This window comes from Aureibaculum flavum, assembly GCF_016406085.1.
In the GTDB taxonomy this organism is placed as follows: domain Bacteria; phylum Bacteroidota; class Bacteroidia; order Flavobacteriales; family Flavobacteriaceae; genus Aureibaculum; species Aureibaculum flavum.
Genome location: NZ_JAEHFJ010000001.1, coordinates 749,729 through 791,537 on the forward strand (window position 1 = coordinate 749,729; position 41,809 = coordinate 791,537).

Genomic DNA, 41,809 nt, shown 5'->3' on the forward strand with positions numbered 1-41,809 from the left:
TGGTAATGTACTAAAATTATTGAATATTTCGTACAATTTTCTACAATTGACTTTGCAACAACGTCCAACAAGATATTAGAACCTACCAATATAATAACTAAATAAATGTAATAAGCACATTTAAAATTAGTTACTTAGATTACCTACAACTTTTAAAACTTGACTTTCTAGTTTATTACAAACCAAGTATATCCATTAGCTGGAATTTTCACACTTAAATCAACCTCATAATTTCGATTCAACTCATATTTTTTTCCTTTTTTCTTACCTTTTTCGGCAATAGTAGCAAATTCTGTTAAACCGGTATAGTATAATGGTACTTTTATAACTTCGTCTATAGTATTTTCTGTAGGATTGAATAACATAATAAAACCTTTTTCAGAATTATCAGGATTGGCATGCATAAATCCATCCCACGACCTTCCATCTGGTCTTCTTAAATGAATAATGTCTGAATTTAGAATTTCTCTATATTTTTTATAATGAGCTATTTGTTCAATAACGAGCTCTTTTGTTTTTTCTGTATCGTATAAACGTGGACCGCGATAACACGCTTGTACACCTGAACCGTAATTCTGAACCATATGCTTTTCATAATCGAGTAAATGTTTGCTTAAAGGCTCTAAAGTAGCTTCTTCTCCCCCTCCATGATATTCAGTCAACGGAACAAATGTCCATGCCATAGACGGTGTTTTTTCCCAAGTACCATCATAAATATTTTGTCTACCTAACATAATTTGCTGCTCTCTTGGTAACGACCAATTTACTTCTCGATACCCAATACCACATTTATTTGAACCGTTTAAATAATAAAAATCAGGAGCATTTAAATAAATTCTTTTGTCCTTTAACCAATGATAAAATTCAGTGGTCATTTTCCATTGTTCCCACTGCGAATCTTCATAACCCTTATGATGTTTATGAGTTGTTGATGCACAGAAATCACCGGGAAAAGGCCCGTCGTGTTCTAATAAGTCAAAACCTGTTTTATCTATAAAATATTTTAACCTTTCTAAATAACCTTCTCCCCATTCAGTTGCCAAACAAGGTGCATTACCAAACTTTGCTCCCCCTGGTTTTCCTGTTTCCTTATCAATTACATCAACAGCATCACTAATTTTCCTACTTGAAAAAAGTGAATACCCACCCAATTCAATTCCTTTACCATGAGCGTAATCTGCTAGATTTTTGAATTTTTGAATATTTACAGCGGTTGTATCTTCCATATCTAAACCACTACCAAAACTTAATATTACCATTTCATATCCTGTCTCCTTACATTGATCTATAGCAGAAACAACTTCAGTAGAATCTGTACTTGTTAAATGCATAAAAATGGGGTTCTCCGTTGACCATGGAGCTAATAAACGATACATTTTACGTTTACTTAACGAATTCCGTTCTCTGTCCGTTCCATCTAATAATAATTCATAAGTATGAAAACTTTCAAAGCTTTCCTTTGGCTGTAAGCGTTTGTTCGGACCAACTTTTAATTTACTTTCAAGTAAACACGGTGTTTCCATGTTCCAATTTACTTGCGAAGTATACTCGGGATCTTTTTCATAAAAAATGGTATGGTTGGCTGAACTCGCTGAAAATCCTCCAAAAGCGTAATCACTTTCTACATGCATGTTTGGACGCATCCATTGCTCAGGTTTATCTACAGCATTTTCTGCCTCAGGAAAAGCCAACATTTCGTTTTTAAATCCATCAATAGTAACCGCTCTATCACTATTATTCTCAATAGTAATCCATTTAGAAATTAATGGAGCTCCATTATAAATTTCATAATGTACAAATACTTTTATCTTTTTTAAATCAGCAGATTTATGTTTAAATTCCAATACAATTTCTCTACCTGTTGCAAATCCTTTGGTAGCTAAATTAAACTCCTTATTCTTACTCCATTTTATTTTTCTATCAATTGGGTTATTGGTGTAATTTTTAAACTGAAAAGCAGATTCATCAGTTTCTAAGTCATCAATCCATTCATTTTTCAAATAACCATGTTCTTTAAGTCCGGTTAATCCACCTACCGCATATACCTTACCATCAATTGTAACTTCAGCTTCTGGTTTAATGCTTCTTAACATATTTTCACCAGTAACATCATTCCGAAATTCAACCGTAGCGGCGTTAGGACTCATCCTTATCTTTCTAGTTATAAGACCATTAGTCAATACAATATCTTTACCCTTATTAAAAATTTGAGCTTCATAAACTGTGTTGTCAATAAGCCAATCATTAGCATTTTCAACGATGAATGTAAAACTTAAAACAAAGGTAATACTAAGTAGAGCTGCTATTTTTAGGAATGATTTCATTTTTAATTGGTTGTTGATTAAAGTATTTAATACATAACGCACAGTATATCTATTTGTTTCAATTAGTTTAAAACCTCAGCGGGATAAGGGATCTGTTTTCCATTCTTTTTATTCGCGGGAATTTGAGCTTTTACTTCTTTTAAATAATCTGTCAAAATTATTGCCAATGCTTTCGCTTTTTCAGGATTTATCTCGACTAAGTTCTTCAACTCACCAATATCTTCTGTAATATTAAATAATTCCAATTTCTGATTTTTATAAAAATAGATCAATTTCCAATCACCTAAACGCACTGCACTACTTGCCCCAATACCAGGCCCTGAGACTCCCCATTCATTAGGATAGTGCCAAAATAAAGGACGTTCATTTGTGTTTGTTTTTTCTTCTCTTAATATGGGAATAAAACTCTGTCCATCAACTTCCTGAACTGTTTTAGGGTTTTGAATTCCGGCCATTTCAAGGATGGTTGGATAAAAATCTTCAATAATTACATAATCATCAGTAACGGATTTTTCTTTTACTTTCCCCGGCCATTTAACCAACATGGGTTCTCTAATTCCCCCTTCATAAGCTGAACCTTTACCACTATTTAATGGCTTATTATGCGTATTTGGTTTTCCTCCTCTAGCCAAAGCACTTAGCCCACCATTATCGGACATAAAAAGAATAATGGTATTGTCAACAATATTTTTCTCCTCAAGAAAATCCATAATATCTCCTAAACTTTTATCCATACCCTCAATCATTGAGGCATATTTAGCTTCAGTAGAATCTATACCTTTCTCGTAATATTTTTGAACAAATCTATCATCACCCATTATCGGGCTATGGATGGCATAATGTGACATATACAAGAAAAACGGTTGCTGCTTTTGCACGGCAGTATCAACTGCCTTAATAGCTTCTATGGTAATGGCTTCCGTTAAAAAAATGTCTTTTCCATGGTATTGTTCTAATCCTGGTACTGCCCATTTTTCCTGGCCTTTCTTACCATTTCCAAAATTATCTAAACCGTAATAACTCGCCGGAGCACCAGCTGCATGACCTGCAATATTTACATCAAAACCTAAATTCAATGGGTTTTCACCTGGTGTACCAATTGCACCTAGGTGTGCCTTTCCTGAATGAATTGTATAATAACCCGCATCATTTAATACCTGTGGCAATGGTGTGGCATAAACAGCGTTTTTGTCTCCTGCTACCGGACTCATACCATTAACATTCCAATTTGGAAATGACAAGGTTTTATGATTTGATTCCATAGGTTGTATAGCATCTTTATTTAAAGTCCAATTAGTAACTTGATGTTTAGCAGCATTCATACCAGTCATTAAACTTATCCGTGTTGGTGAACAGACCGCAGTGGCATAGGCTTGCGTGAATTTCATTCCTTCATTTGCCAATCGTTCCATGTTTGGTGTTTGATACAAATCATTAAAAGGTGTACGTTTATTCCAAAACGGAACGGAAGTATCTTGCCAGCCCATATCATCAACTAAGAAAAGAACGATGTTGGGTTGATTAATTTTAATGGTTTCTTTTTTTTCCTTGTCTTTTGGTTTGCAACTCACCACCAATAAAAGAGTGAAAATTGCATAAATTATATTTATTTTTCTCATAACTTAGTTTTCTAATTACTCTCTATAACTGCTCCATCTTCTCGATATAGATCAACCTTACCCTCTAACAACACTGCAATAACCGTCATCTCATCATCTAACACATAATCTGGCATTTGAATGTACTTAATACCAGGATAATGACTCCAATATACACTTCCTACAACTTTATGAGAAAGTTTAGTACCATTGCCCACAACCCATATACGGTTTATTTTATTCTTTAAACCTCGAATAACAACCTCTCCTTTTGGGTCTCCTTTTACGAATAAATAAAGTATCGTTTTATCTTTTGATAAGGTAGTGGGTCCATAAAAATGTTCTTTAGGTATCCCTGCCACGGTACCATAAATAGCTTCTTTATGTTTACTCGTCCATTTACCCAATCCTTCCAATACCTCAACTTGTTCTTTTGGAATTGAACCATCTCCTTTTGGACCTATATCTAATAATAAATTACCTCCATTTCCAATAACATCTGCGAAAATTCCGATAATTTGGTTTGTAGTTTTATAATTGTGATCATTCTTTTGAAACCCCCAAGAATCATTTATAGTCATACATAATTCCCAATACTTATTTTTGGGTCTAGTTATAGGCATACCTTGCTCTGGCGTGGCATAATCTCCATGTTGGCGTAGACGTGAATTTAAAATAGTATTTGCATTTCTCTCCAATAATAATTGCCTTACTTTGGGTGCTTGCCATTCTTCAGAATTATGTTCCCAATCACCATCAAACCAATATAAATCAGGATTATAATTATCAGAAAGTTCTTTTAATTGACCTTGATAATAATTTAGAAATTTCTGCCATCTTTTAGGCTCTTCTTGTATCTTGTAACGGATTGAATCTCTAGTAAAATGGGTATAATCATTATAAGACCAATCGGGTAACGAATAATAAATACCAACTTTAAGATTTTTTTTTCTAAGTGCAGTTACAAATGGAGTTAATACATCTTCCTTCGAGGCTGCAGCATCCACTGCATTCAAATTCCCATATTTTGTATCCCATAAAGCAAAACCATCATGATGCTTTGCGGTAATTACGGAATATTTTGCACCACTTTTTCTGATTAGTTCTACCCAAGCTTCTGGATTGTATTTTTTGGCTGTAAATCCTTTTGTTTGTTTTAGATAATTTTTATGTGAAATATAACCATTATAAAATGACCAAGATTCATCAATTCCATTTACAGAATATAATCCCCAATGTATAAAAACACCCAATTTGGCATCTTTAAACCATTGCATTTTTTTCTGCTCAACTTTTAATGAATCCAAATTTTGAGCCCAAGAAAGCATAGAGCAGCATAAAACAGAACAAATAATTGACCTCTTTATAATATGATTAACTTTTTTATATTTTAATATTTCACCCATTTGATGTTTCTGTTTAATTTTACAAGAACCTTTAAAATAGTTATTTCAATTCAATTATCCAATCATCTGTTTTAAAGGCTGACGCGGGTAAATTTTCTTTATTGAACAAATTTGGTAAAGCCCCGTTCGTAAATGCAAACCTAACTGCAACTGGCTTTTTTACCGCTTTCGCTGAAACAATCACAGTTTTACCTACAATTTTAGCCTTGGCTAGATAAAATTTTTGGTCTCCACCTGCAATATAAAATTCGCTTAGCTCCTTTCCTTTTTTTACTAAACCATTATCAGCATAATCAAAATTCAATATAATTTTCTTCTTATTAATTTCCATTGATTTATAAATAGGTCCACTACATATTAAATCTGATTTACCATAATCTTTTGCTAACGCCCAAAGGGCCAATCGCAAACCCACATCTTGTTTATTTATGGGATGAATATTTTCTAAATTACCTATATCATTTGTAACGACCATACCTGTCTTAGGTATTTCTAACATGGTTTGTAATTGAGCATCTCTGACCACCGCAGCATCCACACCTTGTAGGTCGTCATATTTATAAGGTGCAATTTGTACATAATAAAAAGGAAACTCCTTACCAAATGCTTTTCTCCAAGAGTCAATTAATAAAGGAAATGATTTATAATAGGATACTGCATTTTCTCGATTAGATTCTCCTTGATACCATATAACACCCGCTATATTAAAATTTAAAAGTGGGTATATCATTGCATTATATGCGAGTCCGGTTTCATTTGGCCACCACGCTCTTGGTGTAATTTTTTTTGCAGTCTCTTTTAGTGACTTATTACCGTTCATCATTTGTTCTGGTATCCAAGTTTCAATAGGGGTACCTCCCCAATTATTACTTATTAAACCTACAGGGATGCCTAACTCCTTATGTAATTCCCTACCAAATAAATAAGCAATTGAACTGAAATTTTTCATGGTTTCAGGACTACAAACAAACCACTTACCTCTCGTGTTTTCTTGGGGCGTATTTGCAATGTGCTTAGACACTTGAAAAAACCGAATTTCAGGATAATTAGCATTCTTAATTTCTTCTTCAGCATTAACAAGGCCTTGAGCTGGCGTCCACTCCATATTCGATTGTCCAGAACCTAACCAAACTTCACCAATTAAAATATTTTGAATATGAATTTCTTCATGACCTTTAATTATTATAGTATAAGCACCTCCAGCCTTAGGTGTAATCAGTTTTCCACTCCATTTTCCTTGATAGGCTTTAATTTCAATTGGTTTATTATTCCAGGAAGGTGTTATCGTAATCTTTTCACTAGTGTTTGTGGTCCAGCCCCAAATGGTGACTTCCGATTGTTGTTGCAACACCATATTATCTGACAAAATTGATGGTAACCAAATCTCAGCAAAAGCTTGATTGTAAAAAAAGAATGCAATAGTTAGAAAGACAAGGTTTTTCATTGGATTTTTATTTTAGGATTAAATACTATTGATTTGTTGCTTTCATAATAAAATCAACAATTGGCGTTGGATTTTGTAAGCTATGTGGATGATGTCCAATATTAGGTTTATGAATTACTTCAATCTGGCCCCCTAAACGTTTAACTCCTTTTTCAAAAGGTGTTGTATTTTCTAAAATAGGCACTACAACATCCGCATCACCTACTATATGTAACATTGGATAACCTCCTTTTACTATTTTTTTTACTTTGTGAATTGGGTTGTCTTTAAACCTCTCTAGTTTTCTTTCATTTTTCAACTTATACACCTTTTTAAAACGCCCCCAGTCTCCCTTACTTAATTTACCTTGACCCATTCCTCCTGGCCAACTCTTTCCATCTAAAACTGGGGCATCTGCGTAAATAGCAGCAATTTTTTTAGGATTTTTAGCAGCCCAATTGTAAATTATTAATCCACCTCGACTCATTCCTTCCAGAACTACTTTTTTAGATAACCCTGCACTCGTCATTAATTTATAAAAATAATTCCACCGCTTTAATGCTAATTTGCTCCCATAAAGACTACTAACATCACAATATGCAATATGAAAACCTCTTTCCAGTAATGCAATATCAGTTTGCGGTTCATGTCCCCAGAATCTTGCACGCAAAACCCAAGGGTGTCCTTTTGCTACTTTTTTGGGTACAACAATGTTACATTGCGTACTGTCAATTTTAAAATTTAACAAAGAATAACCATAAAAATTTTCGCTTTTTTCAATAGTAACATTTTTATCCTCAAAAAAGTTTATCGACTTCTTTTGCTCTTGATGAATTACTCCATACAATCTTTTAGCTATAATGGTTTGACCTAATCCAGAGGGATGAATTCCATCCGGCAATAAATCCTTTTTGTCCACAAACAAATGATATAAATCTATAACCTCAACATTCGAATTAAATGCCACTGACTGCGTCAAAGGAATAATTTTATTTTTTATAACAGGATTCCAAATTTTGGCAGTATCTTTAGTAAAAGCAGGTACTGGAAGCAATAAAACTATCCTTATTTTATCATTTTTATTTTTAAATGATTGAATCAAATTTTGATAGTCCTTTTCAAAATCATCTAAATAAACCCTGTTTCCCAGCTTACTATCATTGGTACCCAATTTCATAAATACAATATCAGGAATAAAATTGAGAGCTTCCTGATAAGCCTCAGTCTCAGTATATGGGTGATTGCCTTTGTTCAAAAGCGTTCTACCACTAACACCAAAATTTTTCACCTCGTAGTTATCACCTAACATTTCCTGTAATTGAGCGGGGTATGCGTTTTTTTCACGATTAACGACTCCAGCCCCATAAGTAATACTATTACCGACACAAGCTATTTTTAAGGGTTCTTGGGCTATTAACCCAACAGAAAAAGTTAAGAGAAAAAGAATTAATAGTTTACTTGATTTTTTCATGAAATGTTTTTATAAATAATTGATAAGTCTAATTGATCTCCCATTTTTTTCTGTAACTCCATTAATTCTACAAAAAGGGTTTTTATTTTTTCTTTACTCTGAGGCTCTGCAGCTATATCTTTCAACTCTTGGGGATCTTCTTTTAAGTTATATAAAAGAATTTTCTCACTTTTAGGATAAACGATTAATTTATAGCCATCCCTTCTAATCATTCTTTGAGATTTTTTCTCGTACGTTCCATAAATAGCATCATAACTTCCCTTAGAATCAGTTCCATCTATTTGAGTTACTAAACTATTAAACTCAACATATTCAGGTTTTTCTATTCCTGCCAACTCAAGTGTTGTGGCCATTACATCTTGCATATAAACATCGGTAGCAATTTTTTTACCTTTTGGAATATTGGGTCCTACAATCATTAAAGGAACCCGCATACTATGATCATACATATTTTGCTTTCCGATAAGTCCATGTTCGCCTACTGACAAACCGTGATCAGAACTGAAAAATATATACGTATTTTCCATAAGACCTTGTTTCTCTAAAGCATTAATTATGTCCTTTAGCTGATCGTCTAAATGGGTTGTTAATGCATAATATTCCTGCCTATTTACTTTTACAGAATATTCAGTTCTAGGAAATGGAGCCAATTTTTCATCTCTCAGGTTTTTTCCAGCTCCCATTGTTTCTGCATATGGGTACATTGGCATAAAACTTTCAGGAACTGATATACTATCCAACGGATACATATCTACATATTTCTTCGGAGATTGACGCGGATCATGTGGAGCGTTGAACGCTATATACATAAAAAATGGCTTTTCTTTAGTTGCCGCACTATCAATAAAAGACACCGCATCATCTTTTATCATTTCGCTCCAATGTTTGCCTCCTTTCCAATACCCACCAAATTCTCTTTTCCATGGTTTCCATAGGGTATCGTTCTCATTTTGTGGTCGGTTATATCCTTCAGGACTATCACCAGGCATGCCAGGAAGAACATGACCCACATGGTTAAAAATAGAATCTGCCTTAGCCGAAATATGCCATTTTCCAGTTGCGTAAGTTTCATAACCAGCATTCTCCATTAATCTCGGCCAAGTTTTATCAAGCTCTTTATTTTTACGAAACAATTTAGAAACTTCTTGAGCTCGCCAAACGGATCGTCCGCTTATGACCATTGCTCTTGAAGCTAAACAAATGGCCCCATTCCATCCTCCCATATTATAAGTATGCGTAAAAGTAGTACCCTCTTCGGCCAGTTTATCCATAGTAGGCGTTTTAACTTCTTTATTACCTAGAGTATGTACATCTTTAAAACTTTGATCGTCGGAAAATAGAAAAATAATATTAGGCTTTTTTACATTCTCTTTTTCTGCTATTGAATTTTCATTCTTTTCTTTACAGCCATAAAAACAAATAACTATGAGTAGTAACCAACTGATATATTTCATGACTTTAAGTATTACGTTTTAATTATTATTTATTCAAAAGACTAATTCTTTCCAATTCCTTCCAAACCTTACCATTCATTGGTGAATCATTTTGCTGATTCTCACCTTCTGTGCTTCGTCCATTTTCTATAGTTGAAACCATTAAAATCTCTAATTCTTCTGTAATTTCTGGATTCTCTTTAATTAAATTATTCGTTTCTCCTGGGTCTTCTTCTAAATTGTAGAGTTGATATTTAGGTAAGGTTTTAGCCAAATCAGAATTCGGTTTCGGATTACTCCAACCTCCCGAATCTGGACAAAAAATCATTTTCCACTTTCCTTTTCGGATGGCAAAACTTCCGTTGATGGAATGATGAATCGTAGCTTCACGCTCGTAATCCGATGCCTTTTCACTAGAAAAAAGTGGTACAATAGAATAACTATCTTCACCTTCACTATCTTTCAGCTCTGTATTTGTTAATTCGGCAACAGTAGCCAATAAATCCGTGGTACATATCGTTTTATCAGAACTAGAGTTGGGTTTAATATGCTTTGGCCATTTTACAATAAAAGGAACACGATGCCCTCCTTCAAATATATCAGCCTTATGACCTCTGTATATAGCACTTGGATTGTGTCCTTTTTCAGCTAAGACCTTATAATTGGCCTGAGGAGAACAACCATTATCACTTGTGAAAATTATAATAGTATTTTCTGCAATACCTGCGTCTTCAACTGTTTGTAGTAATTGTCCCATATAATGGTCAATTTGCATCATAAAATCAGCATATGAATTTAATCCACTTTTACCTTGCCATTCTTCGGTTGGTAAAATAGGTGTGTGCGGTGATGGTAGTGCTAAATACAAAAAGAAAGGTTTGTCTCTTTTAGCCTTTTGTTCAATATACCTAAACGATTTCTGGAAGAAATGTGGTGTAACATTCTCATGTACAAAATCAGAACCCGTTGGCCCTTCTCGCCACCAAGAATACTTCTCTTTATTTACTGTAACAGAATCTGGAATTACCGTAGGTATTCCGTTTTGAACGTATACATAAGGTGCCATATCTAAAGAACCTGAATGCCCATAAGAATAAGTAAACCCTAATTCTTTTGGTCCATTTTTTATAGGTTTAGAGAAGTCTATATTATCATAATCATCGGCATTCCAACCTGTACCACCAATAGAATCTCCCTGTTTTAGTGACCAATCCCAACCTAAATGCCATTTACCAATAAAGCCTGTTTCATATCCTTGTTTTTTCAACAAAGAAGCAACTGTAGTTCTACTATTTGGAATTAATGCCTTAGACACACCAGTGAGCACTCCATTTTTTAACGGACTTCTCCAATTATATCTACCCGTTAAAATTCCATATCTTGTTGGTGTACAAACTGCTGATGAAGTATGAGCGTCAGTAAATTTAATTCCATCAGCTGCCAATTGATCGATCATTGGAGTTTTTATTTTACCATTAACGTTATATGCTCCAATATCTCCATAACCCAAATCATCCGTAAGTACATAAATAACATTAGGAAATTGCTCATCAATCCTTTTTTCGCTTTCCTTTTTATTATTACAAGAAGGCATTAAACTAATTATGATTAAAAAAAGAAATTTATTTAAATATTGCTTCATTTTTTACTGTATTATTTATACCATTGAGCTTTACTTATTATTCATTGACTAGTTTAACTTAATTTCATCTATCCATATTTGTGAAGAGCTTCCACTTTTATGATGTCCTTCAGGAATTATCTCAAAACCATTTGCCTTAAATTTTAATACTTTCACTTTAACAGGATCAAAAGATATTGTTGTACTTACCTTATTTCTTCCTTGTTCTGATGCCTCTTCTAATTGTTCTTTTTTAGCCAATAACGTATAGGTTTTTCCATCAACGGAACCAAAAACTTCAATTTCTTTTGGTGGATAAATACCTGAAATGGTAAATCGTAAGGCATCAAATTGAATTTCTTTTACTTCTGTCTCATTGTCTAAAGTAATAGTTAAATCAACATTATTTGAAAAATGATACCATGCCTTATCTCCTTTTGAAAGAGCCCCATAACTTAAATCTGTTATGTCTTTAATTTCCTCTCCTTTTTCATTTATAACCTGGGCATTTTTAGCCAAATGAACAAGAAATTTTTTAGATGAAACATATCCAACAGCTTTTTCATTTTTAAATGCTCTGGCTTTCAATTCTGAATTTTCAGAAATAATTAAATTTTTATCATATGTAGGAGATTCAAAAGTGGGTTCTGTTCCATCCAAGGTATAATGAATAGCTAAACCTTCTACTTCCGTTTTCATGGTTACTTCAATCTCTTTTCCATTTCCATTATGATCTATCCAAGGGCTAAATGCACTTACAGCATATCGTACTTCTTGTGCGTCAAGTCTATCGAATTGAGTTAAAAGTCTGTCTGTAAAATCGTTCCAATTTTTATTTTTATTAGGTGTCCATGCTGTTTCTGCAATTGCATAAACCCTAGGAAAAGTCATATAGGTTAGTTTACCCCAATCACTTATAGATTCTGTCCACAAATTAGCCTGAATTCCTTTAATTAATTTTCCTTCTTCTGTAGTTAATGTGTCAGGAATAACCTTATAACTATAAGCTTTTGAAAGCAATAAACGTGAATATCCTAAATTAGGTTCTAAATCATCATGACCTTGTTTTAAATCAATATAACAATAATTACTTGGTGTCATAATTACTTCATGACCTGCTTTTGCAGAAGCGATACCTCCTCTTTCTCCTCGCCAACTCATTACGGTCGCATTAGGAGCCAAACCACCTTCCAAAATTTCATCCCAACCAATCATAATACGATTTCGAGAATTAATTATTTTTTCTATTCTTTTAATAAAATAACTTTGTAATTCATGTTCATCTTTTAGGTTCTCATCTTTCATTCTTTGTTGTGCAAAAGGGTCTACTTTCCACTGTTCTTTGTTACACTCATCACCTCCAATATGTACATACTTATAAGGAAACAAATCCATTATTTCGTTTAACATTTTCTCCGCGAACTGAAAAGTTTCTTCTTTTCCAGGGTTATAGGTGTTATTCTTAAAAACACCACCTGTTGCCACATAAGGTAAAGCATTTACACAACCAATTTCTGGATAAGCCGCAATGGTTGCTTGAGCATGGCCTGGCATATCAATTTCAGGAATAATTTCAATATTGCGTTCTTGAGCATAAGCTATAATTTCTTTAACATCCTCTTGAGTATAAAAACCACCATAAGTTGCCTTTTCACCTGACTTTTGCTCCGGCCTGCCCCACCAATCAGATTTATTTTCATCGGTATGATTGTAGTCCACTCTCCAAGCCCCAACTTCTGTTAGTTTTGGATAACTCTTAATCTCTATTCGCCATCCTTGATCATCTGCTAAATGCCAATGAAATCTATTCAACTTGAGTTCTCCCATAAAATCTATTACATCTTTTACTTGTTCTTTAGAAAAGAAATGTCGAGAAACGTCAAGCATATAACCACGCCAACCAAAAGCTGGGTAATCATCAATTGTTACCACCGGTATACCCCAACGAATGTTTTGTAGTGATTTTTTATAAATAGCTATTGGTAATAATTGCTTTAAGGTTTGTAAAGCATAATAAAAACCGGCATTTGTTGCTGCTTTTATTGTAATGCTATTTGTAGTTACTTTTAAGTTGTAACCTTCTTGGTTTATAGATTCATCAGAAGTAAAATTAATATCTCCTTGCCTTCCTATTTCAATTTTAGGAATAAAACCTGCTACTTTTTCAAATTGATTGAAAAATTTTGAAACTACATCTTTTTGTTCTTCATTTTCTACGCTAATTATTGAAGTCGATTTAATTTCAAAATGCCCTTCTCCATCTAATTGACTTATTGGTTTAGGAATAATATCGGCCTTACCAATCTCCAGTTCCACTTTTTTTTGATTACATGCAGTTAAGAGTATCAAACAAAACATTAATTTTATAATAGTTCTATACATAAATATTTACCGTTTATATTTTAAGTTAAAATCAATTTAAATGACATTTCAGTCTTAATTTTATTTTCTAAAGTTCCCTATTTAAAGAATACGCAATAAAAATAAAAAACTATAGTACTTAAGGAATTAAACACCTTCATTAAAAATTAAAACAAGTAAAAATAGTGTTATAGCCCATTGATAACAAATACTAAAGACTATAAAACTAATACTTTTTTTGCTTTAAGTTAATACTTAAACGATGTCTATTTTATTTTAAACTATATAGAAAATATGGTAAGATAGTTTTAATCAGGTTCGCAAATTGAATACTCAGCAAGATGAACTTTAATGGGAAAGAGTGTTACCTCCTAAATAAGCACAATCCTACATTTTTAAATGTAAAAAAAAAACGCAACTATTAGATTAAGAAACAGTGAAAGTTTAACTCGTATATAAAACCAAAGTAAACAAAATGGGATTAACTAACGTTGATCCCTAATAAGACCACTACTGCAACTACAATCCCTTTAAAAGCTAATACTTTTATTTCTATCCTGCTAAGCATAAAAAGATTCTCATTAAAATGGGATTAACTAACGTTGATCCCTAATAAGACCGCTACTGCAAATACAATCCCTTTAAAAGCTAATGCTTTTATTGGATTTTTTATTTTTAGCCTTAGAAAAGCGAGCTTTTCACGCCTAAAAATAAAAAATCCCGCAACAGCATAGCTGTTGCGGGATTGTGATTGATGTGGGCAATGAGGGATTCGAACCCCCGACCCCCTCGGTGTAAACGAGGTGCTCTGAACCAACTGAGCTAATTGCCCTATTTCAATTACTAGAGGACTTATTGCCCTAAAGCGGATGCAAATATAAATTAGTTTTTCATTATCACAAAGGTTTTTTAATAAAATATTAAATTAATTTTAAACCACCTCAGCAACTACAAATGTACTACCTCCTACAAAAATTAAATCTGTACTTTTTGCGTTACTTTTTGCCGCATTTAAAGCCTGTAATACAGACGAATACGATAATCCATTAAGTTGAAAACTACTCGCTTCAATACGTAACTCATCAGCATCTAAACCTCGAGGAATATCTGGTCTACAAAAATAATACAATGCATTTTTGGGAAATAATGGCAATACACTACTCAAATCTTTATCATTTACGACTCCAATAACGATATGCAACTCCTCAAAAACTTGTTCTGCCAATTGTTTTAAGACATAAGTTAAGCCTTCTTTGTTATGTGCGGTATCGCAAATTATGAATGGATTATGACCTAACGTTTGCCAACGACCTAACAAACCTGTATTTTTTACAACTTCCAAGAGTCCCTTTTTAATCTCTTTATCCGAGATTTTAAATCCTTGCTTTCTTAAAACTAACAACGTTTGAACCGCTGCTTTACTATTCTTTTGCTGATAAAGGCCAAGTAAATCACTTTTATAATCTTCAGTAACCTCATCTTCAGCAAAATAAAGTGGTGCCGCTAATTCTTCAGATCGCTTTAAAAAAACATTTTGTACTTCAGGCTGCCGTTCACTTACTACAACTGGAATACCCTTTTTGATAATACCTGCTTTTTCAAAGGCTATTTCAGGCAACGTGTTACCTAACATCTGAGTATGGTCAAATCCGATATTGGTTATTACAGAAACTTCTGGAGTTATAATATTCGTAGAATCTAATCTACCACCAAGACCAACTTCTATGATCGCAATGTCAACTTCTTGTTTGGCAAAATAATCAAAAGCTAATCCAACCGTCATTTCAAAAAATGATAATTTTTGTTGCTCTAAAAAAGTCTTATTATTCTTTATAAACTGAACAACTTCTTTTTCAGAAATACAGTTACCATTTATTTTAATACGCTCTCTAAAGTCTTTTAAATGCGGCGAAGTATACAAACCTACTTTATAACCAGCTTCCTGTAAAACAGACGCTATCATATGGCTTGTTGAACCTTTTCCGTTCGTTCCGGCAACATGTATACTTTTAAACTTTTGATGTGGATTACCAAGGTGTGCTGTTAAAGATAAGGTGTTGGTCAAATCTTTTTTAAATGCAATTTTGCCTTGACGTTGATACATTGGAAGTTGTGAGAACATCCAATCTAATGTTGCTTTGTAAGTCAATTTTAATTCGATAAGGAAAAGTTATAAATAATAGAACCTACCTGTTTTGAAGGAGCATTGGTATCTGAGTTAAATTTTGTTTTTAAAGCAGCTTCTTTAGCTCTTTTAAGTAAACATGGAGCAGAATTTGTTGTGCCTTTTATACCTGCAGTTGCGGCTAAAACACGTCCACTCTTATCAACCGAAATACTAACAACAACTTTTCCTTGCTCATTACAATCATACGTTGGCTTCGGAGTTGAAGTCGCCTTTCTATTTCCTAAACGATAGTTTCCTCCGCTTCCACCACCGCCATTGCCGTAATATCCGCTCGCATTTTTATCACCATTAGGGTTTCCTTTATCTCCAGCCTTACCATCATCACCATCGCCACCGCTGCCAGTTCCGCCCGTTCCATCTCCTTTTCCTAACTTATCAAACATACCATCCAAGCCTTCTCTTTTAGCAGCTTTTTCAGCTCTATCCTTCGCTTCTTTTGCTTCTTTAGCAGCTTTTTCGGCAGCTTTCTGCTTTCTAATTTGCTCTGCTTTTTGTTTGGCTTCTCTATCCGCTTTACGTTTTGCGTCTTCTATTCTTTTTTTTGTCGCTTCTGCTTTTCTTTCAGCTTCTTTTTGCTTATTTATTTTTATAGACTCAGCATTATCATTTGTGATAACATCTTCTGCCTTTGAAGGCGTAGCAACCGCTTCAGTTGGTGTTTCTGGAACTTCTTCGACTTCTTCAACAACTTCTTCAACCTCTTCTACTTCCTCTTGAGAAGCAGATGATGATGGTGCAGGTTCTGATTGCGTATTACCACTACCAACATCTGATGTACCAAAATTTACAGCAATACCATACTCTTCTGGCGGATCTAAATATTTTAGTCCGAAGGTAAAAATCAAAAACAACATTATCCCCATTATAATGGCAGTTAATATTGCTGACTTACGTTTGTATTCTGTATCTAAAAGGTCCATTTTAATTCGGTCTAACCGCTAAAATTACTTTGAATTTATTTCTATTGGCAATATCTAATACATTAACAGCCTTCTCAATAGGCACACCTTCTTCCGCACGTAAAACTATAGTTGGATTATCTTGTGTTGATAAAATAGATAATAAACTTTGTTCAATATCCTTTTCACTTACCTTTTCTCTATCTATATAAAAATCTAATCCTTTAGTGATACTCACTGCCACTGATTTATTATTTTCAGTTTTACCCGACGCCTTGGGCAATAAAATGTCTAAGGCATTTACGGTAACTAATGTTGAAGTTAACATAAAAAATATCAATAACAGGAATACAATATCCGTCATTGACGACATATTAAATTCAGGACTTACTTTATTTCTACCTCTAAAATCCATGTTTATGCAGGTTCATTTAAAAGGTCTAAAAAGTCAACCGATTGTGCTTCCATTTGATAAATTACTTTATTAGTACGAACAACCAAATGGTTATAGGCTATATATGCTATAATACCTACTATTAATCCGGCAACGGTAGTAGTCATTGCTGTATATAATCCGTCAGATAACATTTTAATGTCAATTTGTCCGCCTGCATTCGCTATTTCATGAATTGCAACAATCATTCCAATTACGGTTCCTAAGAATCCAATCATCGGAGCTGCACCTGCAATCGTGGCGATAACACTTACATTTTTTTCTAATTTGTAAATTTCTAATTTACCAGCATTTTCAATTGCAGTGTTAATATCCTCTAAAGGCTTACCAATTCTAGAAACTCCTTTTTCAATAAGTCTAGAGGCTGGTGAAGAGGCTTGTGCACATAAAATTTTTGCAGCTTCTAACTTGCCATTCGAAATATGATCTCGAATCTGATTCATAAAATTCTTATCAGTTTTTGAGGCTGCCTTTATAGCTAAAAAGCGTTCGAAATAAATGTAAAGTGCAATAGCAAGAAGTACTACCAAAATGGCGATAATTATCTGACCGCCAAGTCCACCATCCATTATGAGGTCATAAATAGATAATGTTTTTTCTTCTGGAATAAGTTCTTCTAAATTTTCTTGAGCTGTTTCAACACCTTGTTGGATTGTGAGTAACATATAATAGTAGTAGTTTTAGGGATAATAGATAGGTAACGAAATATTTTAAAAAAAATTGTTTGATTTATAAAAAAAATCCCGCCTTATGCGGGACTTATATTTTTACAATGTTTCCATAAAGAGTAAAGCAAAATAACCGACTATAAAACCTATAGCAGCTAACCATGTAATATTCTTTAAATACCATATGAAATCAATCTTTTCCATACCCATTGCGGCGACACCAGCAGCTGAACCAATAATAAGCATACTACCACCTGTACCTGCAGAATATGCAATTAAATGCCATAGACTAGAATCCATTGGTAAATCATACATACCCATTGACGCAGCCACTAAAGGAACATTATCAATAATAGCACTTAAAATACCTAAAATAAAGATAACAACAGACTGATTAGGAATGGCACTATTGAGTATTTCTGCAACATATCTTAGAGTGCCCACCTGAACCTCAACTCCATCAATGTTTACGCTTCCATAAACCAAGGCTTCTAAAGCCGCTACAGCCATTAAAATACCCAAGAAAAATAAGATACTTGACATTTCTATTCTAGATAATGCTTTATGTGCCGAGTACAAATGTTTACGTTCATTTGTAAAATCTTCTTCAGGGTGAATATATTCAGAAACTAACCAAACAACACCTAAAGCTAACATCATACCTAAATAAGGAGGTAAATGTGTAACTGTTTTAAAAATTGGAACAGAAACAATCATTCCTAATCCTAAAAAAAGCATTGTTTTACTACTTAATAAAGATTTATTTGCCTCATTGTACTCATTAGGATCTGTATTCACGTTGCCTTTAAATGCAGGCAACAACGTAGCGACAAATACAGGAATTACCATACATATTATCGATGGTAAAACCAATCTTTCTACTAAATGTAAAGCCGAAACTCTTTTACCTATCCACAACATTGTGGTTGTTACATCTCCAATCGGAGACCACGCTCCACCAGCATTAGCTGCTATAACAATCATACCCGCAAACCAAAGTCTATCGTTTCTTTCTGGTATTAATTTTCGTAATAAGGTTATCAATACAATTGTTGCCGTTAAATTATCTATAATGGCAGATAAAATAAAGGCTAATATTGCTAAAATCCATAATAATTTTTTCTTACTTGTAGTCTTAACCCAACTCTTAAGAACATCAAAACCCTGATGTAGGTCTACAATTTCAACAATTGTCATTGCTCCAATCAAAAAGACTAAAATCTCAGCTGTTTTACCTAAATGATGTAGTAACATATTGGTAAAACCTTCTTCTACATGCTCTTTATCATGTGCTCCTAAAAAATCAAAAACATTTTCATGACCATCAATAACATTAAACCAACCTTGATGAAAACCAATTGCTAACAAGGCCCACATTAATGCTGCCATGAGCAAGGCAGGGACAGTTTTATCTAATTTTAAAGGGTGTTCTAGAGTTATTGCTAAATAACCCATTACAAAAATAAGTATAATTACTGCCGTCATCGTTTGGTTTTTAATTTGGCATAAATATATAAAATTAAATCAATTGTTCCAACGCAATTCTAAAGCCATTTTTGCAAATATCTGTTTTGTAAGGATGTAAGTCATATATTTTTTTTATGGCTCTAAAAATAGTTTCAGAAGTATCTTTAAATATAGCTTCATCTCGCATTGGAATTTCAACTTTACTCTCCATTAAATATGCAAAAACACGTGCAATACCACAATTGGAAATAAAATCTGGTAAAAGACTCACTTGCTTATCTGTGTATTCCATTATAGGTCCAAAGAAAATTTCTTTATCTGCAAAAGGGACATTTGCACCAGGTGAAATCACTTCCAATCCCGTTTTTATCATGGACGTAATTTGCTCTTTCGTAACTAGTCTTGAAGCCGCAGCAGGAATAAAAATTTCTGCAGGAATTGTCCAAATACGTTCATTCATTTCTTCAAATGGAATCATCTCTTCTGCAACCAACATATTTCCTCTTTTATTAAGAAACATTTGCCGCACATCTTCTGAACTAAATCCATTTTCATTAATAACCCCTCCACTCCTATCTATTATACCTACAATTTTTGCTCCTAACTGATTTAAATAGTAAGCGGCAGCAGACCCTACATTTCCAAACCCCTGAACAATAGCTCGTTTCCCCTTAATATCACCTCCATAAACATCATAGTAATGTTTAACCGCTTCAGCAACACCATAGCCCGTTAACATATCAGCAACTGTATATTTTCTTGAAATCTTTGGAGTATATTTAGGATCTTCTATTACCTTTATTACACCATGACGTAATTGTCCAATTCTATTTATTTTCTCAGCTTCTGTTGGTTGAAAGTGACCATTAAAAACACCTTCTTGAGGATGCCAAACACCACACTCTTCCGTAAGCGGAATTACATCGTGAATTTCATCAACATTTAAATCGCCACCCGTACCGTAGTAATGCTTTAACAACGGAGACACAACCTTATACCACCGTTCTAGAACGCCTCTTTTCCTAACATCATTCGGATCAAAGTTAATTCCCGATTTTGCACCACCAATCGCTGGACCAGAAACCGTAAATTTCACTTCCATGGTTTTTGCCAACGACAACACCTCGTTCATATCCAACCCTTTACGCATTCTTGTACCACCACCAGCAGCTCCTCCACGCAGTGAATTAATAACCGTCCACCCCTCAGCTTCAGTTTCTGCATCTTGCCAATGGAATACTATTTCGGGTTGTTTATCTTCGTACTTTTTTAATAATTCTTTCATTTCTATTATAATTCAATTATACATTAACATCTTTTACGCAAGACAAACTTGCTTCTCTTAAAACAAAACACATTCTATGTAGTTATAACTGATTCATAATATTATTTAAATAAAGGTTGAATTATTTTTTAAATTTCTTTTGAACACTTAAAGTAAAAACATATATTTAAAAACTAAATTTTAAACTTAAAAAGTTAGTATTCTTACAATATTAGTTACTAATATAGTCACTAGTTTTTTACCAAATATTATTCATTCCGTAAAAATACAACAAGATTTTTATAAAAAATGTATATTTGATGTCATAAATTTTAATCTCACTAATAAATATATAATGGATTTTAATCTTACTGAAGAACATATAATGATTCGTGATGCTGCTCGCGAATTTGCTAAAACAGAATTATTACCTGGAGTAATTGAACGTGACGACAAACAAGAATTCCCTAAAGAACAGATAAAAAAAATGGGAGAATTGGGATTCTTAGGCATGATGGTTGATCCAAAATATGGCGGCGGAGGAATGGATACTATATCATATGTATTGGCTATGGAAGAAATTTCAAAAGTTGATGCATCCTGTTCTGTAGTAATGTCTGTGAACAATTCTTTAGTATGCTGGGGAATTGAAACCTACGGTACTGAAGAACAAAAACAAAAATACTTAACCAAATTAGCGACTGGAGAAATAATTGGTGCTTTTTGCCTTAGTGAACCTGAAGCTGGTAGTGATGCAACCTCACAAAAAACAACTGCAATTGACCAAGGAGATCATTATATTTTAAATGGTACAAAAAACTGGATTACCAACGGAAGTACAGCCAGTGTTTATTTAGTAATAGCTCAAACGGATGTAGAAAAAGGACATAAAGGCATTAATGTATTAATTGTTGAAAAAGGAATGCCAGGTTTTGAATTAGGCCCTAAAGAAAATAAATTAGGAATTAGAGGGTCTGATACACACTCCTTAATGTTTACTAACGTAAAAGTACCCAAAGAAAATAGAATTGGCGAAGACGGATTTGGATTCAAATTTGCCATGAAAACCTTAGCAGGAGGTAGAATAGGAATTGCCTCACAAGCGTTAGGCATAGCTTCTGGTGCTTACGAATTAGCTTTGCAATACTCTAAAGAACGAAAAGCCTTTGGAAAAGAAATTAGCAGACACCAAGCCATTGCCTTCAAATTGGCAGATATGGCTACCGAAATTGAAGCTGCAAGACATCTATGCATGAAAGCTGCGTGGGACAAAGACCAACATGCAAATTATGACTTATCTGGTGCTATGGCTAAACTTTATGCTGCTGATATGGCAATGCGAGTTACTGTGGAAGCCGTGCAGATTCATGGCGGCTACGGCTTTGTAAAAGAATACCATGTAGAAAGAATGATGCGTGATGCTAAAATTACCCAGATTTATGAAGGGACAAGCGAGATACAAAAGATTGTAATTTCGAGGAGCGTACTGAAGGATTAAAATATTATAAACATAATTGTATAAACACATTAAGTTTCATACAATTATGTTACTTTTCGCTTTTAATAAATTCCGCTTGAGCACAATTAGTTGACAAGTAAAGTTTTTTATTTTTAATTTCAATTTTAAAGATTATTTCTTCATCATCAATTTTCATTTTTAACTGATCACCCTCAAAAAGTACCCATAGCCCAAATTTTTCTCTTTGTGTTAATTCTCCTTTTTTTTGATTAACAACCCGAAAATCCCCTGAGGTATAAAATTCAACTTGAAACACTTCATCACATTTTGATTCTTCTGTCTCCCGAATACATCCGCAATACGAACCAATTAAATTATACCCTGCATAAGTCCAAGAACCAATCAAATCATTTCTATTATTCTCTTGAGAATACGTATTAAAAAACATTAAAAGAAAATATATGATGATAATGGTACGCATACCATTATAACGATTCAATGATTAAAACGTAACTTAATTAAGCATTCTAAATTTCACATCATATAACTGCAACCCAGAACTGGGAGCAATAGTGGGAAAAAATTTACGGTCATTATTTTCCATTAGGGATTGTTCAATAAAGTCTAAATCTAATTCACCCTTTCCTAATTTAAACAATACCCCCATCATCAACCTTATTTGATAACGTAAAAAACCAACTCCCTGTACACGCAAGTAAAAACTTTGTTTTGGAAAAAAATTGGCGGTGTAGATTTCATTTTCAACAATTTCACAACAATCAATGGTTCGTTTAAAAATAGTATGAGCTGAAGGTTGCGTACAATATTTATGAAAAAAGTGCTCTCCTTCAAATAGTTTCGCTCCTTGTTTCATCAACTCAATATCCAAATATTCTTCTAAACCTACTATCAAAGGTGCAGCAAAAGGATGATTTTTTTCTCCAAAAGAAAAGAAATACAAATATTCCTTAACCTTAGGATGTTGAATTATATTAAAATCACTAGTCGTCTTTTCAATAGCTAATCCTTTAAAATCTGGAGGAAAATTTGAATTCAAATCTTTCATAAATGACTTCAAATCTAATTCTTCATCACAAAAAAGCTGAAAAACATAGTTATTAGCAGACACCTTAGCATCCGTTCTTCCCACCCCTATTGTTTTATAATCCTGATGTTTAAAAACAAAAGATAAGGTTTTATCAACCATATCATGTAGCGTTTTTGCATTGGTTTGTTTTTGCCAACCATGAAAACGAAAACCTAAGAATTGTAAATTAACCAAATAAGTAAATTGATACTTCATAAATGTATACCATTATTAATAATGCAATATATATAATTCTTTATAACTATTCCACAATATCAAATATGCAACAAACTTGGGCTGTTTTTAATACATTAATATGTTATTTACACAGAAAAATTCTTAATCAACCTTTTTTTAGTTAAAATACTACACAATCTTACCGAAAATGATATTTTTTTCTTAAAACTGCATTTTTATCATATTAACAAAATTATTGTTGAAATTTTAATACCCCCTATTTTTTAGACATCAAACTATCTAAATTTTGTGTTTTTAAAATTATACCCCCTTTATTTTTATGAATAATAATTGAAATTAACACTTCAATAAAGAATACCCCCTTTTTTTATTCAAATTAATTTCTACATTTGACCGCTGTAAGACAAAACATATTATTCAAATTAAAAATCAACTTTATGAAATTAATTAAAAAACATGAAAGTAAATCAAAACTTAAAAATTTAAGATTTACAAAAAGTATTTTAACATTAGCAATACTATTAAGTGGTATAAATGCAATCGCCCAAACTGAAGGGGAAGAGAAAAAAAGCAAACTTTCTATTTCTGGTACAGTAGATGCTTATTATCAATCTTATTTATCTGCTCCTGATGATTTAGACCAGTCTTTTGGGACTGCTTTTGCTGAGCAATCAGGTTTTGCTTTAGGTATGGGTAATTTAATTGTGAGTTACGAAGGTGAAAAAGTTGGTGCCGTTCTTGACCTCGTTTCAGGACCTAGAGGAGCAGGTGCAACTTTTAGCAACGATATTATTGACGGTATTGTTAATCAAGCATACGTTTACTGGAATGTTTCTGACAAAACTACATTAACTATGGGACGTTTTAATACGTTTTTAGGATATGAAGTTATCTCTCCTGCTGCCAACTTTAACTATAGTACTTCTTATTTATTTTCAAGTGGTCCTTTTTCTCATGTTGGTTTAAAAGCTGACTTTGCTTTAACAGATGATTTTAGCTTAATGTTAGCTATAATGAATCCATGGGATACTAATGACGTTTCTACAACTGGTGAATATTCACTTGGAGCTCAAATAGGTTATTCTGGTCAATACTTAAACTTTTACTATGATAGTGGTAACTATGGTGGTTTAGGTTTTGAAGTTGACTATACAGGTGGATTCGATTTATCAGATAGTTTTTTCTTAGGAATTAACGCCGCATATCAAACAAGTGATGACGAAGGTTTCTACGGAGCTGCTTTATATCCACAATTAGCTACATCTGACTCTTTCAGCATTGGTTTAAGAGGTGAGTATTATGCAAATCATGCAAAAGATTTTGATGACTTACCAAGTGTATTCGCTACAACGTTAACAGCTAGCTATACAATTGAGAACTTAATTATTAAGCCTGAAATTAGATTAGATTCTTGGAGTAACGTTGATACTATTGAGCCTTATGTAAATTCTAAAGGAGAAGCGGCAAATAGCTTATCTGCATTTACGTTAGCAGCTATTTACAAGTTTGACTAATACTTTAAAAAATTAAGCAAAGCAAGTATGGTTACTTGTTTTGCTTAATCTTTAATACTAACCCTTAAAAACCAAATAAATATGTCAATTTTAAATTTACCTCTTTTTATACAAGACACTGCGGAAGTAGTAGAAATGGCCACAAAAGATGACATGGGAATGTTATGGATGGTTATTGCAGCAATTCTTGTATTCTTTATGCAAGCAGGTTTCTTCCTTGTTGAATCTGGAATGACAGATTCTAAAAATGCAGTAAATATTGCAATGAAAAACTTTCTAGATATCGCAGTTGGCTCATTGGCCTTTTGGTTTATCGGATATTCTCTAATGTACGGTTCAGATGTTTCTGGTGGGGGTTACTTCCATTGGGGAGGCTTCACTTTTTCTCAAGGTGCTGCTGATTTATTCTTTCAAACTGTTTTTGCTGCCACAGCAGCAACTATAGTATCTGGAGCAATTGCTGGTCGAACAAAATACACAACATACGCTATATTTAGTATTGTCTTAACTGCTTTTATCTATCCAATCGCAGGGGGTTGGGAATGGAATGGTGGTTGGTTAAACACGGCTTCATTTATGCCCGCTGAATTTATTGATTTTGCAGGTTCTTCAATTGTTCACTCTGTTGGTGGATGGGCAGCATTAGTTGCAGCTTGGATGGTAGGTCCAAGAATTGGTAAATACATTAATGGCAAACCTGTTGAGTTACCTGGACATAATCAAATGTATGCTACTTTAGGTGTTTTTATCCTTTGGTTAGGATGGTTCGGATTTAACGGTGGTTCTCAATTAGCTTGGGGCGGAGCTGATGCAGTTGCTGCTTCTCAAGTAATTCTTGTAACCAACCTTGCAGCATCTGCAGGAGCTATTGGAGCATTATTATTAACTTGGATTAAAGACGGGAAACCAAATTTAAGCATGACCTTAAATGGTGCACTCGCTGGTCTTGTAAGTATTACTGCCGGATGTGGAAACATGGGAGAAGGCGGTGCTGTTCTTGCGGGTCTAATTGGTGGTATACTTGTAGTATATTCAATTGGATTCATTGAAAAAACATTAAAAATTGATGATGCCGTTGGTGCTATCTCTGTTCACGGAATTTGTGGAGCTTGGGGAACACTAGTAATAGGATTATGGGGTATAGATGGTGACGCCGGTATCGGATTATTTAATGGCGGTGGAGCTGCTCAACTTGGAGCTCAAGCTATTGGTGTATTGGCATATGCATTCTGGGCAGTTGTATTATCTTTTGTTTTCTTAATCATAATGAAGAAAACTGTTGGTTTACGAGTTACGGAAGAAGAAGAAATCACTGGTCTTGATCTTACAGAACACGGTTCAATTGCTTACGCTGGTAAGAGACAAAGAGAAATTGAATAAGAAAAATTTATATTAAAACTCAAGCAAGGGAGACCTATATCAATAATAAGAAAATATTTAGATTGAAAAATCTAAATATTTTCTTATTATTGAAACTAACTAAACAATATAAGATTTGATATTATGAAAAAAATAGAAGCTATTATCCGAAAATCTAAATTTATTCAAGTAAAAGAAGCATTACACAACGTTGATGTTAACTTTTTTTCCTACTGGGATGTAACAGGATTGGGTAATGAAAAAGAAGCTCATGTTTACAGAGGTGTTAGCTATAGCACTCAAGACATACAACGTAGATACCTATCAATAGTAGTTAATGATGATTTTGAAGAAATTACCATTAAAGCTTTACTAGAAGCTGCTTCAACCGGAGATGTTGGCGATGGTAAAATTTTTGTTTCTGACATATCAGAAACATATCGTATAAGAACTGGAGAAAAAGGTGGAGAAACTTTAAAGAAAAAATCAAAATAATAACTAACTATGGAATTACTTACAATTAACAATGTATGGATGATGATCTGTACGGCATTAGTATTTTTTATGCATTTAGGATTTTCACTATTGGAAATCGGATTAACAAGACAAAAAAACACACTCAACATATTATTTAAAAATATATTCATTATCACTGTTGGCCTACTACTTTATTGCTTAGTAGGGTTTAACCTAATGTATCCAGGTGAATTTAACGGATTTATTGGTTTTGCAGGATTTGGTTTAGAAGCACCATTAAATGCAGAAGGCACTTTAGACCTAGCGTATAACGCAGGTTATACATATTGGACAGATTTCCTTTTTCAAGGAATGTTTGCTGCTACTGCTGCTACTATAGTTTCTGGTGCAGTTGCTGAAAGAATTAAATTAGGACCATTTATGATTTTTGTAATCATTTATGTAGGCCTTGTTTACCCAATTGCAGGTTCTTGGTTTTGGGGTGGTGGATTTCTAAAAACATTAGAAACTCCCTTTTATGATTTTGCCGGTTCAACACTGGTACATTCTGTAGGAGGATGGGCTGCATTAGTCGCTGTTTGGTTATTAGGCTCTAGAATTGGTAAATTTAAAAATGGTAAAGCACAAGCTATTCCAGGTCACAACATACCATTAGCAACGGCTGGTGTTTTAATTCTATGGTTGGGATGGTTCGGTTTTAACGGAGGATCTGTTTTATCTGCCGATCCTGCATTAACCTCTTTAACATTAGTAAATACTAGTTTAGCTGCTGCCGCAGGTGGTGTAATTGCGTTCTTAGTTTCTACATTAAAATATAAAAACTACGATTTAACCATGTTTTTAAATGGTATTCTTGGTGGTTTAGTTGGTATAACCGCAGGTGCAGATCAAATGAGCCCTATGGATGCTATCTTAATTGGAGGTATTGCCGGAGCCATTATTGTTTTTGGTGTTGCTTTAGTAGATAAGTTGAAATTGGACGATCCTGTTGGAGCCATTGCTGTACATTTAATTTGTGGAATATGGGGAACTTTAGCAGTAGGTCTTTTTGGAGAATTAGCCAGTGGAGCACAATTTGTAAGCCAATTAATTGGCGTGGCGTCTTACGCAGTATTTTGTATAATAACATCATTTATAATATTATTTACATTAAAGAAAACAGTCGGAATTCGAGTTTCCGAACGAGAAGAACTTGAAGGTTTAGACGTTCATGAACATGGTATGGATGCATATCCTGATTTTAGAATGAACGAACATTAAAAGTTTAAGTTAGTCATAAATTCTAAATCTTACACGGTTAAACACTGGTTTAGCCGTGTATTTTCTGTTGCCATATTGTCAATATGATAATTTAATTACTAATAAATTTAGAGTCCTTAATTTATATTGGTTAAATATTCTTATTACCACATTATTTATAACATACTATTGCATATCATAAATTATTTCTATCAATTTGCTTAATTTTGTAGACCTAATTATAATTTATGAAGCAACAAGGACTATACTTACCCGAATTTGAACATGAAAATTGCGGTGCAGGTTTTATTTGTAATCTCAAAGGAGAGAAAACAAATCAAATTATACACGACGCCTTAGAAATTCTTGTGAAATTAAAACATAGAGGAGGTGTAAGTTCTGATGGAAAAACCGGAGATGGTGCAGGTCTATTAATTGATATTCCTCATGAATATTTTCAACGTGTATGTGATTTTCCAATTCCAGAAGCCAGAGCATATGCTGTAGGTATGGTGTTTCTACCTAAAGTACAAAACCAATACCAGTTTTGTAAAGATACTTTTGAAAAAGAGGTAAAAGCACAAGGGCTTTCTTTATTAGGATGGAGAGTAGTACCTGTAGATTCTTCTCACTTAGGAGAAATTGCGTTAGCATCAGAACCTAATATTGAACAAATTTTTATTGGTAAAGATGAAAACATTGACGAGGCTACTTTTAAAGCGAAGTTATATGCTGCTCGTAAAATTACGGAACATAGCATAAGAAAATCAAAAATATCTGAAGGTGGGTATTTTTACCTACCTAGTTTATCCAATACAACATTAATATACAAAGGTATTATTATGCCGGAAGATATTGGACCATATTATACTGATTTACAAGAAATAGATTTAGTGACACGTTTGGCATTAGTGCATCAGCGTTTCTCTACAAACACAATGCCTACTTGGGAGTTAGCTCAACCATTCCGTTTTATGTGTCAAAATGGTGAAATTAACACCTTACGTGGTAATGTAAGTAGAATGCGTGTACGTGAAGAAATCATGAAAAGTGATGTTTTTGGCCCACAAATAGAAAAATTATTCCCAATTATCCTTCCAGGAAAATCCGATTCTGCTTCTATGGACATGGTAGTCGAACTGTTAACTCATACAGGACGCTCTTTACCAGAAATTATGATGATGATGATTCCTGAAGCCTGGGAAAAACACCAAACAATGTCTGATGAACGTAAAGCTTTTTACGAATACAACGGATGTATAATGGAACCATGGGATGGTCCTGCATCAGTACCTTTTACTGATGGCGATTATATTGGTGCCTTATTAGATAGAAATGGATTAAGACCATCGAGATATACAGTTACCAAAAGTGGAAAACTAATCATGTCTTCTGAGATTGGAGTTGTAGATATTGATCCTTCTGATGTTGAAAGTCATGGTCGTTTAGAACCGGGTAAAATGTTTTTAGTAGACATGAATAACGGTCGAATTATTAATGATAAAGAAATAAAAAGTAAAATTGTTTCAGAAAGGCCCTATAGAGAATGGTTAGATAAAAAAAGACTTCATTTAAAAGATGTTCCGTATACAAACGAAACGTGCCCAATTGAAACTTTAGATATTAAAACAAGGCAACGCTTATTTAACTATACGTTTGAAGATATTCAAGAAGTAATTACGCCGATGGCCATTGTGGGTAAAGAAGCGTTAGGTTCAATGGGTATTGATACTCCTTTGGCAGTTTTATCAGATAGACCTCAATTAATATCAAACTATTTTAAGCAATTATTTGCTCAGGTAACAAACCCTCCTTTAGACGGTATTCGTGAAGAAATTGTAACAGATATAAGCCTTAATTTAGGTAAGGACCGTAATATTTTTAGTATTACAGAAAGACAATGTAGAAAATTAAGAATTCAAAATCCAGTAATTTCAAATGCTGATTTAGAAAAAATAAGATCAATTTCTATTGAGAGCTTTAAGGCGGAAACTATAGAAATTTTATATCCAAAAGCACAAGGTCTAAATGGACTTGAAGATGCTTTAGAAAATATAATCGTTCAGATTGAAAAAGCAATAGAAAGAAAAACGAATATAATTATCTTATCGGATAGAGGTGTAAGCCAAGAGTTTGCTCCAATCCCTGCATTATTAGCTTGTTCTTATGTAAATCATCAACTGAATCGTTTGAGAAAACGTTCTTATTTTGACATTATTATTGAATCTGCTGAACCTCGTGAGCCTCATCAATTTGCCACTTTGTTTGGTTATGGTGCTAGTGCTATAAATCCGTACATGGTAAACGAGATTATCAGAATACAGGTGAAAGAAGGCTTTATTAAGGGCATGGATGAGCAAAAAGCAGTTGATAACTTTAATAAAGCTATTGGAAAAGGTATTTTAAAAATCATGAACAAAATTGGTATCTCAACGTTACATTCGTATCGAGGTTCTCAAATTTTTGAAATTGTTGGTTTTAACTCACAATTTGTAGAAAAATACTTCCCATACACAACTTCAAGAATAGAAGGTATTGGTTTATACGAAATTGAAAAAGAAATAAATCAACGCTATAAAAATGCCTATCCAGATAATAAAATTAACAGAAAACTAGGCCTTAACATTGGTGGTGAGTATAGATGGAGACGTAAAGGTGAAAAGCATTTATTTAATCCAACTACCGTTGCTAAATTGCAACAAGCCGTTAGATTAAGTGATCAAGACAGTTATGATGTCTATGCAAATGCTATTAATGAGCAATCAGAAAGCTTAATGACCATTCGTGGTTTATTTGAGTTTGATAATTTAGACCCCATTCCAATTGAAGAAGTTGAACCTTGGACAGAAATAGTAAAACGATTTAAAACCGGGGCAATGTCTTATGGGTCTATTTCAAGAGAAGCTCATGAAAATTTAGCCATTGCCATGAATCGTATTGGAGGTAAATCTAATTCTGGTGAAGGTGGTGAAGATAGAAAACGATTTCAAAAAGATAGTAATGGAGATAGCCGGAACTCGGCCATAAAACAAGTAGCATCTGGTCGATTTGGTGTTACATCTCACTACTTGACAAATGCCAAAGAAATTCAGATCAAAATGGCTCAAGGTGCAAAACCTGGAGAAGGTGGTCAGTTACCGGGTGAAAAAGTGTATCCATGGATTGCCGCGGTACGTAATTCAACGCCCTTTGTTGGATTAATCTCTCCTCCACCGCATCATGATATATACTCTATTGAAGATTTAGCACAGTTAATTTTCGATTTGAAAAATGCAAACCGTGAAGCTCGAATTAATGTAAAATTAGTTTCGGAAGTGGGTGTAGGTACAATTGCTGCAGGTGTAGCAAAAGCAAAAGCTGATGTTGTTCTCATTTCTGGTTACGATGGTGGTACGGGTGCATCGCCACTTACATCTTTAAAACATGCTGGTTTACCTTGGGAACTTGGTTTGGCAGAAGCACAACAAACATTAGTATTAAATAAATTAAGAAGTAGAATTGTTGTAGAATGTGACGGTCAATTAAAAACAGGACGTGATGTTGCTATAGCTGCTTTATTAGGTGCTGAAGAATTCGGATTTGCTACGGCTCCATTAGTTGCATCAGGATGTATTATGATGAGAAAATGTCATTTGAATACGTGTCCTGTTGGCATCGCCACACAAGATAAAGAATTACGTAAAAACTTCAAAGGAACTCCAGAACATGTCATAAATTTCTTCTTTTATATCGCAGAAGAACTTAGAGGAATTATGGCTCAATTAGGATTTAGAACATTGGAAGAAATGGTAGGCCAAACGCATAAAATAAATGCAAATAAGGCCATACATCATTATAAAGCAAAAGGATTAGATTTATCTAGTATCTTACATAGACCATCATCTTATCGTAAATTAATTGTAAAAAACACAGAACAACAAGATCATAATCTGGATAATGTTTTAGATTTTACAATTTTAAAAGATTCACATAGGGCATTGTACAGAAAAGTCAAAATGACGCTAGAATATCCTATTAAAAATGTAAACCGTACTGTAGGTGCAATTGTTAGTAACGAAATTTCAAAAATTTATGGTCATTTAGGTTTACCTGAAGATACCTTGAATATTAATTTCACAGGATCTGCAGGACAGAGTTTTGGAGCATTTGGAGCACACGGACTAACATTTACCTTAGAAGGAAATACAAACGATTATCTTGGTAAAGGCCTTTCAGGTGCTAAACTAATTATAAAGAAACCAGCAACAGCTGACTTTTTAGCCGAAGAAAACATCATTGTAGGTAATGTTTGTTTGTTTGGAGCCGTACAAGGTGAAGCCTATATAAATGGTATTGCAGGTGAGCGTTTTGCCGTTCGTAACTCAGGAGCAACTGCCGTTGTTGAAGGTGTTGGAGATCATTGTTGTGAATATATGACAGGTGGTAAAGTTATTGTTTTAGGTAAAACAGGTAGAAATTTTGCCGCAGGTATGAGTGGCGGTGTCGCTTATGTTTATGATCCTGGCAATAAATTTGTAAATGGATTATGCAATCAAGAAACAATTGAATTTGAAGAAATTTCAGCAGAAGATGCTTTAGATTTACAAGATTTAATTAAAAAACATGTACTCTATACCGATAGTAAAAAAGGTCAGAGATTACTTTCAGATTGGGCAACCAGCTTAAGTAATTTTGTGCGTGTGATGCCAACAGAATACAAACGAGCATTAATACGTTTAGAGACAGAAGAACAATTAGTAGAAGAATTAACAATAGCATAGTGTCATGGGAAAAATTACAGGATTTAAAGAGTTTGAAAGACAAGATGAAAAGTACACGGAAGTAAAAGATCGTGTAAAAGATTATAACGAATTTACAGTACCTTTAAATGAGTCTGAAATCACAGAACAAGGCTCGCGTTGCATGGATTGTGGTATTCCATTTTGTCATAGTGGCTGTCCACTCGGAAATTTAATTCCCGATTTTAACCATATGGTTTATCAAGGTGAATGGCAAAAAGCATCATGGTTATTACATTCAACGAATAACTTTCCAGAGTTTACAGGCCGTTTATGTCCAGCACCTTGCGAAAAATCATGCGTGTTAGGAATTATTGAGGATCCTGTTTCAATAGAAAACATCGAAAAAAGTATAGTAGAACGTGCTTTTAAAGAAGGATGGATTAAACCACACCCTCCAAAAGTACGAACAGGTAAAACCATTGCCGTTGTTGGTTCTGGTCCTGCTGGTTTAGCAGCAGCTCAACAATTAAATAGGGCTGGACATTTAGTTACAGTTTTTGAAAGAGATGATGCTATTGGCGGTTTATTACGATATGGAATTCCTAATTTTAAAATGGAAAAAGGAATTATAGATCGTCGCTTGGCAATTCTAATTGCAGAAGGAATTATATTTAAAACTAATGTAAATGTTGGTGTAAATTATAAAGTTGAGGATTTAAAAGCTTTTGACGCTGTAGTTTTATGTGGTGGTGCAACAGTTAGACGTAGTTTACCAACTCCAGGTATTGATGCGAATGGCGTGGTGCAAGCAATGGATTTCTTAACACAGCAAACTAAAGTATTATTTGGTAAAGAAGTAAAGGACCAAGTAATGGCTACAGACAAAAATGTTATAGTAATTGGTGGTGGAGATACAGGTTCTGATTGTGTAGGTACTTCTAATCGTCATGGAGCAAAATCTGTGGTGAATTTTGAAATTATGCCTAAACCTCCGGGACATCGTTCTCCAACTACACCTTGGCCTTACTGGCCATTACAGCTAAAAACTACTTCTTCCCATAAAGAAGGTGTAGTAAGAAACTGGCTTATCAACACTAAAGAATTCATTAAAGATAAAGACGGAAAATTAACTGCTTTAAAAACAATAAATGTTGAATGGAAAATGGTTCCAGGTCAACGTCCACAGTTAATTGAAATAGAAGGTACTGAAAAAACGTGGCCTTGTGACTTGGCTTTACTAGCCCTTGGGTTTACAGGCCCAGAAGCTACTTTAAGTGAACAACTAGGTTTAGAAACAGATACTAGAAGTAATTATAAAGCTACAAAATACCAAACCAATGTACCAAATGTTTTTGCTGCAGGAGATATGCGTAGAGGGCAATCATTAATTGTTTGGGCTATTTCAGAAGGTAGAGAAGCGGCTAGAGAAGTCGATAAATTTTTAATGGGTCGTACAAATTTAGCCACAAAAGGTAGTGGAGATTTATTGTCTGTACATTAGAAATTTCTGTTCTTACATAGATAATAATCAAATTTCATATCAACAGTTATAAATAAAAATTCCTACTTTCAATTGAAAGTAGGAATTTTTATTTATGATAATCTATTTCCGATAAACTATGTATACAATGCCTTTTTTATGGTCATCAAAATAACATCTAATCCACTTTATAAGGTTTTAACTCTTCAAAGAAAATATCATCATTAGGCACATCGAAATCCAGTCCCTGAACATTTAAATTATTATCGAGATTAAATTTAACAGTCCCAAAATTAAACCAAGCATGTTTTACATCCCATTTAATTTCAAAAACATCATAATGCCAATGTTCCAATGTTGCTGATAAATCTGGTGAATGATCAAACTTCATTTTTAAATCATCTCCTAATTTACTTATGGTAATATTACCATAAATATCACTTTTATAGGTACCCACATAATCATCCAAGAGAACAGATGACGTTGTACTCATAACTCTTTTTGATTTTCTATCACTTACTCTAGTATCACTTTTTTGATTGCTATTATTGTCTGTCAACATTTTTGTAGACCAATCAACTGTTTCTTGACCCAAAAACTGATCTAATGCATAATAAGTAGCCGCCATAATTGGGCTTTTCATACCGTTAGTTAAAACCACAACTCCTAATTGTTTATCAGGAATCATAGTTATTGCAGTAATCATTCCGTCATATCCACCTGTATGACCAACTCGTAAATTTCCATGATAATCACTCAAGCCCCATCCTAATCCATAGGCATTAAAATGACGATTAAAATCATTACTTTTCGTTTGGTCAACCATATGATTGTTATGTGGCGTCCAAACCATATTTCTTGTTAGTTTTGAAAACAATGTATCTTTTTCGTTTATTCCATTGTTGAGATTTAAGATCATCCATTTAGAAATATCATTTACATTAGAAATTACACCTCCTAAGGCTCCTATTTCTTCCCAATTTACCCAATCAATAGGTATGTTAACATTATTTTCTCTTGCATGTGGAGTTGCATAATTCCTTAATCCATCCAATTTATCAGGATTTGTAACCGTCCTTTCCATTTTTAAAGGATTAAATATTCTTTCCTTTACATTTTCCGCCCAGCTTTTACCTGTAACAGCTCTAATAACTTCACCGGCAGTAATATACATAACATTTGAATATCCATAACCTGCCCTAAAATCATAAGCTTTAGGAATAAATTGAATTCTTTTTACTATTTCTTCAGCACTTAAATCCGATTTATACCAAATAACATCACCACTAAAAGTTCCTAAACCAACACGATGACTTAGTAAATCGCGAATAGTTACATTAGCACTCACCCAAGGATCATAAACCGCAAAATAAGGTAGATAGTCTTTAACTTTATCATTCCAATTTAATTTTCCTTCATCAACCAACATTCCTATAATAGCACTTGTAAATGCTTTAGAGTTAGAAGCAATAGCATAATTAGTATTCGCATCAGGTTTATCATTTTTCCCAATTTCCTTTACACCGTAGCTTCCTGTAAAAACCAATTTACCATCTTTTACTATTCCAATTGTGGCACTAGGCAAATCCCAATCTTTGACCATTTTAGAATAATACTGATCTAATTTTTTAAGATTAACCTTATGTGATTTTTGAGCAATAGAAACGGTGCTTAATACACTGAATACCAGAAAAAGTAGTATTAGTTTTTTCATTATTTGAAATTATAGAAAGTTTATAATAAGATTATCTGATAAAGTTAAACTTTTTCATTTATGGAGTGGGAGTTTTAAATAGAAAATTGTTATATAATAAAATACTATCACATGAAAAAAATTTCTAATACATTCGGTTTACTTTTAATACATCTCACTAATTTACCACTATTCTTTTTATTGTTTGTAACAGGTCAAAATAAGGAATTAGATCATTTAATTAAACTTGCAAAGCATCCGTTAAAATCTTAATTGAAAGGCTTTTTAATTTATTATTATATAATAAATGAGAATTTAAAATAGATGTGTTGGATAAATATTTTCAACTTTTAATTGAGCTATCGCATTCTGCACAAATTCTTTATCTTCTTTATAAGTAACTCCAAACCATTCTGCATTCGACGTTAATACTTTTAGAGTTGCCTTATTCGATTTTATAATAGAATTGACAACTAAAGGAATAAAAAATTCAGCTTTTAAATTCGTTTTATTTACTGCCAAAAATTCATTAAACAGTTCATCTCCAAATTCAAAATATTTGGGTGTAAATCCCCAAAAATTCATCGAGACTACTGTGTTTTCATCTATAGCAATAAAATTTCCTTGATCGTCTTTGCGTAACAATTTATTGTCTACTTTTTCAATATGCGTTCGCTCAATAACAGAAGATAAAAACCCAGATTCATTCACTTGGCATTCTCCTCTTGAAACAAAACCATAATCAGAAACCGTATTTTTAAGTAAATACCCCATCATATTAAACGAATAAGAATTCTTATCAGTTTTTAATAACGTATTTGCCATAACTTCAAAAGCTTCTTTACCATAAAAATCATCCGCATTAATTACGGCAAAATTTTCATGAACAACATCTTTAGCCATTTGCAAGGCATGGGCAGTTCCCCAAGGTTTTTCCCTACCGATATTTTGATATGCCTCAGGTACATTTTCAACTTCTTGAAAAACATATTCAACGTTAGCTTTACCTTTTAATTTTTTATCAAAAACACTTTTAAACTCGTTTTCAATACTTTTACGAATGATAAATACAAATTTTCCAAACCCAGCCCTTAACGCATCATAAATTGAAAAATCTAAAATAGTATCTCCTTCTGAAGTAAATGTATCTAATTGTTTTAATCCACCGTAACGGCTGCCTATTCCTGCCGCTAATATTACAAGTGTGGGTTTCGCTTTATCCATATAATAATAATAATAATTAAATCTGCTGTAAAGATATAGTATATAAAAATTAAAATGTCCCTTTCATCCAGTTATAGGGTTTGTTTTTAATCCAATTGCCTCTTGTGAAATCTGGAAAGTCTTGTGGTTCTCCATTATTTTCGATTGATAGTTCTGATAATGGTGTAATTGCACTCCAAGCTGCTGCATCATAAGCATCCATTGGTGGTGCAATATTTTCTTTTGCTGATTCTACAAATGCGTTGATAACAAAAAAGTCCATACCTCCATGACCAGCACCCAAAGCATGCTCTCCATATTTCTTCCAAAGCGGATGATCATATTTCTCTAACCATTCTTTTGAATCGTCCCATTCATGTGGTTTTTTAGACTGTCCTTCAATATAAATTCTATCTCCATCTTTTTCCCATAGTCCTTTTGTTCCTTGAACCCTAAAACCTAGTGAGTATGGTCTTGGTAAGTGCACATCATGGGTTACAATAATTGTTTCTCCATTTGCAGTTTCTATAGTTGATGTTATCACATCTCCCATTTTAAAATTTACTTTTGCATTTGGATGATTCTCCCCACCATTTCCCACTATATAATTGTGCATCCCTCTACTCTTGGTAGCATGAGAGGTCAATGAAACCATTCGGTTCCCTCTATTTACATCACACATGACGGCAATGGGGCCAACACCATGTGTTGGATATACATCTGCATTTCGTAATACCGAGTGTTGTGTTCGCCATGCCGCTTCTGATATTCCTTTATCTCCAAACTCTACTCCCTTACCATAAGCCGATTTACCGTCGTTTAACATAACAAAACGCAAGTCGTGTTGATATCCACATCTAAAATGTATCATTTCACCAAATACATTTTGCTTTACCATATTGAGTACAGCTAATACATCTCTACGATAGTTAACATTTTCTAAAATCATTAAATGTGAACCAGTTTCTTCATGAACATTTACTAAATCCCAACATTCTTCCAAAGTATTGGCTGCTGAAACTTCTAACCCTGTATATTTTCCTGCCTTCATAGAATCAACGGCCATACGTGTATGCCATAACCAGGGTGTTGCAATAATAACCGCGTCTATTTCTTTTAACTCCAATAGATTTTTATAATCGTAATCATCTTTTCCGAAAACTTGAACTTTTGGATTTTTATGCTTTTTTATATGCTCTTCTGCAATTTTTATTCTAACAGGATCAACATCACAAATAGCTGTTACGACCACATCTTCTCGTTGTAATAAATTAGTTAAGTGATTTGTACCTCTAAGACCAACACCTATTAAGGCTACTTTCAATTTGTCTTTTTTAGTACTAAATCCATATGTTAAATTTGGTAATACCGAAATACCAGCACCAACTATGGCTGATTTTTTGATAAAATTTCTTCGTGAATTCATAGTCTATATAATAGGTTTACTTCTATTTAATATCATGTCAAAAGTTTATTCGTTAGTTAATAATCCCGATTCAACTAATGGTATTCTAAAACGATCAACTTCAGCATTTGTATGTTCTGTTTCAAATATTTTAGCCGCCTTTTCTAAAATATCCGGATGCTTATCTGCAACATTGTTTTCTTCTCTAATATCCCTATTTAAATTATATAACTCCAGTGTTGGCTCAGCTTTTTTGTCTTTAAGATTACGTCTTATTACTTTCCATTCCCCCATTCTTATAGCTACTTGACCTCCATATTCAGGAAATTCCCAAAACAAAAAGTCATGTTTTTTTTGCTTGTCGTTTTCGCCCAAAAGGGTTGGTAAAAAACTAATGCCATCAGTATTTTCCGTTTGCTTTTGCTCGGTAATTTCCAAAAGCGTAGCCATCACATCATAATGTGCCGAAATTAAATCACTTTCAGAACCAGCATCAATTTTACCAGGCCATGAGGCAATCATTGGAATTCGTATTCCTCCTTCGTACAAATGACCTTTACCATAACCATACTCACTCCTAAATGGTTTGGCACTATCGAACCAAGGTGAATCTGTGCCACCATTAAAAGTTGGTCCGTTGTCAGATGTAAAAATAATTAGTGTATTATCATAAATACCTTCTTTTTTTAATTGAGCCACTAGTTTCCCAACATTTTCATCCAAATAAGAAACCATGGCAGCATAAGTTGCTCGTGGGTTTTTTGCAGGAAAATACCCCCTATTACCTAAATAGGGTTCTTCCTCGCCAAACTTTTTAGTGTAATAATCAACCCATCGTTTGGGGGCCTGTAATGCGGCATGAGGTATTGGATCTGCCCAATACATGAAGAAAGGTTCGTTCTTATTATCATCCACAAATTCAGTTATTTTATTAAACATTATTTCAGAGGCATAATCATTAAGATTATATTTAGCATAGCTTTTAGGGTCATTCGGATCTGCTCCTTTGTCTAATTTTGTATTAGGTGCAATAGTATCATTGTTTAAATGAAATCTAACTTTATTTTCATAAAGATGCACGGGATAATAGGTATGTGCTTGTCTTTGACAATTAAATCCAAAAAAGTAATCGAATCCAAAATTATTAGGCAAAGATTTTGTATGCGGTGCACCCAAACCCCATTTTCCGACCATGCCAGTATTATAACCCACTTCTTTGAGCTTGTTTGCAATGGTTACCGTATTTAAAGGTATTGGTCTCTGACCTTCAAGAACAGAATCTAATATCATTGCTCTATAGTCCCAAACTTCACCCCGTTCTCTCCATTCATCATTGCCTCTTACGTATGCATGACCCGCATGTTTACCCGTAAGTAGGTTATATCTTGCTGGTGCACATACAGGAGCACCGGTATAATGCTGCGTAAAACGCATTCCATTCTTTGATAATGCATCAATATTTGGAGTTTCAATTTTTTCTTGTCCAAACGCTCCCAACTCTGCGTACCCCAAATCATCCGCCAAAATATAGATGATATTTGGTTTTAAGTTTACTTCTTTAGTACTACTAATATCTCTTTTACATGAAAACAAAATCAGTATCGTCAATCCTGCAATGGTAAATCTGAATATGGAACTCTTCATTGTTAATTTTTGAAATAAATAATATACTTTAACTCTTTTTTATAATCATTAAGTTGTTTGAAACGGATCTTTCCCCATTTTTATCACTCGGTGTATTCACCACGCCCCTATTTTTCATCCACATTGTGATAGAGCCACCACCATCTAAGTTCAGTGCATCTACACATCCTAAATTTAAAAGATAATTCTTAGTCTCCAAAAATTTCATGACTCGATCCGATTCGCTTCTTCAATCAATTGCTGTTAAAAATATTTCATCATTAGACGTACAAAAACAAGTTCTAGGATGTCTTTTAATTACAAAAGGTATCTCTACCATCTTTAAGCGTAATCCATTTTTTTTAAACATCGGTCCAGTTAACATGACCATACATTCAGCATCAGAATTTTTAAAAACAAATCTAACTTTGAAACCTCGAGCCTTAACTCATTCTTATCATCAATCAAAATAGCTCCGTTAAGAAAATAATCGTCCTTACTTCTAAGTATTGAATCTGAGATTGTTTTATAAAAAACAGACTCATTTTTTTAGAAATAATTTATTAAATCACATGTTTTAATATCAAAAAAACCTCCATTAACCGTCGCTATGGCATTAAAATCTTGAAAAATTGTGCTTGTTCCATCTAATTTATTCAGACCTTTTTCAGAATTAAGTTCTAATCAATCTAAATTATTATTTGGGAATTTTAGAATATTTATAAACTGTTGATTACCATTTAGACTATCAATTATTTGTAAATGAATTAAATTCTGGTCTATATATGTACTTGTTTTAACTAACTTTTCTTGTAAAAAGAAAAAAAAGGGTAAAAGATAAAAAAGACAATTATTAAATTGTAATAATTAACATCATCTATTTTATAAAAATTAGAAATCATATTAAATCATGAAAAAGTCTCAAATTTTCGTTACAACAATATTCTTCCAAAAAACTTTTATTCCCCCACCATCATGAATTTGTAATGCTATTTTCCCATTAGCTTCACCTATTTTTTCATCTCGCAATTCTATCATTTGGATTCCATTTAACCAAGTGGTAACAGTATTTCCTACTACACGAATTTTCATAGTATTCCATTCTCCAAATTTTAAATTTTTATCTTTTTCTGTGTCCGGTTTTATCAACCATCCTCTCCCGTAAGATTCGTAAATACCTCCGGTATCGTGTTTAGGTGGAGCTACTTCAACCTGCCAACCAGCTATTTTTGTTCCCTCGATACTTGATCTAAAAAACACCCCACTATTTCCATTTGCTGATTGTTTGAAGTCAACTGTTAATTCAAAATTTTTATAGACTTTATCCGTGGCTAAATAACCATAATTTTTATCAGGTCCACTTTCACAAACTAATAGACCGTCTTTCACTGCCCATTTTTCTGTCCCATAAACTTCCCATCCTGCTAAATCTTTACCATTAAAGAGACTTGTTGTCTTTTGCGAAGATGCACAACTCAAAAATAAAATAGATAATAATATTCCTAAGCTCAATTTGATATGCATATTTTTAAATTTTTAATAATTATAAATTGTTTTTATTAATCTATAAATTTAAATTAATCCTTGTTTAAAACTACTACTTAATATTCACATATAAATAGTTTTTTTGCCGAAAAATTAGAAATTATTGAAAACTACTGAATTCGATTGTGTCTAAAAACGAAAATGAAAGTTTATATCATAAAAAAACCTTCATTAAATTAATAATGAAGGTTTAAAAGAAAGGCGACGACATACTCTCCCACCTAGTGGC

30 protein-coding genes and 1 tRNA gene are annotated in these 41,809 nt (G+C 33.4%); 8 read left to right on the top strand and 23 right to left on the bottom strand.

Translation table 11 applies throughout. The features are described 5' to 3' along the window. Window positions 1–167 precede the first annotated feature (167 nt). From JBL43_RS03285 to JBL43_RS03355, 15 genes are all read right to left on the bottom strand, one after another. Complete coding sequence (locus JBL43_RS03285; protein ID WP_198840030.1) at window positions 168–2,324, bottom strand: alpha-galactosidase; 2,157 nt, start codon at window positions 2,322–2,324, stop codon at window positions 168–170. A gap of 62 nt (window positions 2,325–2,386) precedes the next feature. Beyond that, window positions 2,387–3,943 (bottom strand): sulfatase, encoded by a 1,557-nt coding sequence (locus tag JBL43_RS03290; RefSeq protein ID WP_198840031.1) that lies wholly within the window; start codon window positions 3,941–3,943, stop codon window positions 2,387–2,389. Between the two features lie 11 nt (window positions 3,944–3,954). Next, the gene (locus tag JBL43_RS03295) at window positions 3,955–5,328 is read right to left on the bottom strand and encodes an alpha-L-fucosidase (RefSeq protein ID WP_198840032.1); all 1,374 of its coding nucleotides are present in this window, start codon (window positions 5,326–5,328) and stop codon (window positions 3,955–3,957) included. 40 nt (window positions 5,329–5,368) lie between these two features. Further along, the gene (locus tag JBL43_RS03300) at window positions 5,369–6,772 is read right to left on the bottom strand and encodes a sialate O-acetylesterase (protein ID WP_198840033.1); all 1,404 of its coding nucleotides are present in this window, start codon (window positions 6,770–6,772) and stop codon (window positions 5,369–5,371) included. Between the two features lie 25 nt (window positions 6,773–6,797). Next, the gene (locus tag JBL43_RS03305) at window positions 6,798–8,222 is read right to left on the bottom strand and encodes a GDSL-type esterase/lipase family protein (protein WP_198840034.1); all 1,425 of its coding nucleotides are present in this window, start codon (window positions 8,220–8,222) and stop codon (window positions 6,798–6,800) included. After that, window positions 8,219–9,676: a sulfatase family protein gene (locus JBL43_RS03310; protein ID WP_198840035.1), complete on the bottom strand. Its 1,458-nt coding sequence runs from the start codon at window positions 9,674–9,676 to the stop codon at window positions 8,219–8,221. Before JBL43_RS03310 ends, JBL43_RS03305 begins: the two co-directional genes overlap by 4 nt. A 25-nt stretch (window positions 9,677–9,701) precedes the next feature. After that, window positions 9,702–11,297 carry a sulfatase family protein gene (locus JBL43_RS03315; protein WP_198840036.1) on the bottom strand — a complete coding sequence of 532 codons (1,596 nt, stop codon included), beginning with the start codon at window positions 11,295–11,297 and terminating at the stop codon, window positions 9,702–9,704. Between the two features lie 48 nt (window positions 11,298–11,345). Next, a complete protein-coding gene (locus tag JBL43_RS03320; protein WP_198840037.1) occupies window positions 11,346–13,625 on the bottom strand; it encodes a beta-N-acetylhexosaminidase in 2,280 nt (759 codons plus the stop codon). 769 nt (window positions 13,626–14,394) lie between these two features. Further along, window positions 14,395–14,469: transfer RNA gene (locus JBL43_RS03325), tRNA-Val, on the bottom strand. 99 nt (window positions 14,470–14,568) lie between these two features. Continuing rightward, window positions 14,569–15,786 carry a bifunctional folylpolyglutamate synthase/dihydrofolate synthase gene (locus JBL43_RS03330; protein ID WP_198840038.1) on the bottom strand — a complete coding sequence of 406 codons (1,218 nt, stop codon included), beginning with the start codon at window positions 15,784–15,786 and terminating at the stop codon, window positions 14,569–14,571. A gap of 2 nt (window positions 15,787–15,788) precedes the next feature. Then, window positions 15,789–16,745 carry an energy transducer TonB gene (locus JBL43_RS03335; RefSeq protein ID WP_198840039.1) on the bottom strand — a complete coding sequence of 319 codons (957 nt, stop codon included), beginning with the start codon at window positions 16,743–16,745 and terminating at the stop codon, window positions 15,789–15,791. Window position 16,746: 1 nt separating this feature from the next. Then, complete coding sequence (locus tag JBL43_RS03340; protein ID WP_138950582.1) at window positions 16,747–17,139, bottom strand: ExbD/TolR family protein; 393 nt, start codon at window positions 17,137–17,139, stop codon at window positions 16,747–16,749. A 2-nt stretch (window positions 17,140–17,141) separates the two neighbouring features. Beyond that, the gene (locus JBL43_RS03345; RefSeq protein WP_138950583.1) at window positions 17,142–17,843 is read right to left on the bottom strand and encodes a MotA/TolQ/ExbB proton channel family protein; all 702 of its coding nucleotides are present in this window, start codon (window positions 17,841–17,843) and stop codon (window positions 17,142–17,144) included. Window positions 17,844–17,945: 102 nt separating this feature from the next. Further along, on the bottom strand, window positions 17,946–19,331 hold the full coding sequence (gene nhaD, locus JBL43_RS03350) for a sodium:proton antiporter NhaD (RefSeq protein WP_198840040.1): 1,386 nt from the start codon (window positions 19,329–19,331) through the stop codon (window positions 17,946–17,948). Window positions 19,332–19,365: 34 nt separating this feature from the next. Continuing rightward, the gene (locus tag JBL43_RS03355) at window positions 19,366–20,598 is read right to left on the bottom strand and encodes a Glu/Leu/Phe/Val dehydrogenase dimerization domain-containing protein (protein ID WP_198840041.1); all 1,233 of its coding nucleotides are present in this window, start codon (window positions 20,596–20,598) and stop codon (window positions 19,366–19,368) included. A 334-nt stretch (window positions 20,599–20,932) separates the two neighbouring features. Here JBL43_RS03355 and JBL43_RS03360 point away from each other — a divergent pair, with 334 nt between their 5' ends. Continuing rightward, window positions 20,933–22,075, top strand: a complete 1,143-nt coding sequence (locus JBL43_RS03360) for an acyl-CoA dehydrogenase (RefSeq protein ID WP_198840042.1) — start codon at window positions 20,933–20,935, stop codon at window positions 22,073–22,075. A gap of 49 nt (window positions 22,076–22,124) precedes the next feature. Here the strand turns inward: JBL43_RS03360 and JBL43_RS03365 are convergent, their stop codons facing one another. Both JBL43_RS03365 and JBL43_RS03370 read right to left on the bottom strand, forming a co-directional pair. Next, window positions 22,125–22,535 carry a hypothetical protein gene (locus tag JBL43_RS03365; RefSeq protein WP_198840043.1) on the bottom strand — a complete coding sequence of 137 codons (411 nt, stop codon included), beginning with the start codon at window positions 22,533–22,535 and terminating at the stop codon, window positions 22,125–22,127. Window positions 22,536–22,550: 15 nt separating this feature from the next. Continuing rightward, window positions 22,551–23,339 carry a tRNA pseudouridine synthase A gene (locus JBL43_RS03370; protein ID WP_198840044.1) on the bottom strand — a complete coding sequence of 263 codons (789 nt, stop codon included), beginning with the start codon at window positions 23,337–23,339 and terminating at the stop codon, window positions 22,551–22,553. Between the two features lie 419 nt (window positions 23,340–23,758). On the opposite strand from JBL43_RS03370, the gene JBL43_RS03375 reads away from it, so the two are divergent. From JBL43_RS03375 to JBL43_RS03400, 6 genes are all read left to right on the top strand, one after another. Further along, the gene (locus JBL43_RS03375; protein WP_198840045.1) at window positions 23,759–24,835 is read left to right on the top strand and encodes an outer membrane beta-barrel protein; all 1,077 of its coding nucleotides are present in this window, start codon (window positions 23,759–23,761) and stop codon (window positions 24,833–24,835) included. 81 nt (window positions 24,836–24,916) lie between these two features. Then, entirely contained in the window at window positions 24,917–26,215 is a 1,299-nt protein-coding gene (locus JBL43_RS03380; RefSeq protein WP_198840046.1) for an ammonium transporter, read from the top strand. Between the two features lie 123 nt (window positions 26,216–26,338). Then, complete coding sequence (locus tag JBL43_RS03385; RefSeq protein ID WP_198840047.1) at window positions 26,339–26,689, top strand: P-II family nitrogen regulator; 351 nt, start codon at window positions 26,339–26,341, stop codon at window positions 26,687–26,689. A 9-nt stretch (window positions 26,690–26,698) separates the two neighbouring features. Then, entirely contained in the window at window positions 26,699–27,931 is a 1,233-nt protein-coding gene (locus tag JBL43_RS03390) for an ammonium transporter (protein ID WP_198840048.1), read from the top strand. Window positions 27,932–28,158: 227 nt separating this feature from the next. Continuing rightward, entirely contained in the window at window positions 28,159–32,670 is a 4,512-nt protein-coding gene (gene gltB, locus JBL43_RS03395; protein ID WP_198840049.1) for a glutamate synthase large subunit, read from the top strand. Between the two features lie 4 nt (window positions 32,671–32,674). Next, window positions 32,675–34,132, top strand: a complete 1,458-nt coding sequence (locus JBL43_RS03400; protein WP_198840050.1) for a glutamate synthase subunit beta — start codon at window positions 32,675–32,677, stop codon at window positions 34,130–34,132. A 157-nt stretch (window positions 34,133–34,289) separates the two neighbouring features. Here the strand turns inward: JBL43_RS03400 and JBL43_RS03405 are convergent, their stop codons facing one another. Next, window positions 34,290–35,825, bottom strand: coding sequence for a serine hydrolase (locus JBL43_RS03405; RefSeq protein ID WP_198840051.1), 1,536 nt, complete (start codon window positions 35,823–35,825; stop codon window positions 34,290–34,292). A 111-nt stretch (window positions 35,826–35,936) separates the two neighbouring features. On the opposite strand from JBL43_RS03405, the gene JBL43_RS03410 reads away from it, so the two are divergent. After that, the gene (locus JBL43_RS03410; RefSeq protein ID WP_198840052.1) at window positions 35,937–36,077 is read left to right on the top strand and encodes a hypothetical protein; all 141 of its coding nucleotides are present in this window, start codon (window positions 35,937–35,939) and stop codon (window positions 36,075–36,077) included. Window positions 36,078–36,119: 42 nt separating this feature from the next. On the opposite strand, the gene JBL43_RS03415 is transcribed toward JBL43_RS03410, so the two are convergent. The 5 genes from JBL43_RS03415 to JBL43_RS03435 form a co-directional block, all read right to left on the bottom strand. Further along, the gene (locus tag JBL43_RS03415; RefSeq protein ID WP_198840053.1) at window positions 36,120–37,028 is read right to left on the bottom strand and encodes a sugar phosphate nucleotidyltransferase; all 909 of its coding nucleotides are present in this window, start codon (window positions 37,026–37,028) and stop codon (window positions 36,120–36,122) included. Between the two features lie 49 nt (window positions 37,029–37,077). Further along, window positions 37,078–38,433: a Gfo/Idh/MocA family protein gene (locus tag JBL43_RS03420; protein ID WP_198840054.1), complete on the bottom strand. Its 1,356-nt coding sequence runs from the start codon at window positions 38,431–38,433 to the stop codon at window positions 37,078–37,080. 45 nt (window positions 38,434–38,478) lie between these two features. Then, entirely contained in the window at window positions 38,479–40,056 is a 1,578-nt protein-coding gene (locus tag JBL43_RS03425) for an arylsulfatase (RefSeq protein ID WP_198840055.1), read from the bottom strand. A 28-nt stretch (window positions 40,057–40,084) separates the two neighbouring features. Continuing rightward, on the bottom strand, window positions 40,085–40,264 hold the full coding sequence (locus JBL43_RS20415) for a phosphodiester glycosidase family protein (protein ID WP_198840056.1): 180 nt from the start codon (window positions 40,262–40,264) through the stop codon (window positions 40,085–40,087). A 692-nt stretch (window positions 40,265–40,956) separates the two neighbouring features. After that, window positions 40,957–41,559, bottom strand: a complete 603-nt coding sequence (locus JBL43_RS03435; RefSeq protein ID WP_198840057.1) for a 3-keto-disaccharide hydrolase — start codon at window positions 41,557–41,559, stop codon at window positions 40,957–40,959. Window positions 41,560–41,809 lie beyond the last annotated feature (250 nt).

Excerpts from the sequence above, each read along its gene's own strand:
- JBL43_RS03360 (WP_198840042.1), top strand. The coding sequence starts at position 20,933 with ATGGATTTTAATCTTACTGAAGAACATATAATGATTCGTGATGCTGCT.
- JBL43_RS03420 (WP_198840054.1), bottom strand. The coding sequence starts at position 38,433 with ATGAATTCACGAAGAAATTTTATCAAAAAATCAGCCATAGTTGGTGCT.
- gltB (WP_198840049.1), top strand. The coding sequence starts at position 28,159 with ATGAAGCAACAAGGACTATACTTACCCGAATTTGAACATGAAAATTGC.
- JBL43_RS03405 (WP_198840051.1), bottom strand. The coding sequence starts at position 35,825 with ATGAAAAAACTAATACTACTTTTTCTGGTATTCAGTGTATTAAGCACC.
- JBL43_RS03295 (WP_198840032.1), bottom strand. The coding sequence starts at position 5,328 with ATGGGTGAAATATTAAAATATAAAAAAGTTAATCATATTATAAAGAGG.
- JBL43_RS03345 (WP_138950583.1), bottom strand. The coding sequence starts at position 17,843 with ATGTTACTCACAATCCAACAAGGTGTTGAAACAGCTCAAGAAAATTTA.
- JBL43_RS03300 (WP_198840033.1), bottom strand. The coding sequence starts at position 6,772 with ATGAAAAACCTTGTCTTTCTAACTATTGCATTCTTTTTTTACAATCAA.
- JBL43_RS03310 (WP_198840035.1), bottom strand. The coding sequence starts at position 9,676 with ATGAAATATATCAGTTGGTTACTACTCATAGTTATTTGTTTTTATGGC.
- JBL43_RS03400 (WP_198840050.1), top strand. The coding sequence starts at position 32,675 with ATGGGAAAAATTACAGGATTTAAAGAGTTTGAAAGACAAGATGAAAAG.
- JBL43_RS20415 (WP_198840056.1), bottom strand. The coding sequence starts at position 40,264 with ATGAAATTTTTGGAGACTAAGAATTATCTTTTAAATTTAGGATGTGTA.
- JBL43_RS03305 (WP_198840034.1), bottom strand. The coding sequence starts at position 8,222 with ATGAAAAAATCAAGTAAACTATTAATTCTTTTTCTCTTAACTTTTTCT.
- JBL43_RS03415 (WP_198840053.1), bottom strand. The coding sequence starts at position 37,028 with ATGGATAAAGCGAAACCCACACTTGTAATATTAGCGGCAGGAATAGGC.
- JBL43_RS03340 (WP_138950582.1), bottom strand. The coding sequence starts at position 17,139 with ATGGATTTTAGAGGTAGAAATAAAGTAAGTCCTGAATTTAATATGTCG.
- JBL43_RS03315 (WP_198840036.1), bottom strand. The coding sequence starts at position 11,297 with ATGAAGCAATATTTAAATAAATTTCTTTTTTTAATCATAATTAGTTTA.
- JBL43_RS03335 (WP_198840039.1), bottom strand. The coding sequence starts at position 16,745 with ATGGACCTTTTAGATACAGAATACAAACGTAAGTCAGCAATATTAACT.
- JBL43_RS03410 (WP_198840052.1), top strand. The coding sequence starts at position 35,937 with ATGAAAAAAATTTCTAATACATTCGGTTTACTTTTAATACATCTCACT.
- JBL43_RS03375 (WP_198840045.1), top strand. The coding sequence starts at position 23,759 with ATGAAATTAATTAAAAAACATGAAAGTAAATCAAAACTTAAAAATTTA.
- JBL43_RS03390 (WP_198840048.1), top strand. The coding sequence starts at position 26,699 with ATGGAATTACTTACAATTAACAATGTATGGATGATGATCTGTACGGCA.
- JBL43_RS03380 (WP_198840046.1), top strand. The coding sequence starts at position 24,917 with ATGTCAATTTTAAATTTACCTCTTTTTATACAAGACACTGCGGAAGTA.
- JBL43_RS03370 (WP_198840044.1), bottom strand. The coding sequence starts at position 23,339 with ATGAAGTATCAATTTACTTATTTGGTTAATTTACAATTCTTAGGTTTT.
- nhaD (WP_198840040.1), bottom strand. The coding sequence starts at position 19,331 with ATGACGGCAGTAATTATACTTATTTTTGTAATGGGTTATTTAGCAATA.
- JBL43_RS03285 (WP_198840030.1), bottom strand. The coding sequence starts at position 2,324 with ATGAAATCATTCCTAAAAATAGCAGCTCTACTTAGTATTACCTTTGTT.
- JBL43_RS03425 (WP_198840055.1), bottom strand. The coding sequence starts at position 40,056 with ATGAAGAGTTCCATATTCAGATTTACCATTGCAGGATTGACGATACTG.
- JBL43_RS03435 (WP_198840057.1), bottom strand. The coding sequence starts at position 41,559 with ATGCATATCAAATTGAGCTTAGGAATATTATTATCTATTTTATTTTTG.
- JBL43_RS03290 (WP_198840031.1), bottom strand. The coding sequence starts at position 3,943 with ATGAGAAAAATAAATATAATTTATGCAATTTTCACTCTTTTATTGGTG.
- JBL43_RS03385 (WP_198840047.1), top strand. The coding sequence starts at position 26,339 with ATGAAAAAAATAGAAGCTATTATCCGAAAATCTAAATTTATTCAAGTA.
- JBL43_RS03355 (WP_198840041.1), bottom strand. The coding sequence starts at position 20,598 with ATGAAAGAATTATTAAAAAAGTACGAAGATAAACAACCCGAAATAGTA.